This is a genomic window from Levilactobacillus sp. LN180102 (assembly GCF_050106635.1).
Lineage (GTDB): Bacteria > Bacillota > Bacilli > Lactobacillales > Lactobacillaceae > Levilactobacillus > Levilactobacillus brevis.
In genome coordinates, this window is record NZ_JBNIIX010000007.1 from 57,672 (window position 1) to 115,342 (window position 57,671).

Annotated in this window: 57 protein-coding genes, 1 tRNA gene and 1 pseudogene (2 of these 59 cut by a window edge); 14 read left to right on the forward strand and 45 right to left on the reverse strand. The window is 46.0% G+C overall.

Annotated elements, in window-relative coordinates; genetic code table 11:
• On the reverse strand, position 1 holds a 1-nt sliver of the coding sequence (locus tag ACP4IT_RS05835; RefSeq protein WP_011668611.1) for a ribonuclease H family protein. 794 nt of this gene lie to the left of the window's left edge; only 1 of the gene's 795 nt is visible here; only part of the start codon is in view: it crosses the left edge, with 1 base visible at position 1; the stop codon falls past the left edge of the window.
• Positions 2-274: 273 nt separating this feature from the next.
• Here ACP4IT_RS05835 and ACP4IT_RS05840 point away from each other — a divergent pair, with 273 nt between their 5' ends.
• The gene (locus tag ACP4IT_RS05840) at positions 275-754 is read left to right on the forward strand and encodes a hypothetical protein (protein ID WP_011668612.1); all 480 of its coding nucleotides are present in this window, start codon (positions 275-277) and stop codon (positions 752-754) included.
• Positions 755-797: 43 nt separating this feature from the next.
• Here ACP4IT_RS05840 and codA read toward each other — a convergent pair whose 3' ends face one another.
• Complete coding sequence (gene codA, locus ACP4IT_RS05845; protein WP_011668613.1) at positions 798-2,036, reverse strand: cytosine deaminase; 1,239 nt, start codon at positions 2,034-2,036, stop codon at positions 798-800.
• A gap of 29 nt (positions 2,037-2,065) precedes the next feature.
• Positions 2,066-2,362 (reverse strand): hypothetical protein, encoded by a 297-nt coding sequence (locus ACP4IT_RS05850; protein WP_172757564.1) that lies wholly within the window; start codon positions 2,360-2,362, stop codon positions 2,066-2,068.
• 208 nt (positions 2,363-2,570) lie between these two features.
• Here ACP4IT_RS05850 and thiD point away from each other — a divergent pair, with 208 nt between their 5' ends.
• Entirely contained in the window at positions 2,571-3,386 is an 816-nt protein-coding gene (thiD, locus tag ACP4IT_RS05855; RefSeq protein WP_011668615.1) for a bifunctional hydroxymethylpyrimidine kinase/phosphomethylpyrimidine kinase, read from the forward strand.
• 99 nt (positions 3,387-3,485) lie between these two features.
• Here the strand turns inward: thiD and ACP4IT_RS05860 are convergent, their stop codons facing one another.
• The 3 genes from ACP4IT_RS05860 to ACP4IT_RS05870 all read right to left on the reverse strand — a co-directional run bounded on the left by ACP4IT_RS05860 (position 3,486) and on the right by ACP4IT_RS05870 (position 4,560).
• Positions 3,486-3,665, reverse strand: coding sequence for a hypothetical protein (locus tag ACP4IT_RS05860; RefSeq protein WP_011668616.1), 180 nt, complete (start codon positions 3,663-3,665; stop codon positions 3,486-3,488).
• A complete protein-coding gene (locus ACP4IT_RS05865; RefSeq protein ID WP_011668617.1) occupies positions 3,658-4,350 on the reverse strand; it encodes an NAD(P)H-dependent oxidoreductase in 693 nt (230 codons plus the stop codon). Before ACP4IT_RS05865 ends, ACP4IT_RS05860 begins: the two co-directional genes overlap by 8 nt.
• 136 nt (positions 4,351-4,486) lie before the next feature.
• A tRNA-Arg gene (locus ACP4IT_RS05870) sits at positions 4,487-4,560 on the reverse strand.
• A gap of 135 nt (positions 4,561-4,695) precedes the next feature.
• Between ACP4IT_RS05870 and ACP4IT_RS05875 the strand changes: the two genes are divergently transcribed.
• Both ACP4IT_RS05875 and ACP4IT_RS05880 read left to right on the forward strand, forming a co-directional pair.
• Positions 4,696-5,013, forward strand: coding sequence for a hypothetical protein (locus ACP4IT_RS05875; RefSeq protein ID WP_011668618.1), 318 nt, complete (start codon positions 4,696-4,698; stop codon positions 5,011-5,013).
• Between the two features lie 108 nt (positions 5,014-5,121).
• Positions 5,122-5,271 carry a hypothetical protein gene (locus ACP4IT_RS05880; RefSeq protein WP_011668619.1) on the forward strand — a complete coding sequence of 50 codons (150 nt, stop codon included), beginning with the start codon at positions 5,122-5,124 and terminating at the stop codon, positions 5,269-5,271.
• An 87-nt stretch (positions 5,272-5,358) separates the two neighbouring features.
• Here ACP4IT_RS05880 and ACP4IT_RS05885 read toward each other — a convergent pair whose 3' ends face one another.
• From ACP4IT_RS05885 to mutY, 5 genes are all read right to left on the reverse strand, one after another.
• Positions 5,359-5,598, reverse strand: coding sequence for a cytochrome b5 domain-containing protein (locus tag ACP4IT_RS05885; protein WP_011668620.1), 240 nt, complete (start codon positions 5,596-5,598; stop codon positions 5,359-5,361).
• A gap of 381 nt (positions 5,599-5,979) precedes the next feature.
• Entirely contained in the window at positions 5,980-6,183 is a 204-nt protein-coding gene (locus tag ACP4IT_RS05890) for a cold-shock protein (RefSeq protein WP_011668621.1), read from the reverse strand.
• A gap of 189 nt (positions 6,184-6,372) precedes the next feature.
• Positions 6,373-6,981: an alpha/beta hydrolase gene (locus ACP4IT_RS05895; protein WP_011668622.1), complete on the reverse strand. Its 609-nt coding sequence runs from the start codon at positions 6,979-6,981 to the stop codon at positions 6,373-6,375.
• A 12-nt stretch (positions 6,982-6,993) separates the two neighbouring features.
• The gene (locus tag ACP4IT_RS05900) at positions 6,994-7,314 is read right to left on the reverse strand and encodes a hypothetical protein (RefSeq protein ID WP_011668623.1); all 321 of its coding nucleotides are present in this window, start codon (positions 7,312-7,314) and stop codon (positions 6,994-6,996) included.
• A 61-nt stretch (positions 7,315-7,375) separates the two neighbouring features.
• Positions 7,376-8,515 carry an A/G-specific adenine glycosylase gene (mutY, locus tag ACP4IT_RS05905; RefSeq protein WP_011668624.1) on the reverse strand — a complete coding sequence of 380 codons (1,140 nt, stop codon included), beginning with the start codon at positions 8,513-8,515 and terminating at the stop codon, positions 7,376-7,378.
• A 134-nt stretch (positions 8,516-8,649) separates the two neighbouring features.
• Here mutY and ACP4IT_RS05910 point away from each other — a divergent pair, with 134 nt between their 5' ends.
• Positions 8,650-10,305: a peptide ABC transporter substrate-binding protein gene (locus ACP4IT_RS05910; protein ID WP_015474243.1), complete on the forward strand. Its 1,656-nt coding sequence runs from the start codon at positions 8,650-8,652 to the stop codon at positions 10,303-10,305.
• A gap of 50 nt (positions 10,306-10,355) precedes the next feature.
• Here the strand turns inward: ACP4IT_RS05910 and ACP4IT_RS05915 are convergent, their stop codons facing one another.
• The 3 genes from ACP4IT_RS05915 to ACP4IT_RS05925 all read right to left on the reverse strand — a co-directional run bounded on the left by ACP4IT_RS05915 (position 10,356) and on the right by ACP4IT_RS05925 (position 15,520).
• Entirely contained in the window at positions 10,356-13,691 is a 3,336-nt protein-coding gene (locus tag ACP4IT_RS05915; protein WP_024855446.1) for a mucin-binding protein, read from the reverse strand.
• Between the two features lie 484 nt (positions 13,692-14,175).
• The gene (locus ACP4IT_RS05920; RefSeq protein ID WP_011668628.1) at positions 14,176-14,487 is read right to left on the reverse strand and encodes a DUF7671 family protein; all 312 of its coding nucleotides are present in this window, start codon (positions 14,485-14,487) and stop codon (positions 14,176-14,178) included.
• Complete coding sequence (locus ACP4IT_RS05925) at positions 14,477-15,520, reverse strand: lipoate--protein ligase (RefSeq protein ID WP_011668629.1); 1,044 nt, start codon at positions 15,518-15,520, stop codon at positions 14,477-14,479. The genes ACP4IT_RS05920 and ACP4IT_RS05925 overlap by 11 nt, the downstream gene beginning before the upstream one ends.
• A gap of 145 nt (positions 15,521-15,665) precedes the next feature.
• On the opposite strand from ACP4IT_RS05925, the gene ACP4IT_RS05930 reads away from it, so the two are divergent.
• On the forward strand, positions 15,666-16,040 hold the full coding sequence (locus tag ACP4IT_RS05930; RefSeq protein WP_011668630.1) for a glycine cleavage system protein H: 375 nt from the start codon (positions 15,666-15,668) through the stop codon (positions 16,038-16,040).
• Positions 16,041-16,142: 102 nt separating this feature from the next.
• Here ACP4IT_RS05930 and ACP4IT_RS05935 read toward each other — a convergent pair whose 3' ends face one another.
• Positions 16,143-17,126 carry an aldo/keto reductase gene (locus ACP4IT_RS05935; protein WP_011668631.1) on the reverse strand — a complete coding sequence of 328 codons (984 nt, stop codon included), beginning with the start codon at positions 17,124-17,126 and terminating at the stop codon, positions 16,143-16,145.
• Positions 17,127-17,330: 204 nt separating this feature from the next.
• Between ACP4IT_RS05935 and ACP4IT_RS05940 the strand changes: the two genes are divergently transcribed.
• Positions 17,331-17,546 (forward strand): hypothetical protein, encoded by a 216-nt coding sequence (locus ACP4IT_RS05940; RefSeq protein ID WP_011668632.1) that lies wholly within the window; start codon positions 17,331-17,333, stop codon positions 17,544-17,546.
• A gap of 57 nt (positions 17,547-17,603) precedes the next feature.
• On the opposite strand, the gene ACP4IT_RS05945 is transcribed toward ACP4IT_RS05940, so the two are convergent.
• From ACP4IT_RS05945 to ACP4IT_RS05970, 6 genes are all read right to left on the reverse strand, one after another.
• Complete coding sequence (locus tag ACP4IT_RS05945) at positions 17,604-18,590, reverse strand: DMT family transporter (RefSeq protein WP_011668633.1); 987 nt, start codon at positions 18,588-18,590, stop codon at positions 17,604-17,606.
• Between the two features lie 533 nt (positions 18,591-19,123).
• On the reverse strand, positions 19,124-19,765 hold the full coding sequence (locus ACP4IT_RS05950) for a methionine ABC transporter permease (protein ID WP_156646322.1): 642 nt from the start codon (positions 19,763-19,765) through the stop codon (positions 19,124-19,126).
• Positions 19,766-19,804: 39 nt separating this feature from the next.
• A complete protein-coding gene (locus ACP4IT_RS05955) occupies positions 19,805-20,869 on the reverse strand; it encodes a methionine ABC transporter ATP-binding protein (protein ID WP_011668635.1) in 1,065 nt (354 codons plus the stop codon).
• 64 nt (positions 20,870-20,933) lie between these two features.
• A complete protein-coding gene (locus ACP4IT_RS05960; protein WP_011668636.1) occupies positions 20,934-21,737 on the reverse strand; it encodes a MetQ/NlpA family ABC transporter substrate-binding protein in 804 nt (267 codons plus the stop codon).
• Between the two features lie 507 nt (positions 21,738-22,244).
• Positions 22,245-22,793 (reverse strand): DNA-3-methyladenine glycosylase I, encoded by a 549-nt coding sequence (locus ACP4IT_RS05965; protein WP_011668637.1) that lies wholly within the window; start codon positions 22,791-22,793, stop codon positions 22,245-22,247.
• Positions 22,794-22,880: 87 nt separating this feature from the next.
• Positions 22,881-24,521, reverse strand: coding sequence for a peptide ABC transporter substrate-binding protein (locus ACP4IT_RS05970; protein WP_047021532.1), 1,641 nt, complete (start codon positions 24,519-24,521; stop codon positions 22,881-22,883).
• Between the two features lie 497 nt (positions 24,522-25,018).
• On the opposite strand from ACP4IT_RS05970, the gene ACP4IT_RS05975 reads away from it, so the two are divergent.
• Positions 25,019-27,274 (forward strand): glycoside hydrolase family 3 C-terminal domain-containing protein, encoded by a 2,256-nt coding sequence (locus tag ACP4IT_RS05975; RefSeq protein WP_141267947.1) that lies wholly within the window; start codon positions 25,019-25,021, stop codon positions 27,272-27,274.
• 46 nt (positions 27,275-27,320) lie between these two features.
• Here the strand turns inward: ACP4IT_RS05975 and ACP4IT_RS05980 are convergent, their stop codons facing one another.
• The 4 genes from ACP4IT_RS05980 to ACP4IT_RS05995 all read right to left on the reverse strand — a co-directional run bounded on the left by ACP4IT_RS05980 (position 27,321) and on the right by ACP4IT_RS05995 (position 33,650).
• Positions 27,321-28,304: a choloylglycine hydrolase family protein gene (locus tag ACP4IT_RS05980; protein ID WP_426855292.1), complete on the reverse strand. Its 984-nt coding sequence runs from the start codon at positions 28,302-28,304 to the stop codon at positions 27,321-27,323.
• Positions 28,305-28,798: 494 nt separating this feature from the next.
• Positions 28,799-31,948 carry an AAA family ATPase gene (locus ACP4IT_RS05985; RefSeq protein ID WP_426855294.1) on the reverse strand — a complete coding sequence of 1,050 codons (3,150 nt, stop codon included), beginning with the start codon at positions 31,946-31,948 and terminating at the stop codon, positions 28,799-28,801.
• Positions 31,945-33,078 carry an exonuclease SbcCD subunit D gene (locus ACP4IT_RS05990; protein WP_047021535.1) on the reverse strand — a complete coding sequence of 378 codons (1,134 nt, stop codon included), beginning with the start codon at positions 33,076-33,078 and terminating at the stop codon, positions 31,945-31,947. Before ACP4IT_RS05990 ends, ACP4IT_RS05985 begins: the two co-directional genes overlap by 4 nt.
• Before the next feature lie 11 nt (positions 33,079-33,089).
• Positions 33,090-33,650 (reverse strand): DNA-3-methyladenine glycosylase I, encoded by a 561-nt coding sequence (locus ACP4IT_RS05995; protein WP_024526382.1) that lies wholly within the window; start codon positions 33,648-33,650, stop codon positions 33,090-33,092.
• A gap of 223 nt (positions 33,651-33,873) precedes the next feature.
• On the opposite strand from ACP4IT_RS05995, the gene ACP4IT_RS06000 reads away from it, so the two are divergent.
• Both ACP4IT_RS06000 and ACP4IT_RS06005 read left to right on the forward strand, forming a co-directional pair.
• Positions 33,874-34,803 carry a matrixin family metalloprotease gene (locus tag ACP4IT_RS06000; RefSeq protein WP_047021536.1) on the forward strand — a complete coding sequence of 310 codons (930 nt, stop codon included), beginning with the start codon at positions 33,874-33,876 and terminating at the stop codon, positions 34,801-34,803.
• A gap of 144 nt (positions 34,804-34,947) precedes the next feature.
• A complete protein-coding gene (locus tag ACP4IT_RS06005) occupies positions 34,948-35,898 on the forward strand; it encodes a GH25 family lysozyme (protein ID WP_156646250.1) in 951 nt (316 codons plus the stop codon).
• A 61-nt stretch (positions 35,899-35,959) separates the two neighbouring features.
• Here ACP4IT_RS06005 and ACP4IT_RS06010 read toward each other — a convergent pair whose 3' ends face one another.
• The 12 genes and pseudogenes from ACP4IT_RS06010 to ACP4IT_RS06065 all read right to left on the reverse strand — a co-directional run bounded on the left by ACP4IT_RS06010 (position 35,960) and on the right by ACP4IT_RS06065 (position 46,693).
• Positions 35,960-37,084: a glycosyl hydrolase family 8 gene (locus ACP4IT_RS06010; protein ID WP_225439531.1), complete on the reverse strand. Its 1,125-nt coding sequence runs from the start codon at positions 37,082-37,084 to the stop codon at positions 35,960-35,962.
• 135 nt (positions 37,085-37,219) lie between these two features.
• Positions 37,220-37,540, reverse strand: coding sequence for a carboxymuconolactone decarboxylase family protein (locus ACP4IT_RS06015; protein WP_011668648.1), 321 nt, complete (start codon positions 37,538-37,540; stop codon positions 37,220-37,222).
• On the reverse strand, positions 37,540-37,962 hold the full coding sequence (locus ACP4IT_RS06020) for a cupin domain-containing protein (RefSeq protein ID WP_011668649.1): 423 nt from the start codon (positions 37,960-37,962) through the stop codon (positions 37,540-37,542). Before ACP4IT_RS06020 ends, ACP4IT_RS06015 begins: the two co-directional genes overlap by 1 nt.
• A 5-nt stretch (positions 37,963-37,967) precedes the next feature.
• A complete protein-coding gene (locus ACP4IT_RS06025; RefSeq protein ID WP_011668650.1) occupies positions 37,968-38,396 on the reverse strand; it encodes a MerR family transcriptional regulator in 429 nt (142 codons plus the stop codon).
• Positions 38,397-38,572: 176 nt separating this feature from the next.
• Positions 38,573-39,142 carry a TetR/AcrR family transcriptional regulator gene (locus ACP4IT_RS06030; RefSeq protein ID WP_011668651.1) on the reverse strand — a complete coding sequence of 190 codons (570 nt, stop codon included), beginning with the start codon at positions 39,140-39,142 and terminating at the stop codon, positions 38,573-38,575.
• Positions 39,143-39,575: 433 nt separating this feature from the next.
• Positions 39,576-39,977 (reverse strand): MarR family winged helix-turn-helix transcriptional regulator, encoded by a 402-nt coding sequence (locus tag ACP4IT_RS06035; RefSeq protein WP_426855299.1) that lies wholly within the window; start codon positions 39,975-39,977, stop codon positions 39,576-39,578.
• A gap of 363 nt (positions 39,978-40,340) precedes the next feature.
• Positions 40,341-41,582, reverse strand: a complete 1,242-nt coding sequence (locus ACP4IT_RS06040) for a hypothetical protein (RefSeq protein ID WP_024526375.1) — start codon at positions 41,580-41,582, stop codon at positions 40,341-40,343.
• A gap of 361 nt (positions 41,583-41,943) precedes the next feature.
• Entirely contained in the window at positions 41,944-42,786 is an 843-nt protein-coding gene (locus tag ACP4IT_RS06045; protein ID WP_172757561.1) for an aldo/keto reductase, read from the reverse strand.
• A 59-nt stretch (positions 42,787-42,845) separates the two neighbouring features.
• Positions 42,846-44,030, reverse strand: a complete 1,185-nt coding sequence (locus ACP4IT_RS06050; RefSeq protein WP_011668655.1) for an MFS transporter — start codon at positions 44,028-44,030, stop codon at positions 42,846-42,848.
• A 25-nt stretch (positions 44,031-44,055) separates the two neighbouring features.
• Positions 44,056-45,248: pseudogene (locus ACP4IT_RS06055) on the reverse strand (MFS transporter).
• Positions 45,249-45,433: 185 nt separating this feature from the next.
• Entirely contained in the window at positions 45,434-46,402 is a 969-nt protein-coding gene (locus ACP4IT_RS06060; RefSeq protein ID WP_226769695.1) for an NADH:flavin oxidoreductase, read from the reverse strand.
• A gap of 24 nt (positions 46,403-46,426) precedes the next feature.
• Positions 46,427-46,693: a EutN/CcmL family microcompartment protein gene (locus tag ACP4IT_RS06065; RefSeq protein WP_011668658.1), complete on the reverse strand. Its 267-nt coding sequence runs from the start codon at positions 46,691-46,693 to the stop codon at positions 46,427-46,429.
• A 277-nt stretch (positions 46,694-46,970) separates the two neighbouring features.
• Here ACP4IT_RS06065 and ACP4IT_RS06070 point away from each other — a divergent pair, with 277 nt between their 5' ends.
• The gene (locus ACP4IT_RS06070; protein WP_082265409.1) at positions 46,971-47,894 is read left to right on the forward strand and encodes a helix-turn-helix transcriptional regulator; all 924 of its coding nucleotides are present in this window, start codon (positions 46,971-46,973) and stop codon (positions 47,892-47,894) included.
• 80 nt (positions 47,895-47,974) lie between these two features.
• Here the strand turns inward: ACP4IT_RS06070 and ACP4IT_RS06075 are convergent, their stop codons facing one another.
• The 8 genes from ACP4IT_RS06075 to ACP4IT_RS06110 form a co-directional block, all read right to left on the reverse strand.
• Positions 47,975-48,682: a DUF4430 domain-containing protein gene (locus tag ACP4IT_RS06075; protein WP_024855429.1), complete on the reverse strand. Its 708-nt coding sequence runs from the start codon at positions 48,680-48,682 to the stop codon at positions 47,975-47,977.
• A gap of 25 nt (positions 48,683-48,707) precedes the next feature.
• Positions 48,708-49,757: a hypothetical protein gene (locus ACP4IT_RS06080; RefSeq protein ID WP_011668660.1), complete on the reverse strand. Its 1,050-nt coding sequence runs from the start codon at positions 49,755-49,757 to the stop codon at positions 48,708-48,710.
• A 14-nt stretch (positions 49,758-49,771) separates the two neighbouring features.
• On the reverse strand, positions 49,772-50,410 hold the full coding sequence (locus tag ACP4IT_RS06085; protein WP_011668661.1) for an ECF transporter S component: 639 nt from the start codon (positions 50,408-50,410) through the stop codon (positions 49,772-49,774).
• A 59-nt stretch (positions 50,411-50,469) separates the two neighbouring features.
• The gene (locus tag ACP4IT_RS06090; RefSeq protein ID WP_082265411.1) at positions 50,470-52,122 is read right to left on the reverse strand and encodes an ABC transporter ATP-binding protein; all 1,653 of its coding nucleotides are present in this window, start codon (positions 52,120-52,122) and stop codon (positions 50,470-50,472) included.
• Positions 52,110-53,003: an energy-coupling factor transporter transmembrane component T gene (locus ACP4IT_RS06095; RefSeq protein ID WP_047021438.1), complete on the reverse strand. Its 894-nt coding sequence runs from the start codon at positions 53,001-53,003 to the stop codon at positions 52,110-52,112. The genes ACP4IT_RS06090 and ACP4IT_RS06095 overlap by 13 nt, the downstream gene beginning before the upstream one ends.
• A 412-nt stretch (positions 53,004-53,415) precedes the next feature.
• Positions 53,416-53,826, reverse strand: coding sequence for a hypothetical protein (locus tag ACP4IT_RS06100; RefSeq protein WP_047021439.1), 411 nt, complete (start codon positions 53,824-53,826; stop codon positions 53,416-53,418).
• Between the two features lie 2 nt (positions 53,827-53,828).
• The gene (locus ACP4IT_RS06105; protein WP_015474280.1) at positions 53,829-54,392 is read right to left on the reverse strand and encodes a UbiX family flavin prenyltransferase; all 564 of its coding nucleotides are present in this window, start codon (positions 54,390-54,392) and stop codon (positions 53,829-53,831) included.
• A 14-nt stretch (positions 54,393-54,406) separates the two neighbouring features.
• Positions 54,407-55,873 carry a UbiD family decarboxylase gene (locus ACP4IT_RS06110; RefSeq protein WP_011668666.1) on the reverse strand — a complete coding sequence of 489 codons (1,467 nt, stop codon included), beginning with the start codon at positions 55,871-55,873 and terminating at the stop codon, positions 54,407-54,409.
• 117 nt (positions 55,874-55,990) lie between these two features.
• On the opposite strand from ACP4IT_RS06110, the gene ACP4IT_RS06115 reads away from it, so the two are divergent.
• From ACP4IT_RS06115 to ACP4IT_RS06125, 3 genes are all read left to right on the forward strand, one after another.
• Positions 55,991-56,872 carry a LysR family transcriptional regulator gene (locus ACP4IT_RS06115; protein WP_011668667.1) on the forward strand — a complete coding sequence of 294 codons (882 nt, stop codon included), beginning with the start codon at positions 55,991-55,993 and terminating at the stop codon, positions 56,870-56,872.
• Between the two features lie 91 nt (positions 56,873-56,963).
• Entirely contained in the window at positions 56,964-57,374 is a 411-nt protein-coding gene (locus ACP4IT_RS06120; protein ID WP_011668668.1) for a peptide deformylase, read from the forward strand.
• Positions 57,375-57,644: 270 nt separating this feature from the next.
• On the forward strand, positions 57,645-57,671 hold the beginning of the coding sequence (locus ACP4IT_RS06125; protein ID WP_172757559.1) for a phosphatase PAP2 family protein. The gene runs 1,698 nt beyond the window's last position; 27 of the gene's 1,725 nt are visible here — the first part of the coding sequence; its start codon is at positions 57,645-57,647; the stop codon falls past the right edge of the window.

Here is a 57,671-nt window from a genome sequence, read left to right on the forward strand (position 1 = left end):
CTTATACCCCTGCTTTCAACTTAATCTAAATTAGTTTACCATATTTTAAAGTTAATACTGGCCCATTTTTCATTACGCATTTTATGAACTCGATGCCAATCGCGTCACTGAGTCTCCCAGTTTTTTCAAAAAAATTAAATTATCTAGAAATTCTGCCATTTCAAGGGGTAAATTGTTTCCATAACTTTTCGATTATGCTAACCTAGAAAGTGTGGATTATTGACCGGAAAACATCATTATGACCATTTTTTTCAATTTTTAGAGGGGGTTTTTCATGAAGAATCCGATTCAAGCAACCATCATAACCGTCGATCAAGCCCGGGCCATGCTAAAGGACCAGCGCGACCAACGCGACGAACGTTTTCCGCAACTAGCCAGTTCCGGTCAGTACATCTTACCAGACTATCGGCTAACCCGTAAGCGTGAGGCCTTTAAGATTCGTCGTCATACGTTCTTGAAGAAGCATTTCCGCTCCTATGTTGCCTTTGATTCTGACAACGGCCAGACGCTGTGGATTCATAACTTTCCCAGTCTTTCTGAGGCCTGTTTTTGGTTGAACACCGGGTTAAAACCCAACGATACTGATTCAACCAGTACCTATCAGGAATGGAAAACCGAACATATGGCCGAGATTGATGTTTTAAAAGAACAACTACGAACCCAGCATCATGAACACAAAAAGCCAGTTGCTGCGGCTAAGCCGGTTAGTGTAACGGCCGTCAAGAAGGTCAAGCACGCTAAAAAGAAGAGTTAAAAATAATGAGTCAGAGATTATAATCTCTGACTCATTTTTATGATTAATTCAAATGTAAGTGCACTTGCTTGGGATCAGTATTGACGATTACCCGACCCTGATGAATGGAATAAAGCACTTCTGACCGTTGGTTTAAGGCATTGTAGAAGTTGTCATTATTCATCACAACTAAGTTGGCGGGCTTGCCGACCGTTAAACCATAATGGTCCGTCACGTGCATGGCCTTGGCACCGTGAGTGGTCACAAATTGATAGGAATTTAAAATATCATCATAACCCATCATTTGTGTCACGTGAATTCCCATGTGTAAGGCATCCAGCATATTACCATCACCCATTGGGTACCAAGGGTCCTTAATATCGTCCTCGCCAAAAGCCACATTGACGCCGGCCTCATTCAGTTCCTTAACCCGTGTTAAGCCCCGACGCTTAGGATACGTATCAAAACGACCACCCAAATGCGTGTTAATCAATGGATTAGAAATCATATTGATGTGAGACATTTGCAACAACCGCATCAGCTTGTAAGCGTAAGCGTTGTTGTAAGACCCCATGGCGGTGGTATGACTGGCAGTCACTTGATCGCCTAGTCCCGTTTCCAAGGCCAAAGTCGCCAATGTTTCCAAGCCCCGTGAGGCTGGATCATCAATTTCATCACAGTGGGCATCGACTAATTTGCCATACTTTTGCGCCAATTCAACCGCAAAATGTAGGGACGCTACACTGTACTCTCGCGTAAACTCAAAATGCGGAATGGCACCAATCACATCGACGCCGAGTTTCGCAGCCTGCTCCATCAATTCTTTACCATGTGGAAATGATAAAATTCCCTCTTGTGGGAAAGCCACTAACTGAAGTTCGATAAAATCTTTAACCTCATCACGAACCTCGATTAAAGCCTTCAAGGCCGTCAAGTCGGGATCGGTCACGTCAACATGTGACCGAACAAACTGAACCCCATGAGAAGCTTGTAGCTCCAATGCTTGGCGTGCGCGAGTCTTAACGTCTTCGATACTCAACGTCTTCTTACGTTCTGACCAAATCCGAATACCATCAAATAATGTCCCGGACTGGTTCCATTCTGGGTCCCCTGCCGTCATGGTACTATCTAAATGGACGTGCGGATCAACGAATGGTGGCAAAATCAATTTACCCGTTGCATCGATCACCTGTTCATGATCTTGCGGCGTTAAATGATCGGCAATCGCCGTAAATTTGCCATCTTCAATCCGAATATCCTGTGGCTGCGTTGCATTTTCAATGAGCCCTTGTTGAATTAACATGCGCGTTAACCTACCTCCTGTAAGCTTCACTAAGAATAAAATCCTGGTATCGTTAGTCCCAGTAACAACAGAGTGCTGTCGGTGATCACGCCAGCAATGACGGCCATTGCCGCCACCGTCGCCGGTACCAGACACCACCAGGGTCCCCGCCGCGCTGAATGAACGATCCCTACTAAGCTTATCACAGTTAAGCCCAATCCGAACGCTAAAGTCAACGGTTCAGTCGGAATGACCCGATAAATTTGGTCAAGACACCCGACTAACGCCACCCAACTTGCCACACCACCGAAGATACTCCACCCAATTACCGCCCAGCCTGCTTTCACGTTGCTCCCCCCAGTCTCTTTACTAGCGACTATACCACGATTAGACAGGTTCTGGTAAATTGACCGGTTCAATTAACGTGGTTATGGTGGCCTGATAAAGTTCCCTAACTGCCATCATAAATATCTTTGTACTCGCTCCATCAACACTTTTTATGAGACCTATGCTATGCTGAGGCTATCTAAATTTTATCTGGGAGGCCCTTTACTCATGACAAACGAATATCCTCAAGCGCTCACCATCGCGGGTTCTGATAGCGATGGTAGTGCTGGCATGCAAGCCGATTTGCACACCTTCTTTGCACGGCAAGTCTACGGTACATCAGTCATTACCGCCTGTGTCGCTGGTAACTCTTACGGCATTCACGCCAGCGTCGCCATGCCCAGCGACTTCATCGACCAAGAATTTGCTGACCTAGCGACTGATTATCACATTCGGGCGGCCAAGACTGGCATGTTGGCCGACTCGACGCTAATTAAAACCGTTGTCAAAAACTATCGGGCGGCCGACTTTGGTCCCCTAGTCGTTGATCCCGTGATCATGACCAAGCATGGCAACCAACTGCTAGAAGAAAGTGCCTTTACCACACTTCGCCAAGAACTGCTCCCCCTCGCAACGGTACTCACCCCCAACTTCTATGAAGTACAAAAGATTGCCGAAATGTCGATTCATTCCGATCAAGATATGATGGTGGCTGCTAAAAAAATGCAGAAAATGGGGGCCAAAAATATTGTTGCCAAGGGCAGTCACAACCAAACCAATCAGACCACAGTTCGTGATTACATTTTGCTAGAAACCGGCGAAGATTTTTGGCTGAGCGAACCTTATCACCCAACCGACCGAGTCAATGGGACGGGAGACTCCTTATCTGCCTGCATTACGGCCGAGCTTGCCAAGGGCACGCCCATGAAGCGCGCAATTGAAATTGCGAAACAATTTGTCAACACCGCCATTGGTCAGCCCATCGAAGTTGGTCATAAATTTGGTCCCATTAATCACTGGGCTGCCCAGAAACGCAATTTCTAGTAAAGCTACGGTTAAACAACATTAAATTATCTGCTAAAAGTGGCGACCGAAGATAACGGCCGCCACTTTTGATACTTTTATCAATAAGTTCAACTAATTCTACCAGCGATCGGGGCGCCACGTACGGCCATCAATTTCCCCTTCTAATTGTTCCTGACGCCGACCTTGCTCTTGAACGAGCCGGCTGAGTGCCAACCAAAAAGCGCGATCGGTGAATTGCGACTGGCGCACTGCTAAGTCTTCAATCTGTTCGCGTAACCATTGCGATTGTTCAGTCATCTTCTTGCTCCTTAATCAAACCTAAGGTGTCTGTAAGGGCTTCTAAGTCCGTTTGCTGCTGTTCAAATGCCGTTAGAATCAGTTGCCCAGCCTGTTGCTGTTCTAGCGGCAACCGTTCAATCATGGCCGGTAAATGTTGGGCAAACCACGCCTGCTTATTTTGCAAATTATCCGGTTGCGTTTGCGTCAGATAGCGCTGGTAATCGACAACCAGTTGTAGCTTTGCTGGTTCATCTAAGTAAGCAAACTGGTGAATGGCAAAAGTTGGTAACCACTTCATCTTTGCCCGGTTAGCTACAGCGGCTAACGGTGCCAAGGCCGCATCTAACGTAATCTGCTCAGCCCCGCCGCGTTGAAACGCCTTGGCCGGCATTCCAGTGGTTACGACTATTCCGAGTTCCTTACCAGCCAAGGGATAACGATGATCGCCGTACACAAAGGTCCGCGTTAGTACCGTATCTTCCCACTGCTTCAATCCGGCCGGTGCGGCATACCAGTATAACGGGAATTGTAAAATGATTCGGTCCGCTTGACGCAACTGCGCCTGTTCTTTTTCAATATCTATGGTCGCTTGACTCTCGATGTGTTCCCACAGTACCTCATCACTGTTGATACTAGCCTTTAAAAATTGTTGACTAGTCGAATCTGCTAAGTGTGGGTGCGATACTAAGACTAACGTGGTCACGTTAACACACTCCTTTTTTGGTTAAAATTATCCTTTCTACTGTAGCATACTCAGTCCTCAGACGGCAGAAATTGGCATGAGTCTAATCATAAATTCAACAAAAAAGGCGTCAGCATCACTGCTAACGCCCCCCTTATGTCGCAAGAGAGATTCGAACCCTCGACCTACGGTTTAGAAGACCGTTGCTCTATCCAGCTGAGCTATTGCGACCTCATCTGGTCTAAGACCAAGAACTCTTTAATTATAGAGAAGCAGTGAGAACGTGTCAATCACAGATATCGTTCAGTTGACACCCTTTAGTGCTTCCAGTACAGTTAAGCTACTATACATAAAGGAGGGTTTCTCTTGGGAATCGTTCATATTGCCGCAGAAATTGTCGTCTTTTTTGCTGCCATTAGTTTAATCTATTATTTTTTCCAAATTACTCAGGCATTGGGTGAACGTAAGCAAAATATTAAGTATCTAATTATTGCCGCTGTGGTTCTGCTCATCGCCTACCCCGTCTCCAACTTATCGGGTAAAAAAACGGTTAGTCCAACTAACCAAGTCTCCAATCAAGTCCGCAAGGCACAGAAAAAGCACCAGCAACGAAAGGAATCTGCCAAAAAAGCGTCCGAGTCTAAGGCATCTCAGTCTGCCACTCATCAGAGTAGCTCTAAATAACCCTCAGAAATTATCAAGAATTTCTAATAATTTGAGCATTCGTCTTGCAATCTGTTTGTAACATTAGGATAATATATTTGTAACCTAATGTTGACGGGGGGAATTGCTATGTATGCAGTTATTGCCATTTTAATGATTATTTTAATTGCGGGTGTGAGCCAACTTTACTTAGATAATCGCGATGCCTTTCGTAAAAAGAGCAAGCATCTGGCAACCGGTGATAAATTCCATGATGAATCTAATCGCCGATTAAGTTAACTTTTGGTGAACGCTTAGCCACGGCTAGGCGTTTTTCTTTTGCACAAAAATAGGCCAGGGCATCTACCCTGACCTCCGATAATCCAATTACGCTTCATATTTCCCGACAACCGGCAACTTAGCCAGCACTTTACGTCCATGGGGTGACTTCCCATCAATAACTGCCGTTAATTCTTGACCAGCTAAATTACCATGATGCTTGCCACCAGCCCAAGCTTCCACGCCCGTAACATCGTAGACAACACCGTCCACTGCTACATAAGCGGGTTGCCCCTGTTGCCCATCATACTTTGCTAACGTTGCTTGATTAAATACTTGTTCACTCACATCAGCCACCACCTTAAATATTTAACTTAATAATAAGCTGACTAATGCCGGAACACAACTAATTCATCTTTCAGGTGATAAATAAGTTGCCATTATTTACCACTACGCTAATCTTGGTCGACACCAAAATTACCTAATACCTCGTTATAAGACACGATGTATTGCCGGTTGACCCATCCCTTTAAGTGATGGTTATCTTCTGAAACAACCAAATAGTATTTGTCACTTTTTCCCTCTCCTCCAATGACTTTCCTGACAAACACTAAGGGTCAACCTTGTACTTTTAACGAGCGACTAAGCATTAATTAAAATCTACGACATACAAAAAACCCACCATCCGAAGATGATGGGTTTTTATAACGACTCAAGTTGGACTAAAAATTAGTCAACAACTGATACGTTAGCAGCTTGTGGGCCACGGTCGCCTTGTTCTACATCAAGGGATACGTGTTGGCCTTCTTCAAGAGTCTTGAAGCCTTCACTGTTGATAGCAGAGAAGTGAACGAAAACGTCTGAGCCGTTTTCCAAAGTGATGAAGCCGTAACCTTTATCAGCGTTGAACCATTTAACAGTACCTTGTTCCATAAGAATGAAACCTCCATGCGCATAGCGCAATAATATTTGCATTTGAAAGCTGGGGTAAAAAGGAGCCATTCTTAAAGAACGTCGAGCCTTTAAAACTTCCGAACCATAAATACATTAACCATAGGATAACAGGTATTTCGCAGAATAGCAAATACAAAGTTTTAAAAAAATAGATGATTTTAGCGTACCCTATAAAGCGTTTACCATTAGCCAAGTCCGTGCAGCCAAGACTTCTTGCGGGGTTAGCTGATGTGTCCCACCCGTCATTTCTAGGGTCGTGGTTGCCCCAATTTTTTGACAGGCCGCTGCAACTCGTTGGACGGTGGCGACAGTCACCAGTGGATCATGTTCGCCTGCTGATAACCAAGCTTGATAATCCGTTCGGTGCTGTGGTTGCGGAACCGACAGCCACAGAGGTCGAAATAACACAGCCGTTTTTCCCGGGAGGTGTCCCGATTGGAGACCATAAGCCGCCATTGCTGCACCATTAGAGTAACCGATTGTAATTAATCGCGTGGCATCCCAATGTCGTGACTGGCACACTTGCTGCACCGTCTGTCCCAACCATAATGATTCCATTTGGACTTGTTGGTCGTCCACGGGGCCCACAGCCGTTTGCGAAAAGTATTGTCGCTGTTGGCCTTCACCCTGTCGCCCGGCAATTGTGATTAACGGACTTTGTGGGGCTAATCGCCGGCCAAAAGCCAGCATTTCTTGATTAGTCCCCCCCGTTCCCTGTAGTAACAACACCGGGGGTTCTGTATTCGCACCAGGCATCGTTTCAATCAGCTCAGCCATCCTGCGCGCCTCCTAACGATGGACGATTAATTCAATTTTGCCCTTCTGTGGCGCAAAATTAAGCCCATAACACGGCTCTGATAAGATTTTTTGGTACTCAGCCAGCACATCGGCTGGAAGTGGTGTGTGCGTCTCTAAACGGGCAATCAGCTCATCGGCTGAGGCCAGGTCAGCCAGCGTCACAAATAATAAGGCATTGTTGATCAAGTCATGCAATAGATCCGTCAATAGGCCATTAGGCTTGCCAGCTTCATCCGTCACAACTACCTGTGGGCTCTCTACTTCTTGATGATTAATGGATACGTGCTTTAACACATCAAAAATCGTTTGCACGATAATCCCCCCTCGAATTCTCGTTTACCTTGATGATACTGCAAAACCACGGTCAGGCAAACTAGTTCTGCTTAAAAGCCGCCGGATGTCCCTGATTTTGGTACCGCGTCATCAGTTTCTCCTGAACTTTAGGCAAGGGCAACGTCTTAATGGTCGATGCCGCTACCCATTTTCCAGGATAAAACGTCAAATCCGCTGCTGATGACAATTCAGCGACCAGTAGTTTGACCTGCCACCGTTGATGCGTATAGGTATGACTCACCGGTTGACCGCTCAAGGGTGTCAGTGTGATGGGCAATTGATAGTCGGTCATAAACCGTTGTTCCAGGTGCGCTATATCAGTCTGGAGCGTCGCCGGTTGCTGGTCAGTTGCGTCTTGTAAATCCGCTTGCTGAATCAGCGGAAACGTCCAGTACCCCGTGAGCATTTGTGTTGCATCCCGTTGCACCATCAAATACCCAGCGGGTGACGTCACAATCAAACCATAATAAGGAACCGGTCGTGGCCGTGGTGCCTTAGTCTTTACTGGAAAATCAGCCACGCAATTTTCACGGTACGACGCATCGAATGCCCGCACGGGTGAATGCGCTGGGTCAGAATTCTTAGCCGTCATATAACTTGATCCTAAATCCATAATCGCCTGATTAAAGGCACCCGGACGTTGTGGGTCAACGATCGGCTGAATCACCTGTTCAAAGAGCTTTCGCGTTTGCGGTTTAGCAATATCAGCATCAATCAACAATAACCGAGAAAAGACCCGGAAAGCATTGCCATCCACTGCCGGCACGACTTCGCCAAACGCAATGCTGGCAATAGCGCCTGCTGTATACGGACCGATACCGGTTAAATCTAGCAATTCAGCCGCCGTTTGGGGCCATTTTCCCCGGTAATCATCGACTAACTGCCGCGCCGCCCGTTGAAGGTTACGGGCCCGTGAATAGTACCCCAACCCTTGCCAGGCCTTTAGCAGTTGTTCCTCTGGTGCTTGGGCCAGATCAGCTACCGTCGGAAACATCGCCATAAAGTTTAGATAATACGGAATCACCGTTTGAACCTGTGTCTGCTGAAGCATAATTTCGCTTACCCAGACGTGATACGGGTCCTGATCGTGTCGCCACGGCAGATCCCGACCTTCACGATCATACCAAGCCAGTAGCGTTTGTCGGAACTCGCGAATGGTCGCTGTCGACCACTTTTCCATGTTGTCGTCCTTCTTTTCTCAAAGTATTTTCCTTATTCTAGCGAATTCTATCATTGACCACAAGTAAAGCTTGACGCGGTCGCTGGCGTCCCCTATTATCAGGGAAGAAATAAGCTAAATAACGGAGTGGTAAAGTGAAACGTTGGGGATTCTTTTTTATATTAGCCGTGATCTGCAGTGGCCTAGCCGGCTGCACGATGGCGCAAGAAACCACCTCAAAAAGTGATAGTAAAGGCGTTATGACGAAACGACAAGTGCTGAATTTGTCGACATTTCGGCCATTAGCTACCTTAGATACGGATAAAATGGCTGAATTCGGTCGGTTAAACAATACAATTGAGGGACTCTATTCAACTACTGGTGAGGGCCAAGCTGAATTAGCACTCGCCAAAAAGGTAAAAATAAACGCCCGCAAGACAACCTATACCTTCACGTTATGGAAGGACTCTTATTGGAGTAACGGTGACGTCATTACCGCTAAAGATTTTGTCTTTTCCTGGCGTCGGGCCCTGTCACCGCGGACTAAAGCTCCCAACGCGGATCTATTTGTCGGTATTCACAATGCTCGGCAAATTCTCGATGGTCAACTTCCCGCCCGAAAACTTGGCGTCAGTGCGCCGAATAAGTTCACTCTAGTCGTTCATCTCGACCATCCCATGGCCGAACTACCACAGCGACTGACCTATCCGTTATTTGGACCTCAAAACGAACGGGTCGCCCACAAATTCGGAAAAAAATACGCCACCAAGCCACAATATCAAGTCTACGCTGGTCCCTTCATGGTTTCAGCGAAAGGAAATACCGCCAAACACTGGCACATGGTTCCCAATCCCCACTATTGGGATCGAGAACACGTCTACCTTCAACGGATTAATGTGACCGTTTATCGTAACTGGCAAAAAACCTGGGATGATTACCGCAACGGCCGTTTAGATGAAGTTCGCCTTCAAAGTGCAGCGAATATTAAGCTCTACGAAAAGCAAGCTGCCTATACGGCACGGCCATACTCGCGAATGGTCCTCATCAGTTATCGTAAGCAAGGATCGCGGTCTCAAGTGAACCAACTGATTGCCCAGCGAAATGCGCGCTTGGCCATTTCTCACGCGATTAATCGCAAGCGACTAAGCCAAAAATCTTACGGCGCAACCTCATTGACGGCCCAAGGCGTGGTCCCAGCCGGTCTAAGTCGCGGACAACGCGGCACGGCGGACTTTGCGGCGGCACAACCGGAACAAGAAACACTCGCCTATAATCCTGCCCTCGCCAAACGCGAGTGGCAAGCGGCGCTTAAACGGGCTCATCTCAAACGGATCACCTTGACCTTAGGCTATCTAGATGCCGAATACAGTGGCAAAATTGCCCGAGCCCTAAGACAACAATTGATGCGTCAACTTCCGGGTCTGACAATTAAGTTAAAGAAACGTGGCTGGTCATATGATCAAGCTACCCCACCAGCCAAAACGGATTTGTCATTGACCACCAAGTACGCCCAGTACGCTGATCCGTTATCGATGCTTGCCCTCTTTACCAGCACAAATACCGCCAACGCCGGTAGCTGGTCTAATCCGATTTATGATCGCTTAATTGCTCAGGCTAGCAATGCCCCTGCTTTTAACAATCGGCGTTGGAATACACTGTTAAAGGCTGAAGGTGTGCTCATGAAAAATCAAAGCGTTACCCCACTCCTTCAACCCGCCAGCACCTATTTGATTAATCCTAAGCTTAACGGCGTACAATACAATACTGTCGGCACACAATCGAACTTCAAAGGCGCTTACTTTGTGAAGTGACACCAAAAGAAGGCCACTCATCAACTGGTGAGTGGCCTTCTTTTTAACGCTTAATCTTCTTTTCGCCGGTTACGGCCTAACCCCAACCCAGCTAACAATGTCGCTAGGCCTAATCCAATTAGTCCCGCCGTTTCTGTATGCGATTGTGCCTCACCAGTTTGTGGCAAACGCTTAGTCTCGGTAAGGTTAACTCGGTTTGCATCTACTTGTGTTTTGACTGGCTTGACTGACTTAGTCGCAGACAGCTTAACTGTCTGTTTGCCAGCAGTCTGAACAGCGGCACCCGCTTTAACTACCTTTTGCTTATTAACCAGTTTACCCGTATCGCCCGCCTTAACTTTTTTAGTTCCGGCAAACGGCACATAAGGTTCTGGTTCAGCTATTGGGTCACCCGGTACTTTGGGATTAACCACATCATACCCAGTACCAGACTCTGCAACCGAATAAGTCACCGTCTGAACATCATCAGCACTGGCTGGTGTGACCATTACGGCTTGAATCTTCGTTGTATCTGGCCGATAGCCAGAAACGTTTGGTACCGAAACAACATCAAAAGTATTGCCGCCCTTGCTGGATGACCAATCACTATAAGTAACTTCACCGGTAACCTGATCCGCCACTTTAGTCCGGGTAAAGGTAATCGTGTTTACCGTGTCAGCGTGTAGTGGTTTGCCCGTACTATCCTGATAATGCACTGTCTGCGTAACCGTCTTAGTCTCCGCTGTTACGTCAGTCGCATGAGCTAACCGAACGGTATAATTAGCACTGTCCTCGCTGAAAATAGCACCTGAGGTTGGATAGTCATCGCTCACTAGTACGTAGCCTTTCTTCACATAATTAGCAATCGTATCAGCCGTTTGGTAACTGGACTGCGTATCAAGCATGCCTGTCAGATTTTCAGTATGAAGGACGCTACCAGTCGTTGTATCAATATACGTCACCGTCGCCGTTGCATTTTTGGCCAAATAAAGATACGTCACGGTCCCACCCTGATCAGTTAACGTGCCATTATAGGCTAGTCCAGTATTGGGCGCTAACGCATAGCCCGTCTTGGGTTTGGCTGCCGTCGTGTAGGTCAAATAGTCCGTGGCCGTTGCGTCCGTGGCATGCGCCGCTGTACCAATTTCCGTGGCATCTATCTGAGTCTGACCATCGGCATCCACATGCTCGTAAAGGTACTTAACCGTAATATCACCAATGGTCAAGGTGCCGGGAACGACCGAAATTGTATAGTTTTTATTCACCGAATCGTTGGCGTCAGGAGTGGCCGTGATTGTCTTAGTTCCAACCGCACTCATGCCGTCAGTCACACGATACTTCAAAGTCTCGCCATTAACGGTCCCGGTAACCACCGCTGACAAACTCTTTTGCGTTCCGTCAGCCCAATAGACCTGGTTGGGAATCGTAATCGTTGCTTTGGCAGGATCAATTGTCAACGTCCCGTTGACATATGAAACTTTATAATTACTGGTATCGGCTGCCGTGGTTCCGGTCATGGCATAAGTGCCGACCTTCGTATAAGCAGACGCGCCACTGCCATCCGCCGCAACGGCAGTAAACGCTAAATCATCATAGTTCGTCCCACTCGTAACAGTGGCCGTCGTTTTTTGCGCTTGTCCATTATAAACCACATGATCATCGTTGACTGTGACCGTCAGCTCTGCCGGCGTAATTACCAGCGTCCCATCCGTCGTGGTGACATTGTAGTTCTTAGCTAAAATTGCCGCTTGCGTGGAATCCGTTAACGCGTAAGTCAGGTCATTATAGGTACCAACGTTTTTGCCAGTCGTCGTGGTAAAGTCAAAGTGATCGTACGCAGTTCCACTCGTTACAGCCACAGATGTTCCCTGAGCCTGCCCATTATAGGTCACTGTATCGCTCGCTACCGTTAGCCCGAGATCAGCAGCCTTCACCGTGCCGGTCGTGGTGAACGTTGCCGCGTCATCCAGAATATAATTAGACCCCAACGCGGCTTGAACTGCCTTCCGACCAGCGTCATTAAGGGTAATTGTATATTGGCCAGCGTCTGCCCCGGTGAAGTTAGTTTCGGTGCCTTGATACGTATAAGTAAAGTCTGCTAGCGTTAAAATACGTTGACCGACCTTGCCGGCTACGCCTAGTTGGGCATCGCTGATCTCGCCGTTGTTAATTTGAAGGATATTTCGCTTCTGTGAATTTTTAATAGTGACTACCGGTAACATTGTCAATGATCCCGTATACGACTGCGAAAGTCGAAGCATATTTAACCCATTTATACCAGTGGTAGCTGTGATTTTTATGGGGACAATGTTAACTGTAAAGCTATAATCAGCGGCCCCAGTTGAAAAGGTGGGGATAAAGCCATTCAAATCACTGGTCAAGGTATCGTAAGCATTATAGTCTTGCATAACCCGGTTCATCGCAGCTTTCCCCGCATCATTAATCGTCACTGTATAGCTACCAATTTGGGTAAGCGTTGAAAGGTCCACATCTCCGGAATATTTCGTGACTTGCCCATGTTCATCAGTATACACAATATCAACGTAATCATTGACCTCAGTAGAATCCAGAAAGAGCGCATATAGTAAATTGACCTTGTTTCCATTTACATCTTCTAAGTAATTGCCCGCTGCATCTTGAATATAGTAGGCGATGTCGTTAACTGGCGTCTCATCTGGAGAACTAATATAAGATTCTAGATCTGCCAGCGATGCATCGCCATAGTTCATCGACACGGTCCCCGTAGTTACTAACGATACGGTGGGCTTGGCCTCAGCTTCACTAGCCAAAGCTGTAGCATTCATGGCCCGACTCATCTTTATCTTTGGCAAAGGGCTAGTATTAGTCGCCGTGGTAGCTGAAGAAGCAGCGTCACTGGCGGCATTATCAGCAACTTGTTGACTTTCCTGACTAGCAGCTGTCTGACTGGTAGTACCACTTGCTGCTGACTCATAAACGCTCTGCGCGCTTTGACTATCTGCACTTGAGGCCGTTGGTTGTGTTGCTGCCGAGTCACTGGCAGTGGCCTCCATCGCAGCCCCTGACACTGCACGACTGGCTGAAGCTGCCGAAGTTACTGTCGATTGACTGTCACCAGCAGTTGCAACGGATGTTGCGGCAGCGGCATCATCTTTACTAGCTGCAGTGGATGTTGCGGCCGCACTACTGGCGTTCAACACGACTGTATTTTTAGTTTCTGTTGGTGAACTAGAACTGACAGTAGCACTATTTTCGATCTCATCAGCACTTGTATTAGTTGCGGCTTGTACCTGATCAGTTTGGCTAAAGGCTAACCCCATCCCGACTGAAAATACGGTGATACCAGCAGCTATCCAGTTTCGCCCCGATTTATAAAGTTTATAGTGCGTCTTGCCTTCTAGTCCCATCTTATTTAAACGATTCCGCATGATTCTACCTCCAAAATTCAAACCTGTAACAGATATAAGTTAGATAGATTAGTTAGGCCAAAAATTTTTGTACATGTGACTAACATTAAATCGATTGCTTTTTAGCCCGTGTTCAACATAATGAGAATAATAAAAATATAACTAGTCAACTTATTTCCTCAAAAATAAAAATTGAATAAAAATATTCCCAACAAACATTCATCAATTATTGAACTATTCAACAAGTATTATATCACTTATATTTCGTTTTAACATGTCATTCAGCACGTTATTTAACATCCCGTTATTTTTTCACTTATTACCCGCCCAAAACCCCTTACCTAAAGCAAAAAGGATCGTGTACCCAGTCGCAACTGCGTACACGATCCTTTTATAATCAATACCTTTGATCAAACCTGTTCTTAAAGACTGCTCAAGTATCCTGCTACTGTTTTCACTTTTTGTAACCATAGTTAATCCATCTTTATTTGCTTCACGATTCCCATTAATTCAGATGCGTTTGGGCTATTTGGAGCAACTCGTCACTGACCCGTTCACTGGTCAAGCGTTGCATCGGCGTAAAGTTATGACGTTCCTTATAAGCGACGGGGGATACCGCCACAACGGCGACTTTCAAATGATTTTCCGTTAAAAAAATTTGGCCAACCCCGGTGAACTTCCCCTTGCTGTGACGTCCCGTTCGCCAAGAATGGAGCTTAAAGTCCCCATCCGGTTCGCGTTTAATCTCATAGGTTCCAGAGGCGTTTGCCTGAACTGGCACACCGATGTATTGATTCACCTCGTACTTAGCCTTCATGTGCATCCTCCGTTAACACTTGTACCAATGGTTCAACAGCTGCCGGCCCTAGGATGGCCGTGATCGCTGGCATCATCAAAACTGTTCGCACTGCTGCTGCAGTTGTCGCTGTTCCCACTAATTGTTCTGAGATCTCATGTAAATCCGTCGGCGTCCCCACCGTTCCAAATAACGCAACCGCTTTTAATTGCCCAGCTTGTCGCGTAAAGTTTACGTGCAACTGTCCGGTTGGCAGTGATAAGGCACGGTAATCACGAAAACCGGGATTAGCACCGTAATTCCACGCATCCGTGCGATACTTTTCATCTAATCGTTGGTCAATAATTGCCCAATCTTGCGTACTCAAATGATAGGTCTCAATCTGATCGAGTCGCTCAACTTCAAAAATGTGGCACAATAACGCTTCACGGAAACTTTGAATGTCCAAATCTTGATAGGCTGGCGCTAAATACTGGCGTAAGTTGGTAATGGGCACCCGGTTAGAGGCCACACCGCGATGTGGCCGATCGCTGGCCGGAATTAAGGCCTGTTGCGCAGCCGCCACATTCAAGTCATACATGATCGTGCCGCCAGCAGCATAACCATTCCCGCTCTTAAACATCGTCATCCCCGAGAACTTCTTACCGTCAACCGTCAAGGCACTTTTGTTACTAATTCCCAGGTCGGCCACGCCCATCGCCGTCAATGCACGCAGAATTGGCTGGGCAAATACTGTGTAATCCCCAAACTTTGACCCATCTTGGGGATCGCCATTAACAATGTGTTCAAAAATTAAGTTCCGCTCATCATGATACACGGCCCCACCGCCAGATGTTCGCCGAACTAGCTGCACGTGATGCGCTGCTAAATAGTGAAAATCCACCTCCGCAGCCACCGTTTGGTTAATGCCGACAATGACGGCTGGTTGATTGACATACATCATCAGACCGTGCCCGGGTAGTTTTAAATCGTTGACTAGATAGTTATCAATTGACTGATTAACCACAGCATCCGTAACGACCTGTCCTTGCCGACTTGTATCGATTAAAAACATGGCTGTTGCTCCCTTCTAATCACACTAATTTGCATTAAGTTTAGCATAAGGTCTAGCCCGCAACAACTTAAGCAAGTTGTTGTCAGTCACTGACAAGAAAGCGTATACTAAAGGGTATTAAGCTGATGTTTGGGAGGAATTCACCATGACGCAAGCAACCATTTGGCAACGTCTCAACAACTGGATTCACGGTCGCCACACCCCGGCCCCCACACTAACAGTTAAAGATGGGGTCTGGCTAGAACAACGAGACCAAGGCCATTACCGGCTAGGCCTAGCTAGTGACGCCTTAGAACAAATTGGCGATATTAGCTTTGCTGACTTACCTATTATGGTCAACGATGTCTTGGCGGCTGGTGATGACATCTTGGAAGTCGAAAGTGACAAGGCCGTCGAGAACTTTAAAACACCTTACGCAGGAACCGTTGTGAAAGTTAATGATGATCTGATTAACGATCCCGCTAAACTCAATCAAAATGCCCAACCGGATAACTGGGTATTAGATTTACAGGTTGCCTAGGCGTAAGTTCCAGTAACCGACCAAAATTCATCATTTACACCAAATAGACCTTTCAATCGCCGTTAAGCGCTTGAAAGGTCTATTTTCATGTAGGATTTTCACCTACCACTTATATTGAACGGGATTCTTTAGGTACTTTTCATAGACATCACGGACAATTGCCATCTGGTCAGGTGTAAATGCTGGCAAGTCGGCTGCGGCAACATTCCGTGCGATTTGTTCGGGCTTTGACGCGCCCGGAATAACTGTGCTGACTGCATCGGCCATTAAAATGTAACGTAAGGCCAGTGGCGCTAACGGGGTTGCCAAGCCCAACCGCTCATGGAGTTCATTAGCTGCTTGAACACCGGTCGCGTAATCAACACCAGAGAATGTTTCACCCTGGTCAAAGGCTTCACCATGGCGGTTAAAGCTACGGTGATCGTCCTTACCAAAAGTGGTATCCAACGTATACTTACCACTCAACAACCCACTCGCCAGTGGTACCCGCGCAATGATCCCGACATTTTTGGCTTGGGCCATCTTGAAGAAATTCTCGGCCGGTCGTAGGCGGAACATGTTATAGATAATTTCCACTGCTGAGATGTCATAATCCAGGGCCTTCATCGCTTCTTCGACCCGTTCAACACTGACACCATAATTCTTAATCTTGCCAGCCTGCTTCAACTGATCCAGCGTGAAAAACACTTCGGGATCGTAATAAACAGCGGTTGGTGGACAGTGTAAGAGCACATTATCCAAGGCATCCACCTCTAAGTTCTGTAAGCTGGCTTCAACAAACTTGGTAATATTGGCTGCTGTATAACCACTAGCAACGTGTGGATCTAGCTTCCGCCCCACCTTCGTGGACACGAAGACCTTGTCCTTCTTATCTTTAATAAACTTGGCTAACGCCTGCTCACTGGCACCGTCTTGATAAATATCAGCGGTATCATAAAAATTAACGCCGGCATCGTAAGCCGCCGCCAACGTATTCTGCGCATCGGTGGCATCAAAGGGGTCGCCCCACTTGGACCCCAATTGCCAAGTACCCAAAGAAACTTCACTAACCTTAAAATTGGTTTTACCTAATTGACGATATTTCACGTTTATCCCTGACTTTCTCGGCCAAAGTTGGCCGGTCATTGCTCCTTTATTCTGCCGGTTTTGCCCCTAAACGTCAACGAACAATACTGATGAACAAAATATTTACCATTTTTGCTGAAAAGGACTACTATGAGAAATGAAGCCGGTGGTCTCCATGCCAATCACAGACCCACTGACCCCAATATTTTTTTGGAGGTAATGGTTATGGCTGTTGTAGAAAAGACTGCTTTATTGGATGAAAAAATGAACGAAGTATTTGATTGGTCTGATTCAAAGGAACCCGTTCGGGATGCCCTTTGGAATCACTTCATGGAATCCAATGGTCACAACACCGATGAAACTGAAGCTTCGATGAAGGAAATCGACGCTAAGAGCGATGCTGATGTTCGTTCTTATGTTGAAGACAACCTTAAGAAGTAACCGGCTGTTTTAACCTAAAAAAATCTCCTTGCCAATGGGCAGGGAGATTTTTTATTTCTAAGAGACTTCATCAAATGGTGTTTCAATTTTCCGACGCCCACGTTGTAGCAGATAAATGGCTACCACAACAAGTACTGACCCAATGACTTCTGCGACCGTAATCTTCAAACTCAAGAAAATAATTGACAGAATAAAGGTCATGACTGGTTGGGTCGCATCCACAATACTAATCACATCTGATGGCGCAAAATGCGTGCTATAGAGCACCAGTGAGAATGGGAGAATGGTTCCGACCAAAATAACCGTACTCATTGACGCAACCAAGCCGCCAGTAATTGGGGGGGTATTCAGGAAAAATGGATGGTAAAGGTTGAACACAATGCCTGAAAGAAACATGCCCCAGCCCAAAACTACAATCGGCGCATGCCCTTCATCCTTAACCAACGGTCGTGGCAACACCACGTAACAGGCCGCCGTAATCCCGGAACCAATCCCCCACAGGAGCGAATTCAAGGGAATCGCTAGTTGGGAGATATGTCCCCGCGTAATCGCCAGAAAGACCCCGACCATCGCGACGACGAACGCAATCAAATCACTGCGTAAGGGCCGGTCATGTTTGAAGACCAGACTACCCACCACAATAAATAGTGGACTCAGGTATTGGAGAATGGTTGCTGCGGCAGCATTCCCAGTTTGCACAGCGATATAGAAGGTCAGTAAGTTGGCCCCCAAACCAAAAATGGCATACGTTAATAACCACATAATTTCGCGACCACTACGAAAAACAGCGAACGTTTTTTTGCCGTACATCACTAAACTAACCACTAGTAGCACGATTCCAGTGCCCATGGTCCGCGTTGACAAGAACCAACTGGCTGGAATATCTTGACTCTGTGAAATAAACTGTAGGACTGTCCCAGAAATCCCCCACATGGCTGAGGCCATTGTGGCCCAAAAGATTCCCTTCATGACATTTTCAGTCGTTGCTTTTGAATTTTCCAAACCCTGATAATCCTTTCTCTCCCACACCACTGCGGTATGCATCATAATCCTCATATTTTACCGAAGGAAAATGAAAATTTAATGGTAAAATCGACAGAAATACTGAAATGACAAAAAATATTTAGCCAAATTAGTAGCTGTTAGCGACCCGTTCAAGTCTAATTTAAAATTGACTTACCAACTTCCAAACACGCGTCTCATGTGAGTTACTGTGGGCACGAGTAGTAACCAACACACCAATGCTGACACTCACAAATAATTAAGTTAATGCTTCCAAAATAACGAAATAGTAATGCTTAACCAATGTTACCGTGCCACACCAGTAGCCCGTCGGGAAGCGGCAAATGGGTTCAGTACCGTCATTATCCTTAGGGCGCGTCATTGGCGCGCTTAGGATAAGACCGAGCTTTAAGACAAGGGATTTTCTTGGCTTAAAGTCGTGTCCGGTACGTTCCAGCCCAGTTGACGCGACCAGAGGGCGGACCATCACAACTAAAAGTAACTGGCTTAGGCGCACAAAACCCTAAAAGAAACGGTGTTCCCTAAATTCAAGGAACACCGCTTTTCATTTAACATTAGTTATGGTCCACTTTACGGGCCCACAAATCACCAATCAATTGAATGGCAAAGACAATGACCAGGATAATCAACATCGCTAGGAACGTTACGTCGCTTTCAAAGCGACTGTACCCAACGTTAATCGCCAAGTTACCAAGGCCACCCCCACCGATGGCACCAGCCATGGCGGTTAAGTCGATCAGACTAATCAGCGTTAGGACCGACGAGCGGATAATATCTGGTAACCCTTCACGCAGGTAGACGCGAAAGATAATCGCAATCGGACCAGAACCCACCGATTCAGCAGCTTCAATCACGCCGCGGTCAACCTCAGCCAACGCATTTTGAATCTGCCGCGCATAAAATGGCGCTGAACCAATGACTAATGGCACGATAGCTGCCGTCGTCCCAATTGCGGTTCCCACAATGATCCGCGTTAATGGCGCAATCACGGCCAGTAAGATCACAAAGGGAATTGACCGACAGAGGTTAACCAGCTTATCTAAGATGTTGTAAACGACACGATTCTCTAGGATCCCGCCAGGTTGCGTCACAATTAACCCAATCCCAATGGCCATTCCAACAATACCGGCGACAACCGCCGTAAAGAACGTCATATAAAGGGTCTCACCCGTTGCCTGAACAAAATCACTCTTCATCGTGACCGCATTCGGGAAATATTTTGCAAATAAATTCACTTAGGCCACCTCCGGATCTGTTGGCTGTAGATGCGTCACGGTAATTCCCGCTGATTGACAATACTGCCAAGCGGCTGCCAATTTATCGGGCGCACCAGTCATAACGACAATCAGATTGCCAAGCGGTGTGTCTTGCAAAATTTCAACGTTACCGTACAGAATATTTGAAACCACTTCAAACCGCTTATACAATTCCGTAATTAATGGTGCATCCGTGCTGGCCCCTACATATTGAAGCTGAACCAATTGTTGATGATCATCCAAGCCGAGCGTTTGCGCTTGCTTGTAAATCTTGGTCAACGCCTGATTAATCTGGGTCGCCGTATTGATAAAGTCTTGCGTCAACTTCTCATGTGGCTGACTAAAGATTGTGACCAGGTCCCCCCGTTCGATAATCTCGCCAGCATCCATCACCGCCACTTTATTACAAATTTCTTTGACGGCTTCCATTTCATGCGTAATCAAAACAACCGTTAAACCCAGCTCTTGATTCAAGCGTTTCAGCAATTCGAGAATCGACGAAGTGGTCTTCGGGTCCAACGCACTGGTGGCTTCGTCACTAATCAAGATCTCTGGATCATTCGCCAACGCCCGGGCAATCGCTACCCGTTGCTTCTGACCACCGGACAGTTGCGCCGGGTAATCTGTAGCCTTTTCCGTCAAGCCCACCAGTTCCAGTAAATGTGCGACTTTCTTTTGCCGTTCTTCTCGGGTTAAAGTGCCACCTTTGAGCGGATAGCCCACGTTGTCGGCAATCGTTCGTGACGCCATCAAATTAAAGTGTTGAAAAATCATTCCAATCTTGGTGCGAGCCACCCGTAATTCCTTCGATGGCAAGCCCAAAATATCTTGGCCGTTAACTTCAACGGTACCAGCAGTTGGCTGCTGAAGCCGGTTAATCACGCGTACGAGGGTACTCTTCCCAGCCCCCGAGTAACCGACGACCCCATAGATGTCACCACGGTTGACCGTTAGTGAGACGTTTTTCACGGCCGTAACCGTCTGACCTTTATTGTGGAAGGTCACGTCGATATCTTTTAACTGAATAATCGCTTCATTAGTCACAGACTTCATTCTCCTTACTCGCCGATGCTGGCAAATTCATTTTCTCTACTTATGATCTGACGATCTACCAAGCTGGAATGGACAAGCCATGGTAGTACTTCTTCAATAACTTCTTCGTTTCAGCCGTCTGATAAGCCTTAACGATCTTCTTGTAAGTCTTGTTGTTCTTGTCGGCCTTGTTGGTGGCAATGATGTTGATATAAGGAATTGAGGCCTTGTTCAACTTCTCTTTGTAGATACATTCGCTATCTGGTAATTTCGCTTCAGAGGCAAATTCGTTGTTCACAATCGCAGCCGTGGCATCCGTCAAAGAACGTGGTGTTTGCGCAGCATCCACTGGCGTAATCTTCAACTTCAATTTGTTTTCGGTAATGTTTTTAGGTGTTGGTAAGGACACCTTGTTGTCGACCTTGATCAGGCCAGCAGATTGTAAGAGATGTAATGCCCGACCTTCATTCGTTGAGTCATTAGGGATCGTAATCTGATCACCCTTCTTGATGGCTGAAACAGTCTTAACTTTCTTGGAATATAACCGTAGCGGTGCGCGGACCGTCTTCCCAATAGAAACGATGTTCGTCTTGTGAGCCTTGTTCCAGGTATTCATGAAGTACGTGTGTTGGAACGAGTTCAGATCAATTTCATGATTGGTCAACGCTGCGTTCGGTTGATTGTAGTCAGTGAAGGTCACTAACTTAATGTTGATGCCTTCCTTTTTCAACTTCGTTTGGATTGGTTTCCAAATCTTTTCGTCGGACCCCATGATCCCGACCTTAACCGTCTTGCTGCTGGACTTACCACAGCCTGACACAATCAACAGTGGAATCAATAACAATAATAGCCAACTAAAATGCTTAAATGATTTCTTCATCCTCAAAACCCCTTTGATTTAATATCCCTAATAGAAACGCCACGATTGAAAACAGTGACCAAAAGAAAAAGTCCGCTCCTAAATTAATAGAAACGAACTTTGTCGTGGTACCATTCTAATTCAAGTCAGACAAAAATGTCTGGCCCCTCATTAACACTCGCCAGCTTGCGCCTTGAAGTGCGTGCACGGTAATGAGTGCCAAACATTATCACCTCATCAATCAGACTCAGTGATACCAATTCATTTCAGGCCATCTTCACCCCGCCGTGGGTTATTCGCTTGCAGCAAATCACGAACTCTCTACGAACCATTGACGGTGGTTACTCTCCTGATCACATTGTTTTCAATCGCTTAATTTATCAGTAAGTCTAATGCAACTTTAATTCGGTGTCAAGACAAACCGCTAATAAATTTATTCATATAAACGGGTGACTAGACTGGTATCGGCTTATTAATGTGAGCGTTAAACGACTTAATCGTCAAACTAATTTCTCACCTAAATTTCACTTACGCATCAATAACTTGCTCGTGTAAGATGCCCGCCGCCAACAAAAACATATGGGTCACGACGGGGCCCACAAAGCTAAACCCCCGACGCTTTAGATCCTTCGCTACTGCCGTTCCAATGGCCGATTGGTTGGTCAACTCATCGCGGGTCACTGCCGGTAACAGAAACGGCGTTCCATTAACAAACTGCCATAAATAATCTGCAAAACTCCCAAACTCGCGTTGAATTTTGACAATGCCCCGAGCATTGCGAATCACCGCACGAATCTTGCGACCATTCCGAATCATATCCGGATCGTTGGCAATCCGCTCAACGTCCACCTCTTCATCAAACCCGGCCACCACTTGGGGGACCATTTCTGCAAAGAGACGCCGATAAACCGGCAACTTACTCGCGGCCGCTTGCCAGCTCAACCCCACTTGGAAAACACCGACTGTCAGTAGTTCAAACAACACATGGTCATCATGTGTCGGTGTCCCAAAATAGGCATCGTAGTCGGCCGTCCCATTACTCGTCCAGTCACGGCCATCTTGCGGTCCAATTGCCATGTTGTCATCCCCTCTTGCTTTCAATATACCAAGGGGACTTTCCCAGTTCAACCGGAAATAACCGTTGTGATGACTTATCCCACTGATTTATTTAATATAAGCGTACTTATAACTCCACTGCGTCCCAGCTGTATTATGAATAATTCCTTTAACATCTGGCCGTTGTAAGTAAGCATAGTCGGCTTGATAGAGCGGTGTAAAACTTTGAGTCTTGTTGATTAATTGTGAGGCCTTCACCATATCTTGCCAACGCGCTTCCGCATTCCCAGCATCTGCGTTTTGCGCCCGATCAATTAATTTGTCGTAAGTTTGATTAGACCATTTGCCATAGTTTAGTGAATTTGAACTAACTGGAATCTGCATGAAGGAAATTGGATCGTTAAAGTCTGCGCCCCAGTGTGAAAGGTAAATGTCAAAATCACCATTTTGCGACCGCGATTGTGCTACGGACGCTGGAACGTTTTGAATATCTAACGTAAATCCAGCAAGATTCTTTTCTAGCGTACTCTTCAGATACTGCGTCACCGTGCTAGATGATGTATCATCATTGCCGGCTAAAATATTCAACTTGACTTGCTTAATTCCCAATTGTTTGAGTCCCGCGGCCCACTTTTTCTTAGCCAACGTTGGGTTGTAGGTCGTGGTATTCTTTACGGCCTGCTCCTTAGCAAAGTCCACCCCAGTTTTTGGATTCTTCGCTAATCCGCTGGCAACAAATCCCGTTGGGTTCACAGACCCATCGCCTAGCACTTTCTCTGTTAATTGTGACCGATTCAATGACAATGAAATGGCTTGGCGAATATTTTGGTTCGCTAAGATCTTACGCTTCTGAGTATCATTGTCCTTAAAGTTATACTTCAAATGAATCACAATGGAGTAAGGATACTGCTTAAAGGCTTTATTATTCTTGTAATTTTTGACCTGTTCATTAGACAGCTGTGCAAAGTCCAGCTTGTTATTCTGGTACAGGCTCAATCCAGTTTGTGGGTTTGTCACAACTTGATACTTAATCTGATGTAGCTTCACCACGTTCTTGTCCCAATACTGATTATTCTTCACAAACGACCACGTATTGCTTGTCCCGTTCCACCCGGTAATCTTAAAGGGACCGCTGTAAACCATGTATTGTGATTTTGTCGCGTACTTCTTGCCATACTGGTCGACAACCTTCTTATTCTGCGGGGCAAATAGCGGATAGGCCATGAGAATCTTAAAGTAAGCCATGGGTTTATCTAATTGAATCACCACAGTCTGCTGATTTTTGGCCCGAATTCCCACTTTATTCGGATTCATTTTCCCGGCAATAATCTTATCTGCATTCTTAATTCCGGAGAAAAGATACGTGTAGGTAGACTTGGTTGCCGGCGTTAACGTCCGGCGCCACGAGTAGACAAAGTCCTGGGCGGTAATCTTATCACCGTTACTCCATTTGGCATTGTCGCGGATGTGAAATGTCCAGGTCGTTTTATCTTTGGACACCTTCGCTGAGTCAGCTAATCCCGGCGCAACCTTACCATCATTTCCCAAGCGATAAAAGCTTTCAAACACGTTTCCTGTCTGCCCATAGCCGGTTGCCTTAGCCAAGTCGATCGTGTCTAATGCCGCCGTTGCTGGCAGCCGCAAGACCTGCTGCGGCTTGCTAGCCGATGTTGATTGTCCACAAGCAGCCAAGCCCATCCCTAATGCAATAACTGCCGCAACTAGTCCCATTCCAGTCCATTTTTTCATGTGTTCTTGACTCCTTTTCTTTCTCAAATTTGTGGTGTGCAATCCGCAAAATTCAATTTAAAACACGAAAAAGCGGGTTATCCCTTCACTCGCATCGTGAAAGGATAACCCGCTACACTGACAACCTGCGTTGTCGTTATGTACTGCTACGGTTTAGCCGGAAAATCACGATTTTGAGCAACACAAAATGGCACGTTACATTCGCAACATGCAGCAGAGATCATCTTCATTTGGGTTGTCAGGTTCATCATCGTGATTTTCCTCCTTACTTTTTGTTATTAATTGGATTGCACAAACCTAAAGTTACCTTAAGCCATTAAATTTGTCAAAGAAAAACTTTCAGCAGGGACACCCGGGCACCCCGAAACTCCCCATCTACCGCGCCTATCTCTCGACAAAATAATTAGCTCCGTAAAATTCACAACGCCACGCTAACATCTACTAAATGAAAACGGTATACTAGAGGTAAGTTGAACAAAAAGAAAGGATTTGAACGTATGGACATCGAACGAACGCTTGCTGAACTCACATTACCTGAGAAGGCTGCTCTGGTTTCCGGTAAAAATAACTGGTACACCGCAGCAGTTGATCGCCTAGATTTACCAGCGCTAATGATGACGGATGGTCCTTCTGGATTACGGAAACAAATTAATTCTGGAACCACCAATATCAATGACGCCATTCAGGCCATTACCTATCCGGCTGCTGCGTTAAGCGCCAGCACGTGGAATGAATCCCTTATGCACCAGCTTGGGGAACACTTGGGAATTGAAGCGCGCGCCGAACAGGTCAGTCTCTTACTCGGACCCGGTGTTAACATGAAGCGCTCACCCTTGGGTGGTCGTAACTTTGAGTACTTGGCTGAAGATCCGCTCGTTGCTGGGAAGCTTGGCAGCGCCTACGTTCAGGGGGTCCAATCCCAACACGTTGGGGTAGCCGTTAAGCACTTTGCGGCGAACAACCGGGAAAACCAACGTTTCACCGCCTCTAGTGATATATCAGAGCGAACACTACGTGAACTCTACTTGCGTACCTTTGAAATCATCGTCAAATCAGCCTATCCGGCAACCATTATGACGTCTTACAATAAAATCAATGGTGTTCTCAACTCACAGAATGAACGCTTGTTACGGCGAATCTTACGGGATGAATGGGGCTTCCATGGCGCTGTTATGTCCGACTGGGGCGCTGTCGCCAATACGGTTCAAGCCTTGAAAGCTGGCCTAGATCTCGAAATGCCTGGGAAGGGCCAGGCTTCAGTTAATGATATCATTCGCGCAGTTCACACTGGCGAATTAGACGAAGGGACTTTAAACAAAGCGGTACGTCACCTCTTGCACGTCGTTGATGATTGGTTACCGGCCGACCATGCGCAACCCTACGATCACGCTGCTCACCACCAATTTGCGCGAAAGTTAGCGGATGACGGTATCATCTTGCTAAAGAACCATGAAGATGAACTTCCTTTAGACCCACAAACAACTGGCAAAGTTGTGGTGATTGGTGAGCTGGCTGAAAATCCGCGTTTCCAAGGATCTGGCAGTTCCCATGTTAATCCAACTAAATTAGTTTCCCCATTAGATGCACTGGCCGGTAGTGGGTTAAAAGCTGACTACTACCCTGGTTATCGTCTCGATCAAAGCGAAACCAACGGCGACCTCGCTGAAGCGGCCTTAACCGCTGCTAAGACCGCCGATCATGTCATTATTTTTGCAGGTTATCCAAAGGCGGCCGAATCAGAAGGCTTTGACAAGGTCTCCCTCATGTTACCCGAAAATCAGTCAGACTTAATTGGCAGTTTGGCCAAAGCCAATGTCCATACCACTGTGGTGTTACAAAATGGCTCTGCGGTTGAAATGCCATGGATTCACAGCGTAGCAGCCGTTGTTGAAACTTATCTGGCCGGAGAAGCTGTTGGGGAAGCGACTTGGGATATTATTACTGGCACCGTTAATCCTTCCGGTCATTTGACCGAAACTTTTCCTCGTCGGCTCACTGATACCCCAATGGCGCCCACATTTGGTCAAGACCCCCATCACGAATACTATACCGAGGGCATCTTCATGGGGTATCGCTACTACGATACACACGAAATGCACGTGCTATTTCCCTTCGGTCACGGTCTCAGCTACACCACGTTCGAATATACGAATCTCAAGTTAACTCAAAACGAACGCGGCGCCACCGTGACGTTTGACGTCACCAATACAGGTGCGCGCTCAGGACAAGCCGTACCGCAACTCTACATCGCTAATCACGCTTCCCACGTTCCCATGCCAACCAAAGAGCTACGTGCCTTCACCAAAGTTGCCATTGCTCCTGGCGAGACTGAAACGGTCACTCTAGCGCTTGATCGACGTGACTTCAGTTGGTGGTGCGAACCCAAAGCTCGTTGGCAAGCTGATTCCGGCGACTACGAAGTCATGATTGGTGAGTCCTCTCGCGACATTCGTCTGCAAGTTAAACTCACGATGGATTTCAAAAATTCACCGGCGCCAATCACGACCGAAACCTATATGGCAGCCATTGTTAAAAATCCACAATTACGTGATCTCTTCAAGCAGGTTGTTTTAGCACCAGAATATGCTGGTCCAGAAAACTTCTTAGCCATTACAGATGACCAAGGAAGCCTACAAATCTTCCAGGATCGCATGTTTATGAACATGCCATTGCGAGCTGTCGTCGCTTTGGGTGGTCCCCAAGCGTTGATTACAGACTTTATCACACGGGCAAACACCTTATTACGTCAATAATCTCAAAAAAGCGTTACCCGGAAATTTCCGTGTAACGCTTTTTAGGTTAATTTAGCTGCTTCACATGTGGCGTATGATCCAAGGGGTACTCTACGGGCGTATCCCAATCGTTTAACATCTCATCGGTTAAGCGAATCCCTTGTAGTTCTTGATTATCGTAAGGCTCCATGTAATAGACCCGATCGTCTAAACAAGCATAGCCCCGATATTGCGTATAATCACTGGTACCATCTGCCATTAACTTAACCCCTTTAGGGATAGTAACGCCATCTAATAAATGTTGCAGAGTCGTCAGCGTGCTTGGTGTATCGGCTGCCGCTTCACTGTAGTGCTTATTAAATACCGTACGGACAAATCGTGATGGCGAGGTATAATCACCGGGCAACCCTAAAGCTCCGGTTCCTGGTCCTTGCGTTGGTAACTGATAACCCAAGCGATCTTGTAATGGCCGTTCGGCCGCCTGTAATGTCCCATAAGTACTCAAGTTTTGCAGATGCCAATTTAATTCGGGCGAGTTGGCCATTACCCCTACTGGATCATCAATCAGATGCAGATCCGCATTTGTTGTCTCCAACACCGCTGTGTCACCCGTCGGATCACTAAAGATAAAGTGTAGTGGCGTAGTCAACCCCAAAAGCGATACCGGAACGTCTAAGATTTGAATGTGCTTGACCAATTCCCGTAAATCAGCCACACTCTGGGCGTTACCTAAGGCCCAAGCAACAACATCGTGAGGGGCGATTGCCAGCTTGTCAGCTGGTGCCGACTGTTGATACTTAGCATAACCGCGGAAATACAAAGCCGCAGCACCTAAGCCAAATTCATTGACACCATCTACGAAAATATAATGACTTAAATTTCGACCGGCACCAATAAATCCATACTTTGTTGTGAACGTACCAGCATCCCCGCTAATCTCTTGTTGCCGGGGCATAAAGATCGGTTGACCACCCAGTTCAAAAGCAAAATCCATTGTCCGCGCCAAAAAATGATCGCCACGACTGTTTTCATAAGTCAAACTCGTACACATTAAAAATCATCCCGCTTCTCATTTAATTACTCCCCATTCTAACGCTTCTACTGTGATTCTGCACGAAAAATCGTTGAAACTATGTGCGATTTTTTTAAAACATTTATCAACAACATGATGAAAGCAAACGATGGTTCAAACATCCAGTCATCTTGCCGCCAAAAGATGGACTAGCAAAATTAGGTCACTGTCGCAAGCTGACTAACTAAACTGGGATAAATCCCTTAAAATCAAAGCATCTGGCTATTTATTCGTTGCCAAACTGCGTATTCTCAGAGGTGAAAAGAAGCAACCATCCTCACCCAAATTTTGAGTGTCAGATTGTCTAGCCATCCCCCTAAAATCATCCTAAAGCAAAACTGTTATCGACAGTTAATTTACAGCGATCCACCGTTAAACTCCCCCCCTTGGTCCCGGTTAGGATGCGTTCACTCCTTTTTAAAAGCGTTCACGGCTTTCGCCCTGAACGCTTTTTTCGGTCCCAAATCATTAAATTAATCCGCTGCATGATAACGAATCGTACTTTCCCCGTTGCCATTCGCAACCACTTGTAGTTGATTGGCAACTTGGTCACGAAGTTCGCTCACATGACTGATAATGCCAATCATCCGGTGGCGTCCCTCAATCGTTTCTAATGATTCCAATGCTGTCATTAAAGCATCCTCATCTAAAGAACCAAAGCCCTCATCAATGAACAAGGCATCCACATCTACACTCCCTGTCGTTTGCTGGATGACTTCACCTAACGCCAAGGCTAACGCTAGGGACGCGATAAAACTTTCGCCCCCCGATAACGTATGCACGCTTCGCTGTTCGCCAACATGGTCGTCATACACATTGATTTCCAATCCAGAGCGTTTCTTAGACGCAGCAGGTGTTTCATCAATAACAAATTGATACCGGCCGTTAGTAAGTTGCTGGAATCGCTGATTACCAACGGTAAGAATTTGACGCAAATATGTCTGTAGAACATAGCGCTCTAATCCCAATTTGCTATTTGGTCCATCACCATTGACCACACCTGCTAATTCCGTCAGCTCTTGGGTTTGTTGAAGTGCCGTTGCTTGCTGGTCTAATACCGCCCGTAATCGCTGCGTCGCTTGCTCATTTTGCTCTAATAAGTTTTTCAATTGGCGCTCTTGCTCCCGTAAGGTAGTGACCGCCTGGTTGGCTTCGATTAAAGCCGACTGTGTTGCTTCACGATCTGGTTTGGCTTGTCCCTGAAGGCGTTTTGACAACGTTTCAATCAGGGTTGCTAGGCGGGCCTGTTGGGCTTGAAAGGTTTGTAGTTGCTCTCGTTTAACTGGCAAGGTCGCAACCTGAGGCAACCAACGGGCAACTTGTGCTTCCGTATCCGTCGCTAACGGCGCGACCGGATGAGCGAGCTGTGCGGCCAAATCAGCTTGCGCCCTTGCCACCCGCTGATCACTTTGTGTGACTTCCTTAGTTGCTGTCGCCAGTCGATCTTGGGCCACAAGAACCGTCTGTTGGGCAGCCTGGTATTGCTGCTCTATGGCCGTCCACATTTGCTGATCCGCCGCCAATTGATCCTGTAATTTCTGGACCCGCGCTAAATATTCTGTTCGAGTCGGCGCATCAGCTGGCAATCGTTGTTGTTCCGTGGTCAAAGTGGTGGCGAGTTTATCAACCGTCGTGGTTTGTTGTTGCACGGTCTGTTGGGCTTGTGTCACCTTTTCCTGAAGTTCCACGGCCGCTTCAGTTAACTGCGTGATCTGTGTTTGTGCCTGTTTCAAAGCGGCTCGTTGTTCTTGATTGGCCTGTTCAGCCTGTTGCTGCTCCTGGCAACGCTGCGTTAAAATCGCCGCCATTGCGGTCAGGTCCATCGTATCTGCCACTGATAGTTGGGCCCGTAACGCTTGCAACGCCGTTTGATGTTCCTGCTGGTTAGCGTTCAATTGTTGTTGTAACGTCGTCAACTGGGCGGCCAGTTGATCAGCCTGCTGCGTCGCGTGTGTCGCTTGATCCTGTGCCCGTTTGACATCATCCTCGGTGGCTGTCTCAGTTACCGTTGCCTGTGCTGGTTGCGGGTGGGTTGTCGATCCACATACTGGACACGGCGTTCCGGGGGTTAATTGCGCACTCAAGGTAATAATTTGATGCCGAAGGAAAACCTGGTATCGGGCTGCTGCCCGGTCATGTGCCGTTTGGGCGGCTGATTGGGCTGTCTGTAAACGTCCCGTTATTTGCGAAACTTGCTGAGTTAAGTCGGCCTGTTGCCCAACTTGTTGCTGTAAGGTTGCTGCTTGACTTTGAGCATCTGCTAAGTCATTTGCTTGTTGCAGTAGTTTCGTCTGCCGCGCATAGATCTCCGCTTGTTGGTCTAAAATCGCCCGTTGCTGCGTTTGCGCTTGTTGATTCGTCGTCCAAGCCGTTTGCGCCTGCCGATAAGCGATCTGCCGTTTTTCGGCGATTTGTTGAGCCTGCTTGAGCTCCTGTTCTAAGGTGGCTACCCGCTGATAAATCGGCTCTAAGGCACGCCACTGGGCCAAGGTCTCCGTAGTTGCGGTTATCTTTGCTGATAAGGTTTGATGCTGCTCGACTGCCGCTTGGGCCTGCTTGAGTGCCGTCTGGGCAGCCATCAAGTCTTGCTGTGCTTGTTGCTGGTCAGCCTGTCGTTGCTGTTGGGCCTGTTGTGCCTGCTCACGTTCTTGCCAAGCTGGTTGGCGAGTTTGAACCCACTCCAACGCGGTTATCGTCGTTTGCAAGTCATCCATGGCTGGTGCTTGCTGTGCGAGCTCGGTTGCCTGCTGACGGTACTGCGTCAACTGTTGGCGATCTTTTAACAGGCTTTGCTCCTGTTCATCTTGGCGAACCAACCGATCTACGGTCGCCTGAGCCGTTGCCAACCGTCGTTCTAATTGTGCTTGTTGTTCTCGGGTTGTTGCCTGCTGGGCCGCCATTAAAGTCACTACCGGCTCTGGACGTTGCGCAGCGATTAGAGTCTGGGCAGCTTCTTCATTTTCAGAAGTCCACTGCAGGCTCGCCAATAATCGGGTAACTTCTGCTGCGGTGGTCTGACTGGTGGCTTGATCTTTCTTTAGTTGCTGCTTGAGTTGTTCCGTCCAGCGGGCAAAAATTTCAGTATTAAAGAGTCGTTCTAAAACCGCCGCTTTTTCTTCACTAGGTGCAATTAAGAATTGGCGAAATTGGCCTTGAGGCAACAAAACTATCTGGGAGAATTGTTTGCCGTCCATCTGTAATAACTCTTGCAGATAGTCTCTGACTTGGTTGGTTTTTGTCAGTTGCGTGACTTCCCGATCATCAGCATAGACCGTCAGCGTCACTGCTGCCGCCACATCTGTTAACCCCTGACCACGTTTTTTGTTCAACGTCTGGGCGGGCTCACGAATAATCTCATATCGCCGATCACGATGGGTAAACGTAAAGGTGACACGGGTTCGATCCGCTGCGGTAGCAAAATCCGATCGCATAGCCGGAGCCTTGCGATCGGTACCTGAAGTCTGGTCAAACAAGGCATAACACATGCCATCGAAAATTGTGGTTTTTCCGCTCCCCGTTTTTCCGCTGATTAAGAACAGTGGCGTCGTCATAAATCGGGTGAAGTCGATTGTCGCATCCCGATACGGGCCAAAATATTCCAAATGTAAAGTTACTGGTGTCATTGGGCATCCTCCTTTTGTGCGGCCTGCAGGGTCTCACGCGCCCACTTTTCCTGAGCAGTAGTCAATGGATGTTGGGTCACTTGTTCGAAGAAGGTGGTCATCAGGGCCAGCGGGTCACGTTGAACTTGCTGGATATTTAAGTCAACTGGAGTGACCGTGAGTTGTTTCGTGCGATTCAATTCAATGATTTTAGGGAAACGTGTTTTTAAGCGCTGCATCACGTTGGTAATCGGTGTCGTATCCGTTAAGGCAATCGCAATAAAATCATCACGGGTTACGGGATAATGACGCTCTGGATCCATTAGATGAGCAAAACTATCGGTCAAAACAATGAGGTCATGCAGCGGTTTCAGCGGCTTAAACGTCACGGTCACCGGAGTGGTATCCGTATCAATGAGCCAGACCCCCTTGGTGTCTTCGGCTTCACTCGTCGAAAATTTCAGCGGCGATCCACTATATTTCATCGTTGGTACTTGTTGCAACGCCTCTTTACGATGCAGATGCCCCAAAGCAACATAATCAAATGGGGCCAACAACTCAGTAGGAACCGCATTCAGGCCCCCAACCTGCACCAATGTTTCGGAATCACTGTGCTGACCACCAGCCGCGAAAAAATGCGCTACTAATACATGCTTTTTGTCCGGTGCAAATTTAGCTTGCATCGCTTTAACCAACCGTTCCATGGCCTGATTAACCGTTCGAATCTGGTCATCTTCAAATAGTTGTCGTGCCTGAATCGGCTCAAAATAAGGCAATAGGAAAAATTGTGTATCCGCCAAAGTCACTGGCTTCAAAGCTTCTGCCAACCGTGTACGCATGAAGAAGTTCGTACTGGCAAACCATTCCTGTCCATACCCCAATCGTGTCGCTGAATCATGATTGCCACTGATCGCCAGTACTGGAAAGTGCTGCTGGCGATTCAAATCAACCAGCATCGTGTTCAGCGTACCAACTGCCGCTTCACTCGGCAATGCCCGATCATAGAGATCTCCGGCAATCACTACCGCATCGACTTGTTCTTTTTCGGCAATTTTTTTAATCTGCTCATAGGCATCACGTTGTTCGTCTAATAACGAATATCCGTGCAGCTTCTTTCCAATATGCCAATCCGCTGTATGTAAAAATCGCATGCCATTTCCTCCTATTGGTTCTCTGGTGCCCAATCACAAGTCAACAGGTGATCGTTGACCAGTCCTGCTGCTTGTAGAAACGAGTAAACTGTTGTTGGCCCCACAAACTTAAAGCCCCGTTTCTTCATTTCCCGGGAAATATGCCGCGCTAGATCCGTGGTAGCGGGAACCTGATCCGCACTGGTTACTGCATGGCGAATGGGTTGATTCCCTACAAAGTCCCAAAGCCACGTACTAAACTGCCCCGGTGCCGGCCAATTGACAATTACCTGCGCGTTATTAATCGTAGCCGCCAGTTTTAGTCGATTACGGATAATCTCTGGATCAGCTAACAAACGGGTTAGGTCGGCCGCTGACATGGCTGCCACTTGCGTCAAATCAAAGTGGTAGAAATCCCGCTGAAACGCGGCTCGTTTATTCAAAACTGTCTGCCAACTCAGTCCCGCCTGATAGGTTTCCAAACACAATAATTCAAATAACTTTTGCTCATCATGCTCTGGTCGACACCACTCTGTATCATGATACAGTTGCATTGCCGGCGTCTTCGTTGCCCAATCACACCGTTTTACCATTGGGATTCCTCCTCTTTTTTAGCTAATTTCTACTATACCAGAATCTACCGTCTTGCCCAAACGAACGTTCTACTTACAATTATTCAGAAAGCGATACCATGACTGGTCTAAACCACTATCGCCAATAAATATTTACAAGTCTGGATGACTTGACCCTGCCGAATGAAAAGGCTATGCTATTGTAAATATTAAATGTTTTGGGGATTTGAGGGAGGTTAACATTATGCGGAAGCTACACCATTTAAAAGCGCAATCACTGATTGCTGCTGCAACAGTTACCTTATTGGCAACACCAGTGGTAACCAGCATCACAACTGCACAAGCTGCTAGTGTCACACCATCTTCGGCACTACTGAAGAAATCTAACGGTTACTACCGAACGCATGCCCGCGCACTGGGGAAAAAGTATAAGCTCGCCTTTGACGCGCAAAGTGCTTTGAAAAAGAATGGTAAGGCTGTCGTTTACGTTAACACGAAAGATAAGACTTTGAAGCAAAGCGTTAAGCTAGCTATGGCTTACTGGAATAAAAAACTCGGTAAGACTGAATTCACGCAAGGTTCTAAGAAAAATCACACGTTGACGTTTGGCGTGTCCAAGGCTGCCGCTTCTAAGAGTGATCAAAGTGATGCTTGGTGGACGCCCATGACCAAGAAGCTAGATGTTCGTTGGTCCTACTACACTGCTGAGAAGCAAAATATTGGGATTTCTATGACCAATCAACTCAATAATGCTTTTTATAAGCAATATGCCGACACGATCGAAACTAAGGCTAAGGCCAACTTGGCCGCTAAAGGGATTACGACATCTGACAAGGACTATCAAAGTCTTTTTAATCAGGAAGCCAGCAACGTTGAAACTAGTTTACCTGCTTACAAAACCACGCTAAAGAAAGACGTCGGCTTAGTCAAATCAACTTTAGCTAACGAAGGACGTAAGTATGAATACGCTAGCACCATCGCCCATGAAATGGGTCATGTTATGGGGCTCAATCACTCGCCAAACAAGCAAGATCTCATGTATTTTGAAAGTGGCAATAGCAACGTTTACAGTTTTAAGAAGGTCAAAGCCGGATTATCTAAATACAATCCTATTACAACGACCGATAAAAATCGCGCTAAGCTAGCGCTTAAGATTTATGTCGCTGCTCACTAACTAAATCCGTTATGAATTGGCATCTGCTTGCGTAGGTGTCAATTTTTTATTTGCAATCGAACTGTAACTAAATGTAAATTGTCCGTAACCTCCCTGTCCCGCTTCCCGTGTACAATGAAACCAAAGACTGAGGAGGATATTTTCATGAAAATTACGTTACATAAAGTCGTTGCCGGATTAGCAGCTATGGCCGGTGTTATGGCAGTTGGTGTGGCATTTAACACAACCACAGCGAGCGCGGCTGGCACCAAAGTTGCCGATATCTCACAATATCAAGGCAATATTAATTGGTCTAAGGCATCTAAAGATTTGAAATACGCCATTATTCGCGTCCAACACGGGAGTAAAGGTGATGCCGGATATATGGTTGATTCCAAACGAAATGTCAATGCCAATGGCGCCTATAAATATGGCGTGCCGTTCGGTCAGTACATGTTTGCTGAGTTCACTAGCGTCAAGGATGCCCAACAAGAAGCTAAAGACTTCTACAAGCGGAGCAACGCCCACACGAAGTTCTTCGTGCTTGATGAAGAAAAGCGTATGAGCTCAGCTAAGAGTAGTGAACAAACCTACGTCAATGCTTGGTTGAAGACGATGCGTAGTCTGACCGACAAACCACTCATCATGTATGCCGGTGAATATTATGCCAATGCCCACGATTTGGATTTCTCCAAATTTGATGGTTCATGGATCGCCAAGTATAGCTCTACCAAGCCATCCGTTTCAGGAACGTCGATTGATCTTTGGCAATACACCAGTTCAGGCTCTGTTTCCGGGATCAGTGGGAATGTTGATTTGAACAAAACGTTAAATAGCAGTGCTGTTAAGAGTTGGTTTAACGGTACGGCAACTTCTTCAACAACCTCTACCAGTTACTACAAGAGTGTGAGTGGGGTAACTGGCGTCAAGGTTAAAAAGGCCATCTATGAATACAACTCAACGCTGTTCACCAAGAACAAGCGGAGCACGAAACTCGCTGCTGGGAAGAAACTGGCAGTCACAGCAATCGCTAAGAACAGTAAAAATGCTTACCGGTTCCAATTAAGTAACGGTAAGTACATCACAGCTAATAAGGGTTACGTTTCAACTTACTAATCCATTGATTTAAAAAGGCAACGCCACAGAGACTATCTGTGGCGCTGCTTTTTTCGTCTCACTATTGCAACGCCGTTAATACTTGGATCGTTGCTGAGTAGTAATTCTTCTTTTCAATCGACTTCGGTAATTGTTTAGCCGTCTTCGTTTTCAGGGCCGTTTTTTTCAACGTCCGTGCCCCAAAGTTAACTGGCGCCGTAAAGGCCGTATTAACATACTGATTAACTGCTTTGCCGCCCAAAGTGTAGACCGCCGTCACTTTCTTTTTCTTGTTAAAGAAGGTCAATTGCTTGGTCAATGCTCGCTTGGTCACAGCGTCTTTACTCATCCTATACGTCTGAGCTAATCGCCAAGGCACGCGACAAGCATTGTACCCGTATTGATTATCGGTCCCCGATTCGATCGCATAGGGTTTAACCGCCTTAAGCTTAATACCACTCCCCGTTGCGTAGATGAAGTCTGGAAAAAGCCCGGTCTTATGACGCGCACTTAATTTCTTAACCGCGCTTTGACTACGTTTTGCGACCGTCGTCCAACGTTTATCCTTCGTATACTTCGCAAAGGTTTTGAAGTACCCCGTAAGCAAATCAGACGTCCGTAACTTGCTACGATCATACGAACTGGTTGCCCAATTGCCCATTGTTGGTAGCGCCGTTGTTGGATTAATTTCTTTAGCTTTAATTGCCGCCAGTAACTTCTTAGCGGCTTGCTTGTAATTAACCTGCTTGCTCCCCCACTTTTTGTCAGCCAAGATTAAGGCATAAGCAATATCTAAGTCACCATCCGTAGCACTATTCTTTTCAGAACCCACACTTGTCATCTTGCCGGCCCGCTTCGTTTGCTTCCATTGCATTAACGGCAGACTGCTTGAAATCCGGTGAGCACGATAGTACTTGTACAACTGATTAAATGTTGTCCGTGTATTGGCACCCTTTTTAGCTGCCAATACAGCCGCCAGCATCCCATAACCTTGACCTTCGGAAAATGCGGTGGTCGCCCCTTGCCCATTATTAGCCTTCACATATTTTTGTGATTTCCCCGCAACATAGGCCTTTTGCCATTGCTTATATGTGGTGACGGCCCGGCTAGCCTGCGCTTGGCTAGTATGTAAGTTCGTTAGGCCCCATGCCAACCCACTCACCAATACAATGAGGGTTAAACTCCCCCAGATGCCTTTTCTTTGCATCTTCATCGACTCCTTCTTTTTCAGCTTTACTTAATAGATAGTATGCACCTCTTAATAAATCTTGTCGTTCAAATTAACCCACTGTGAATAAATTGACGACAAAAAAGGCCGCGATTTTCGCAGCCTGCTCACAATCTAATCATTAAAAATATCCTTAGCTAGATTGAATGCTGACCAAGCTTTCGGCCAACCAACATAAAAGGACAAGTGGGTAATCACTTCAGCAATTTCGTCCTTGGTGATCCCATTTTCCTTTCCAATTTTTAAATGCGCCGGTAATTGTTCGAAATTTCCCGCCGAGATCAACGCAGAAATCGTAATCAGACTCCGTTGGTGGGCCGGCAACTCACTTTCACGCGACCAAACTTGACCGAATAACACATCATCATTAAGTTCCGCAAATTTTGGGGCAAAGTCGCCGAGTTTATCGCGACCGGCCGTTTGTTTTTTAACCATTACTTTTCCTCCTCATCCAAGGCAGCATATTCAGCATCACTAACGGGTTCCAACCATTCAGGTGTCCCCGCAGTGATTGCAATATGACTAAACCAGCTATCCTTGGTGGCACCGTGCCAATGCTTAACCCCATCCTTAGTGACAACAACCTCACCAGGATGTAGCCGACGAGCTGGTTGACCAGCCTCTTGGTACCACCCTTCACCACCAGTGACCAATAGTAATTGAAAACCGTCATGATGAATGTGCCAGTTATTCCGACAACCAGGCTCAAAAGTTACATTACTAACACTGACGCTAACATCCGGATCACTAACCAACCCCTGTAAGTAACTCTGTCCAACAAAGAAATCTTGATAAGCAACATTTTTATCCCCTACTGGAAAAATCACACCATTTTTAACTTGTTCGTTTTTAACCATTAAACTCATCCTTTTTCATCGTTAAATCGTTGTAAATAATCGTGGAAACTCTCTGAGTCGGCAATTGTATGGTCCACTTTACCGTCATACCAATCAATCTTGTGCCCGAGAACCTGCAGATGCATTTGTAACTCGGCAATATCCGCCTCCGCATTGTCCCTAACTTTCTGCAACATTTCTCGCCGTTCAGTAATCGTGGTATCACCCATAGCACGCAACTTAACGTAACGTTTTAACTCATTCAATCGCATACCGGTGCCCTTCAAATGCAAAATGAAACCAACCCACCGAATATCTTCTTCTGTATAAAACCGTACGCCATTTTCATCACGCTGCGCAACGATTAGGCCTTGTTCCTCGTAATAACGTAGTGTATAGGTCGACAGTCCTACCAACTTAGCAAAATCACCAATGCGGTATCGTTTCTCTGCCATTTAAACCCACCCCCTTTACTTGCTTACATGTTTTAGTAAACACCTTCGAGTGTACTCGAAGGCAAGAATAAACTGAACTATTTTGAATATTAATCTAAAAGTGGTACTTCTAACGGCTAAACCCCGCTGGAAGTACCACTTTTATTCTCACCGATTGAGAAATGCACTATATATAATTAATCAATTGTCGTGAATTGGTCAATTGCTAATTCCATCGTCCGCTCAAAGCGTTCATCAATCTGCGCTTCTGGCAGTCGAATAAACCCACCAATTTCTTGAACTATGAATCCAAACAAAGCTGATCGATACAAAGTCGATTCAACTAACCCTGTCGCACCCTTTTCATCTAAATGCAAGCTCGTAAACATCTGCTTGTACAAATCAATCAGTGCGATGTGCGTGCGTTCTAGATGACGCAAATCATCCGGATTCATTAATAAGGGTGCCAAATAATCTTGTTGTTTACAGCCGCGTCGAAACTCGCGCGCGAAAACAAATAACGCTTCTTTACCTGAAACACCAACCAGGCGCCGCATAAGGGCATCGTTCAACTCATTGACAAAACGAAGGCCAACCTGATCCAGCAAATCATTAAGACTATTCACATAATTGTAAATTGACTGTGGTCGCACCGATAACTTCGTTGCTAACGCTCGGATCGTTAACTGGTTAAGACCGTGATCGGCAATCAATTCATTGGCTTGATCTAACACTTTTTCACGTGTTAGCGTTCGTCGCTTTACCATATTTTTCGCTCCCCCATCACTACTATGTTACCTAATCTGAAGCCTAGTATAGCATACGAGTAGCCTCGCGCCCACATCATTTTGACCACAACCAGCGGCAAAAATATGGCAGTGTTTGTACAGTCGATCTGGTGACCTGAATACACGTTAAAAAGTCTATCAGATTCCTCGTTATTGGGAGATTATGAATAATGTTGCTAATCATAAAACCAACTCAATCTTTGCCAAAACGATCGTTGACTTTTGAGGAAAATTAACTTCGCTCATTCGCCAAAAAGCATACATCAGTCATTAAAAATAATCATTTGTTTAAGATTCATCTTGCGCAGTCGATACATCAACATACCGACTTCCGATTGGCTAACTGACCACTTGATTGTGTCAGCAAATGTCACTGTCTGGCATACAACTTACTTTGATAAACTGACTCATTTTATTTTGCAGAGTCTTTAACGTGTTGGGAACTCATAATATCTTGAAGCCCATCGTAAGCCACTTCGATGCTGTTGACCACACTTTCCATGGCATCGTCGTGAATTTCCTTGCCAGCTTCGGTTAGCTTCAGTACGTGCCGACGATGGTCTTCTTCACTGATTGCAGTGGTTACCCATCCACGTTTCATCAAATTCGTAATCCGCACTGAGATTGATGAACGAGACACCCCGGCCCGTTCAACAAAATGCCCCGGATCAAACGTGTGCTGATCAATTTCATGCAGGAGCTGGAACTGTAGTAATGTCACCTTCTGTGAGGTCATCTCCACAACGTTTAGATTCCGATCGATGTTTCTTAATTGCGTTGTCCATTTCAATAATTGGTTTATATTTTCACCCATTTTTTCTACCACCTTACTCTTTTGTTAGCCATCAACGCAAAATTAATATCATTTGCTACAAAATTCATAATGAAAATAAAATTATAGTATGACATATTGTTATCTAATCATTATTTGATATAGTGAACATTGCTTGAAACTGATACGCGTTCCGTATGTCAGGAACGGTATCAGCTTATTAGCCTTTCGAAGATCGTCGCCAGTGTATAATTGCTGCGGCACTATGAATAAAAAGCTGTTGAAAGGACTATTTAAGACCCCTTTCAGCAGCTTTTTAACAATAACACACCATAGGTTTGGTGACTACAACCAAAGACTTTATAGAGTTACTTGTTTGGAAGAATTATGCAAGAAATTATCGGTTTATTGGTAAAGTAGTCCCCAAAGCGTATTCATTGCATTCAATTGTACAGGTAATGCAGCGTAACCGTCGGCGTTAGTGTTTGTCAAACCACCTAAGGAAATAACTGGCTTGTAGTACAAGTTAGTGTTGTCCAGCTTGTAAGCTAACTTCAATTGATCACCGTAGTGCGTCGTCGTTGGAATGTTATCCATATCCAAGTCAAACTTCATGTAAAGACCTGAGTAACTATCGATCTTATCAAGTAAGCCACCAGGAATCCGAGCTAACAATGTTGGCGTTACCTTCATGTAAACAGTTGATAAGCCGCTGTTCTTGAATGCTGTAGCCAAGGTATCAGCTGGTACGACATCCTTCTTGTCACCCTTAACCGTTGCATCACTGTTAAACTTCTTAACAGCTGTCGTCCAGTTAACATTAGAACCACCAGAAGTCCCAAGTAATGGCAAGTTTAAGTTGTCAAAGCTGTAAGCCTTAGTCCCAGTTGCTGGGTTATAGAATTCACGTTGCCAGTTCTTAGTAACTGTCGTTTGGTCATTCCCAACAGAAACTGGTGCCTTAGGAGCGACGTAATCAGTTAATTGTGAAGCCAAAACCCAACCACTAGCATTCGTTGGTTCGGTAACATCAGATACGTACAACCACTTTTGGCCATCCATATCATTCATAGCGGCTTTAGAAGCAACTAACTTATGTCCCTTGTAATCAGTCGTATCCTTAACGGCTGCCCCAACTTTATACTGAGAACCCTTTGGCGCTTTGTAAATTTGCGTGTCAGTACCTGGCTTAGCGAAAGACAGATCCTTTTTATCGTTGTTCGTTAAACTAGTTGAAGTCGTCGTTGATAAGTATGTTAAGCCGCCGCCAACTTTCTTGAAGTTGTTGACTGGATTCTTTTTACCAACGTAAATGTAACCACGGTAGCGGCCGTCAAATGAGACCACTTTCATGTAGTAAGACTTGTTGCTCAGCTTAGCAACTTTGTAACCACGAAGCACTGATTGAGCCTTAGCAGTTGATGCAGAAGCGACAACTTTTGAACCACTCAGTTTGCCGGGTTTGTTGTAAATTGCGTTTGAACCCGTTGCCTTGTAATTCCGAATATAAGCTGTTGTTGGTTCGAGATTGGTTGACCCAACTTGCTTAATTTTCGAGGCAGATGCACTCATAGCAAGGCCTGAAGCTGACACGAACGATAGTGCGGCCGCAGAAATAGTTAACGTCCGCTTTAATGAACTACGCATGAAAAATCCCCCTAAATATTGTTTTATTTACGTAACATTTATGCTACAACGATATCTTATCACAATTAATTTAAATTACAAACACCTACAACCAAAAAACGATTTATTTTTTTACAATGGAAAACAATTATCAATTATATATATTTACGTGTTAATTACATGCAATCGTTACATATTTCTATAAATAACTTTTTGAAATCCTTTATTTACAAGGGTTTTATCGAATCATTAGTTAGGCATTATGGTGGGCTCTATTTAAGCTTGGCTATCATGCGCACAAAAAAAGCGCAATAAAATCATAATAATTTTATTACGCCATTGTTTTTCATTTAATTATTTTACTGCTAAATATCTCAGCAACCTATTCAAATTCCTCATATTCATTTGGATCTTGATTATCGATTCGACCGTCAGTTTTATTCAACTCATTAATGGCCTGAATTTCCTCTGCGGTTAACGAGAAATCAAAAACAGCCAAATTGGCCCGTTGATGAGCTAGGTTACGTGACTTTGGGATCGGTACAATTCCGCGCTGGACATGCCACCGCAAAATGATCTGGCCCACATTCTTTTGATACTTTTGGGCCAATTGCTGAACGACTGGTTCCGTTAGGGCCGAACTTCCACGCCCTAATGGACTCCACGCTTCAGTCACAATACCACGTTGAGTGTCTTCTTTTAGCATCCGTTCTTGCACCCAGTAAGGATGTACTTCAATTTGATTAACCGCCGGCGTCACGCCTGTTTCATTAATCAGCCGATCTAAATGCGCTGGTTCAAAGTTAGAGACCCCGATTGACCGGATAAGGCCCCGCTTTTGCGCATCAATCATTGCTTGCCACGCCTCAACGTAATGATCTCGCTTAGGCAATGGCCAATGAATCACGTATAAATCAAAATAGTCTAATCCTAATCGATACAGCGACTCCTGAATCGCCATCGTCGCATCGGCGTAACGGTGATACTTACCTGGCAACTTGGAGGTGACAAAGAACTCAGCACGCGGGATACCGGAACGACGAATCGCCTCACCGACTGCACCTTCGTTATCATAATTAGTGGCCGTATCTAGACTCCGATAACCATCTGTAATTGCAGCCAAGATTTGATTAACACCGGCACCACCACGAATCTGGAACGTGCCTAAACCAATGGCCGGCATTTGATAACCATCATTTAACGTCACTACAGGAACTTGTGTCATCTGATAACCTCCTAATTTTAAATTAATTTCACCTTACTGCTTTCGACTAGCGATGTGAACTAATCTGCTTTGGCTGCCGCTTGGTGATGCTTAATAACCCGGTTCAACATCACCGCCAGCACCAGCGAAATGGCCGCATAACCTGCTGCCCCCCAACTGATATGCGTTAAGCCAACAGTGCCCAACATACCTGAAGCAGTGGCTGATCCCAGCGAAATTCCAAAGTTAAAGAAGATCGAATTGAGTGATGAGGCCAATACGGCTGATTGTGGATAATCCTGCTCCGCAATATTTAAGAAATGAATCTGAATGGGCGAATTTAAAATGGTGACAATCAAACTTAACGCTAGCAACACACCCAATCCGATAATCTTACTGTTCAAGGCAACCGGTAACAAGGCGAGCAGGCACACATCCGCCACGTAGAATCGCGTCATCACGCGTAACCCATTGCGCTCTGCTAACACACCAGAAAGACGGTTGCTAATAATACTCATAATCCCAATTAGGAAGAGTAACCAATTCAGACTGGTCGTACTAAACCCTAGCGCCGTAGTCAATAGTGGCCGAATATACGTATAATAAGCGTACATCGTGGCCGCCGTAAACAAGACTAACGCAATCCCTACATAAATCCGCCGATCCTTTAGCAACACCAATTGATTTTTGATACTGCCTTGCACCTGTTCGACCTTTCGGGGAAGCAGCCAACCTAAGAGCACGCAAGTAATGGCACTGATGATCGAAATTAAGTAAAAGGCGTCATGCCAGCTGTAACTGGTACTAATCGCGGTACCGATGGGCACCCCGAAAACAGACGCAATACTAAAACCAGCAAAGATCCATGAAACCAACCCAGCCCGCTTCTCCCGTGGTGCAATCGTACTTGCAAAGGTCATGATTAACGAAATAATGGCCCCTGCGACCATCGCCGTTACCACTCGCGATAACAATAAAACGCCGTAGTTCATCGCAAAGCCACTCAACGTGTTCCCAATCAGGAAAATAACCATCAAGGTCATTAGCGTTTTATATCGGCTAAACCGATTTGTTAAAATCGTGATAAATGGCGTACTAATCGCATAAATCGTGGCAAAGATTGTCACTAAGTACCCGACTGTTGCCACGGGAATTTTGAACTCGCGCGCAATATCCGAAAGTACCCCGACAACAATAAATTCATTACATCCCAACATAAAGGCAACCAGTACAAAGACAATTGCCTGCCAACGATATTTCTTCACAGTTTTTTATCCTCCTATTAGCCAGTTATTTCGACTCATTAACCACTACGGCTGCTTTTTTAGCCGCAATTGCTCGATTCAATCCAATGACAATCACTAACGAAATTACGGCAAACACAGCCGCGCCCCAGCCTAAATAACCTAAGCCAACACGTGTCAACATGACCGATGCGGTCGCCGACCCTACGGAAATACCAATATTGAAAAAGATAGCATTTAGTGAGGAGGCCAACGCAACCGATTGCGGATAACTGGCTTCCGCTACATCCAGAAAATGGACCTGAATCGGGGAATTAACGGCCATAATGATCAACGTCAAGACCAAGAAAACGCCGAAGCCCGCCACCTGACTCTGCATCGCTACGGGTAAACACAACAGTAGGCCGATATCCATTACATAAAACCGGGGCATCGTGGTTAAACCATGACGTTCGGCAATCTTACCTGATAACCGATTACCTAAAATACTCATAATCCCTAGGACAAAGAGCAACCAATTTAGCGCTGTGGTACCAAACCCCAGACCAGTCGTCAGTAACGGACGAATATATGTGTAATAGGTATACATCGCCGCGGCTGTAAACAAGATTAGCGCGGCCCCCAGATAAATACGCCGATCCGTTAGCAACACCAACTGGTCTTTAATCGTGCCGCTCACATGCTTAATGTGACGGGGTAAAATTCCAACCATTACCAGACACGTCACTAAGCTAACCACCGAAATCAAATGAAAAGCCACATGCCAACTGTAAGCCGTGCTAATGGCCGTCCCAACTGGCACACCAACCACCGATGCAATGCTAAACCCCGCTGCTAGCCAAGAAATCAGCATCGCCCGTTTCTCCCGTGGCGCAATATCGTTAGCAAAGACGATAATCAGGGATTCAATGGTACCGGCTACTGCGGCGGTTATCATTCGGGTTAATAAAAACCACCCGTAGCTACTAGTGAAGCCGCTCCAAGTATTCCCAATCAAAAAATAACCATCAATGTCATCAGCAGCGGATAACGGCCAAACCGATTCGTTAAAATTGTAATGAGCGGGGTACTTACCGCATACACAACCGCAAAAATAGTCACCAAATACCCGGCTGTTGCGACCGTTACCCGCAGTGAACGCGCAATATCTGATAAGACGCCCACCACCATAAATTCATTACATCCTAGCATAAATGCCACTAGGACCAAGGCACTGGCTTGCCAGCGATATTTCGTCACCATTATCACTCCTTAACCGAATTTGCTTCTCTTCTACTAGAGTACCTTACCTAATGCTAAAATGGCAGGCTAGATTAAAAATTCTCGTTATTTATAGTCGTTTTCATCATTGAATGTCCCATCATCCCCTCTAACCACAAAAAAAGTACCGCCAAGCGCTGAGCTTTAGTGATACCTTTTACTTTTCATGACTGTACCCGACGCGGCCATTGTGGATCTCGAAGTAACGCCCGACCAACACCAACCAACTCAATTTGCCAATCAGCCAGCTGGTTTAGATCGCGGCTGCTAACGACTTTTCCGGCTACCATCAAAGGGACTTGCGGAATGAATCGCTTAGCTAAAACAGCCGTTGGCCGCGGACTCTTTAACGTTAAGGGCAACTGCCAATAATGATGTAATGATAAACTAAGATAATCAACCGGTAATGCTGCCAAACAGCGCATCAAGAATAACTGATCACTTAATTCTAGGCCCCCAGTGAGCCGTTCCTCAGGAGATAAACGATAACCCACTATAAATGGTCGCTGACTACTCTGAGCTTCCTGTAAAACTCGTCGGGCAATTTGTATCGGTAAACGTAACCGATTCACCAAGCTACCACCATAACTATCCGTTCGCTGATTAGTCAGTGGCGACATAAATTGCTGCAATAGAAAATGATTGGCACCGTGGATCTCAACACCATCAAAGCCCGCAGCCATGGCGCGACGGGTCGCTTGTCCAAACTGCTCGATTATCATTGCCAATTGTGCGACCGACAAAGCGTGAGTTGGTGGCGTTTTGCTCGAACTGGGCCCCCTCGCAACCCACTGATCATCAGGCATTACAGCGATCGCTCGCTGCCCAGCATGAACGAGCTGTAAAATTGCCCTTGCACCTTGTTGATGAATCGTTGTCGTCAGCCGCTGTAAGCCAGAAATCATATCGTCACCTGCCACGCTTAACGAGCCTCTAGCGGTACATCCCCGTGTAGACACATAAGCTGAACCCACAATGTCTAGACCAACGTAGCGGGCGTGTTGACGGTGAAAATCGCAATCCCACCGACTCACTGCACCATTGACCAGTCCCCATTGCCTATCTATTGGGGCTGCACAAATAGAATTACGAATCATTAGGCCATTAGCAAAATAATACGGTTGTCTAGCCACATCTACCCCTCCGAATTCACTCATCTAACGGTCAAACCGATCAATAATCCCTACAATTGCACAATCATTAACATCTCGCGCTTCGCCTTGATGAACCTGTCGTGCCCCTGCACCACGCACTAACAAAACATACTCGCCAACACCAGCCCCAATGGCGTCCGCTGCAACTTCTTGGTGACGAACAGTCTGGCCGTCAGAATTGATCGGTTGAACAATCATTAGTTTGCGACCAATTAATGACGGGTCTTTAACCGTCGAAACAACACTACCAACTACCTTTGCCATATACATCGTTTTGCCTTCTCATTGATTATTATTTTAAGTCCATTATACCGTGATACGTAAGCACCTTTATCGATCTAAGATTGACTCTCCTATTTTTTAATAAAAGTCATCAAATTTGTCACAGACCCTAGAAATATTGGCTGATGACACCGCCAGTTATTACCAATCCAACTGTGATTCTTGAAATTCGCACAAGAATTTACTACAATTGGTTTAGATGTTAACGGATACATCACAGGGTCAACGGGGACTCTAACAAATCTTATTTGTGGAGGCTCCCTTTATGCCCTTTTTTTCGGCAACAGCTAAAAATAATCACGACTTGGCCCACGGCCTGGCACAGTTCACCGGTCTGACACAGATCAAGACGCTTTTTTACAGCTTTACTGGTGTCCTTATACAAGATGATACGGTGACTACCGACGTAACTGCCAGTCAACACCAACTAACAGTATTATCGCTAACAACGACCGCACTCTTCCCGGTGGGCATTGATCATCGCTTGTGGGGCGTCATTTTGTGTGACACTACAAACGTTTCAGCTCAGCAGCTTCGCTTTGCGCGCACCTACCTAATTGATACGCTACGGCAGGTCTTCGTAGAACACGCTAATGACACGATCCAAGTTTGGGCGGCACTAGATTCTACCCAATTAAACCAAATCAGCCATTTCTATCAGCTGTTAGTACACGCTAATGTAGCAACCACAACCAAAACGTCCCTAGTACCGCTCAATACACCACTTATCAACGATGATGCCTACCGTAGCATGAATCAGGCACTTCATTTCATTCATGACCACATTCACCAATCGTTGTCTCTCGATGAGGTGGCTAAAGTCGCCTACTTATCTCCCTCATACCTTAGTCGATTGTTTAAAAGATATTTACAAACAAATTTCGTTTCCTACGTGAATACCCCAAAAATTACATTGGCTCAAAAACAGTTAGCCACGACGCTGATCCCAATTCACCAAATTGCCACGCAACTAGGCTTTTCCCAAACTAGCTACTTCACCAAAGTCTTTAAACAAACCTTGGGAATAACCCCGTCACAATTTAGACAACAAAATCGAATTAGCCAGATTAATCAGTTGGTCTCCCAAAATACCTGGGTTGCCAAATCATCACATATGGCAATCAACCACCCGACTGACCACTGGGTCTACACAGTTAGTGGCCGTTTTACTTCAACGCCCACTGATTAAACTCACCAACCTTAATAAAAAGCGGTATTCTCAGAATGTTAGCTTCTGAGAATACCGCTTTTACTTACATACAGATAATTTTAGTAACCAGCTGTCGTAAAGTACCAATGAACCCGATCGCCTGCTGATACCCGCTTTAAATTGGCCGCTTTATCAATGAACTTGTTATTCACTTTATATTTCCAACCGCTCCCGACTTTGACATCGTTTTGCGCTAATCCATTGATGCTGCTGACATAGACAGACGCACCATTTTGATAAACCACTTTTAGTTTAGAGGCCTGTAATACGGAAAACGCAGTGGCACTGCCGTGAATGACCACATTGCCTTTAAAGAACGTCTTCTTATAGCCACTAACTACTAAATAAACCTTCTTTTCTGCCACTGCTGCTTTTGTCGACTTAGCTTTACGTGCCGTCTTAGAAGCCGTCACTGCTGATTGCTTCGTTGCTCGGCGTTTCTTAGTCGACGTGGCCGTCGCTGCAGACGACTGGGTCTTCACTTGGGCCTTAGACGAGTGAGGACGATCATTAGTCGAACTGGTACTATTCTTGGGCTTCGTCGCTGATTTGTGGGCCTTCTTCGTTGCTGACGAAGACTGGTGCTTGTGGTTAACTCGACTTTGACTAGTTGCACTAGCCGCTTGTGATGAAGATGTCACCGACTGGCTGGTCGCCGTCACGTCCTCACTGGCCTGATTGGCGTGATTTTGTTGAAATGCCAACGCTCCACCAATCAGCAAAATGGTGACAATAACTGCCGCAATAATCCCTTTCGTTTTCCTCATGATCGTCGCTCCTGACTAGGTAAGATTACTTGAACGTGTAAGCTAATTTACTCGTGTATGACCCGTTATGATAAGCATTAGTGGCCACACTCACTTGCCCGTAAGCTAAGACCATACTGTAAGCCCCTTTGATTGAGCCATCGGACTTCACGTAACTGAACATGGCCTTCAATGGCGTTGCCGTTTGACCGCTCTTGATGGCTTTCTTATTGATAAAGCTAAAGGCCGTCTTGTTCGTGGCCAAAGCTAGAATCCCTTCAGCCGTTGAATTGGCATTTGGATTTTCCTTACCAGCATACGTGTAGCCAAAGGCCCCACTCTTGTAAATATGTTTCTTCAAGTAGCTCCGACCAGCCTTCGTTGCAGCCGTAACGGTCTTGTTTTTACTCTTGCTCATTGTCAACGCATTAACGACAGTTGACGTGGTATCACTATCAACACTAGCCGCCGTATTATTGTATGCCCAACCGTTATTGGATTGTTTATTTTTGGCAATCTTTAAGCTAAGTGAAGACTTGGAGAACTTCGCTTTGCTGGGTTGCTTAAACGTCTTATTTGAAGACACGGCTACTAAGGCCGCACTTTGAACATTAACTGTTTGCTTGCTCATAGACGTTTTGTATAACGTGCTGACCAAGTTCAGACTCTTTTTGGCGCCAGCTGACGTGTACTTAGTTGGGTTGACCCCGATGGCTTGTAATCCGATGATTGCGTTCGCCAAGGTTGCTGGATCGCTCTTGCTAGAAACGACTAAGTTTTTCTTAACCAACTTCTTGTTGGCACTCGTAAACTTATAGCCTTGCTTCTTCAAGCCCAACAAGAAGTCAGAATAACCGGATGCCGCCCCAGTCGTTGGGAAAGCAGACTTACTGAAAATCTTAGCTTTACTGGAAAGTCCATCTTTGTTTTGCTTCAACATTTTCTTTGCGTATGTATAGAGGGCCTTTTGCTTACTCTTTTGTGAGCTCTTAGATGCCACTTTAACACTCGCAGCGTTAGCGTCGACCATTGGAACAACTGCCCCTAAGGCCATGACCGTGGTTAATGAAACTGCAATTACTTTATTCTTAAACATAATAGAATCCCCTTTTATAAAATAGTGTATTTGGTAATCAAACGATCCATCACTTTGCGCCAAGGTACATACAAAAACAACAAACTTATCGCATTGGTTGCCGCGTGCATGGCATCAAACACTAAACTAGCCGCAAACGATAGAATGAAGCTAGCCGGTCGCAATGGTCGCACATAAGCCAAGGCATACCACAAATCCATGATCCAGCCGAACCAAAACCCCCACAGTGCTCCCCAGATAACCATCACCCATAGTTGATTTTTGAGTGACGTCCGACCAAGTAACCCCGTGGTCAATCCCATTAGCCCCCAGGCTAGCATCTGCCAAGGTGTCCATGGCCCTTGACCCAAAAACAGGTTAGACACTAAAGCCATCATCGATCCTGATACAAACCCTAACTCAGGGCCCAAACTAACGGCACTCACAATGACAACGAAACTGGTTAACTGGACGTTGGGAATTGCCACCAATGGGACGCGCCCAATTACGCCCAAGGCCACAATTACCGCTAAAAAAACCAATAATCGTGTGCCAAGTTGGCGCTTTTCAAAATGCCAATAGGCGGGAAGTAGACTGCAAACCAAACATCCAAAACTAAACCATAAGAAGTGATGTCCTTTTAATAGCAACATCCCCGCCAATAAGCCGAGCATTAACCCGACCGGGATTAACCAATTCCAGTTTTTCTGCCACCATCCATGCTGTCCGATTGTTACTCACCTCCTTTATCGGTTCTAACCACATCTTGACTAAATAACGCTTGTGGTACTTGTTGCCGTAACAGCCGATTAACCGCCGTCGTTGCTAAAAAGTTCTGTGTGAAAAATAAACGCGTTGCTTGTGGTGGGTTCACCCGACCGTTAAACATAAACGTACACGTGTCCGCAAACTGTGCCGAAAAATCCATATCATGACTCGCCATGATGATCGTCAAACCTGTTTCGTGAGCTTGCTGGAGTAACTGACCGATTCTTAATTTGGTATCCGGATCTAGTCCTTTAGTTGGCTCATCTAGTAGTAAAACTTGCGGTTCCGTCATCAGCGCCAAGCCTAACCCCAACAATTGTTGTTGACCACCACTCAAATCAAACGAATTTTGATCAGCGACTGCGGTTAGATGGCAACGAATCAGCATTTGGTCCACCCGCTGGGCAACGGATGTGCCTCGTAATTGTGCCTGTGCGGTGAGTTCCTCACGCACACTATCACCGTTAAATTGTTCTGTGGGGTTCTGAGAAAGGTAGCCCACTTGTAAGACACGATCTTGATTCTTCATCCGCCAAATAACCTGCTGATTCAAGCGAACCTTACCGTGCTGTGGCTTCTGCAATCCCGCCAAAACAGTCAGCAACGTCGACTTGCCTGAACCATTCTTGCCAATAATTGCTAACCAATCCCCGGTCGCTACTTGTAACTCAACCTGGTGTAAAATATCACCGGTTGTCGGATAGTGGAAAGAAACACCGGTAGCGACCAATACGGACTCACGTGGCCCCGATTGTGCTGGCTGCCGCGTTGTCACGGCTTGAAACCGCCAACTAGACTGTCTTAACGCTCGCCGTCCCATCGTTACACTAAGTGGTAGTGGCGTAACAACTAGATTGTGATCAAGAAAAAAGTGGGGAACCGGCGGTACAAAGGCTTGCAAAGCTGGCGTTGCCGCCATCTGTTGTAACGCTGGTGTCGGCTCAGCAACCGTTAGGACCTGCCCATTAGCCAATAAGGCAACCCGATCAGTCAGCGCCATCACCCGACTCAATCGATGTTCTGTCAAAACAATTGTTAAGTCCAACTCATCATGCACTTGCTGTAAGATATTCAAAAATTTCTGGGCAGTCGTGGGATCCAACTGTGCCGTTGGTTCATCCAACAGAATCACTTGTGGTTTCAGTGCCAGTACTGAAGCCAAATTAACCAATTGTAATTGGCCACCCGACAACGTTTCAATCGCACGCTGTAACAGATGATTCAAATCTAAATAGTTCGCAATTTCGGCAATGCGATCATTAATTGTTGCCGTCGGATAACCTAAGTTTTCTAATGGGAAGGCTAATTCTTCCATGACCGTCGCCATTATCGGCTGTACTTGCGGATCTTGGGCAACATACCCAATCTGTTGGGCACTCTCGACTGGCGACAATGCCTGAATAGCCGTATCCCGAAAAGTTAAACCACCAGTCCGCTCACCGGCCGGCCACAGCTCATGTTTGAGCTGTTTAAGCAGGGTTGTTTTTCCACTGCCGGTCGCCCCCACTAACGTTATAAATTCACCTGCATGAATTGTCAGTGACACGTCCTTCAAGGCGGGAGCTGCTTGCCCAGTATAGGTAAAGGTCAGATGAGTCACTTCTATTAATTCTGACATAATCGATAACCCACCTCTCCAATAACGGGCACGCCTAAGAAAATCGCCAGCGGTAAGACAAACCACCCATCCGTCTTCTGCCACCATAAGAATTGTCGAACGTCAGTGGTCCACCCCCAGCCCAAGAATCGCAAATACAAGCTAATGGCAAACAAACCGACACTTCCCACCGTAAATACCGTATCGACTGTCGTCCACCGAAAAGTACGGTAATGACTTCTTTTATGTGCGCCAAATCCCCGGGCCTCCATCAACACAGCGGTTTCCATAGCTGAGGACACCGAGTCAATCAATAAAATGCGTAAAAATTGCCCCGTTTGTTGTAACCGCTGGCGCCACGAGCCTTCGCTGACAACAACATTACGTGTCTTTTGAAGCATCACCAATCGTCGAAACTTCACAGTAAAGAGGTGCACCATGCGTAAGGAGATGGTCAGCAGCATGGCCAATCGCGGTACGACTGGAAACAAGAGATAGCTTAGTTTTGGGGTGGTCATAATCTGATTAAACCAGACAAATGCCAGGATCATTCCGCCCAGCGACAACGCCATTGTCCCACCATACAGCACCGCCGTTTTAGTTAGTCGAAAGGTCAAGGGACCAACTGACCACTGCCACCAGACCGGGCCCGTTTGATTTAACAAGACATTAAGTCCCCAGATGAGTATCATCAACGAACTGACTCCCTTAAGTAGCTGGCCAACCCGGTGCCGTCCCAAATACCAACGACACAGTCCGACTAAACTTGCAAACAGCAAAACCGTCAGCAACAAGTGGTTAATGATTAACAGCAACGTAAATAATGCCACGAAGTAGATTAAAGCGGCCAGAGGATGCAGTTGACTCATGAGCTTTGATTCGGTCTGAATTCCCACGCGCATCTCTCTATTCACCCCATCTTTTGCAACCGCTTTCCAACGCTTATCATAGCATGTTCACTATTTTACGAGCCCCAATATCTTGTTGAGATTATGCTTTTTTCTACTACCCGTGGTGTTTTATTGCGATTTTTACACTTTCTTGCTCTGCTGGTAAGAATTATACCAGCCTTCCGTACCATTTCGCTAACCCATAATTCGAAATGTGAGTCCTTGACTTGTCCTTTTTCGCATTTTAAATTCTCTTTTCACGCTTCAACTACCAAAAAACGCGTATCAATAGGATAGACCAACTGATACACGCTTAAATAATATTATTTGTTTATAATTGAGCATCGATTCCTCGTTCAGAGGCTAGATGGCACCATAACTTAATCACGTTTGATTAGGGATTACGCCGGCTGATTACACAGTTTCATAGCGGCTGTTCATCGTCACCGTAATACTGCGGTGCTGGCGCTTTAATTGGGTGAGCTACCAGCCACGTCACAATTTGGCGGCCTAGCGCTTCACCCATCAGCGCCGAAGCAGCAATCTGGGCCTTGGTGATCTGATTAACGTGAATCCCCGCCGTCACTGTACAGCTCCCAACTAAACTGGGCTGTACTACTCGCGCGACCCGTTCGCCTACAAAGTTATCCTTATGGAATCGTCCGTCATGGCTAGGATACTTAATTGTTTGAATGGGGGTGTCCCTTGTCAACGTTGTTACATCGCCAATATGTGGGTTACTGCCACCCGTAACCACAATTAATAAGTCTTTGCCAATAACCGTTAGTGCTGCTTCAATCGTATAGCCCGCTTGCGTCACACTGAAAACTGGCATGGCTAATCTCCCTCCCAACGCTTAGCGGTCACTTGCTGAATGCCAAATGCATCCAGTACCTTCATAGTCTGATGATCCACTAAGTCTTGAATGGTTTGTGGCTGATTATAAAAGGCGGGAATAGGTGGAATAATTTGCGCGCCTAGTTTGGCTAGTTTCGTTAAATTCTCTAGATGAATCACACTCAGTGGCGTTTCCCGTGGGACAATGATCAATTGTCGACGTTCCTTAATAGTTACATCGGCAGCCCGCGCAATTAGATTATCGCCAAACCCATAGGCAACACCCGCCACCGTTTTCATGCTAGCGGGAACAATAACCATCCCATCGTGTAGGAATGAACCGCTAGCAATCTTAGCCCCTTGGTCCCGATCACTGTACGTGTAGTCGGCCATCGCTTTAACTTGGGCTAATGTATAACTTGTTTCTAGTGCCAAGTTTTTGGTGGCCCACGGACTCATTACCAAATGTGTTTCAACGTCTGGCTTATCCCGTAACTTTTTTAACAAATCAATCGCGTAAATCGTACCGGACGCACCAGTCACCCCAATCACAATCCGTTTCATCAGCCATCACCCTTTTATTTCAAATATTTTTCCCAGTCAGCAACTGGCTTAAACTTCGCGCGTTCAAATTGTTCCCTCATATCAAAGGGTACCGTGCCATCAATCACCAACTTCGATGACATGCCTCGCGTTCGAATAGATTTCAGATCATACTCTGGTCGTTCCGACGGGTCCAGTGGGTGATTCCGCATCCCCGGTAATATCATTAAATCCTGATCGGCCTGGAAACGCGTATTCACGGTCCACATTACATCGTTCATATCAAAAATATCAACGTCTTCATCCACCAAAATAACTGTCTTCAACTCTTTGAACGCCGAAAATGCCAGCAGTGCTGCTTGCCGCTGAATACCTTCATCGGCCGCATCATCCTTATGGATCTGCATAATTGTCATCAGTTTTCCTCCGCCTGCAGGTGGATTATAAACATTTAAAACTTTACCCGGGATAGCGCGATCCGTTAATTCTAAGATGCTCGCTTCGGTGGGAATTCCTGCCATGCTGACATGCTCTTCGGATGGCCCAATCACACTTTGCATAATTGGATGCTTCCGGTGAGTGACAGCCGTTACTTTAATGACCTGTACGGCTGGATTAGCATCACCGTCGTAACCCGGAAATTCAGGCATTGCCTTACCTGTCTGGGTATTGATATCCTCTTGCATCCGTTCGTTGGGCATGATATACCCTTCCAACGTGAATTCAGAACGGGCAATAGCATTCTCATCAACGGTTAGCGCTTTGGTCAGACCCACAGCTTCTTGTCGGATCGCACCAGCCACCCCCAGCTCGTTATACCCCAATGGTGTAGTTGGTGGCTCAAAGGTGCACCCAATCGTAATGGCCGGATCTAACCCAATATTAATCGTGATGGGCATCGGTTTATTAGCGGCCTCGTATTCTTTAGCAAAGGCACCAATATGCCGACCGCCAGGCATAATGTAAATCCCTAACTTGTCTTTATCTTCTAGAACCATTCGGTGAATCGTCACATCTGACATAGTCTTGGCCATATTAGATCCCAACACGACACCCACTGTAATGTAAGGTCCCGCGTCCTCCGGTGTATTCGTAGGTGCTGCAACGAGTTTACGAATATCAAAGTCCGGATCAGTGGCCTTGTGAACCACCTCGTGGGTAGGTGCGTCAGTAACCATCACTGGGGGAATTGGTTTTTCAACCGCTGTATTTAGAAATTTTCCCAGGGTTTGGTAATCATGATGGAACATGAGCCCCACTCGTCGCCGATTTGCCATTAATCCCATTAGGACTTTCGTATCGGAGAAGCCTTCGACGTTATTAAACATCATTGCTGGACCTTCTTGCGTCGGCCGTTTTACCGTCCCTCCAGCACCAATATAGCGGTAAACACCAGCCAATTCAGCATTTGGATTCACAGCTACGTTCGTCTCATGGTACTGGTTGGCATGGGTTTTTAGCTCGGCCAATACTTTTCGTAAATCATAAGGATCATTTACCATCAGATTACCTCCTATAAGTTGCTTACAATCACCACTTTAAGGCATAAAATCGTTGCAAACAACTCAACTTTCGACTAATGTTATGCCTAAATGGAATAATAAGAAGAAGGTTCTTCAATGACTATCGACGATTTCTACAGTTTCATCACACTTTATAAAACGCGCAATATCTCTGATGCTGCTATTGCCTTAAATATCACACAATCTGCGCTATCAAAACGATTACGGAACATGCAACAAGAACTAGATACCGCCTTAATTTCGACACGTAACAAACGCCAATTAACCATTACGGAAAGTGGTGAAGTCTTTTTTCGTTACGCGCAAACGCTGACTGCACAGTATCAATTACTCCAGCAAGAACTACTAGATTACCGTGAACTTCGGCGTGGTACGATTCAGATTGGCAGTGTGCCCGTCATGGCTCAGTACGGTCTAGCCAGTAAGATGAGTCAATTCATGCAAGACTATCCTCAAATTAACTTTTCTTTGGCAGAATTAGAGGGGGCTGATCTCTTAACTCAGCTTCAGCACCAATCGTTTGATCTCGGTATTCTACGCGACGTTCAAAGTCAACAACTGAACCACTCACAGTTCGATGCTGTGACTTTAACCGATGACGAACTTAAAGTCGTTCTCCCTAGCGATCATCCGCTGGCCCACCAAACCAGCATTCAACTCCCTGACTTGCGCCCCTTTGATGTGGTAACACTCAGTCCCGGTTCCGGTGTTTATGAACGAATCAGCGAGCGCTATCAACAAGCTGGCTTCACGCCTAATATTCGTTTTTCCACACCGCATATTGAAACACTGCTGGCAATGATTGCCCACACAGATCGTGTGACTTTCCTTTTTGCCAAGTCAGTTGCCCCCTTTATGACAGCGGATTTTGTCATGCGCCCGTTCACTGACCCCATCATTAGCCACTTACAATTAGTTTATCCGCATGGTACTCTATCACCAGCAGCACAGCGGTTCATTCATTATCTAACGGACTGACCGCCACGTTATCGCGCAGACTTTCATGCTATACTAAGATAATAATTGACGCACGAACAGCTCAAAAAATATCATTTATTGGAGGATTCCCATGATTAAATCCGTTGTTCACGATGAAGCACGTCTAGTACAACGCTCGCAACCAGCAACCCCAGCAGACGGCCAAACGATCACTGATCTAATAGATACCTTACGAGCGAATCAGGAAAATTGTGTGGGAATGGCGGCTAATATGATTGGGGTTAACCGTCGAATTATCGTCGTTGATATGGGTATCTTACCAGTAGCGATGATTAACCCAGAGATTACCAAAATGGCTGGGCCCTACGATACACAAGAGGGCTGTCTTTCTTTGTCAGGTGAGCGACCAACCCACCGATTTAAAACGATTGACGTTACTTTTTTGAATCAAAACTTCCAGAAACAACGTCAGACTTTCACCGGATTTGTCGCCCAGATTATTCAACACGAAGTCGAACATTGTAATGGCATCCTGATTTAGGCCCCGTCAAAAAGCGTGCTACATCTGAGCGTAGCACGCTTTTTGACTACAAACATCGCGTGTCATATCTATTATAACTTGGCTGGACCACTTATTATTTAAAAATTAATGAACCCACTTTTTCCAGCTATTACCGATTGATAGTGTAATATTTATGTATGGTTTGTGTATCGTTTTCATTAACCCCACTGACAATTCCGAAAAAGTTTGATACATTGATCTTGTACCTTGATGTTAACCTCCCCAGACGGATGAAAGGCGGGATTCTTTATGAAAACGAATCAGCATTCTTGGTTT

Excerpts from the sequence above, each read along its gene's own strand:
- ACP4IT_RS05840 (WP_011668612.1), top strand. The coding sequence starts at position 275 with ATGAAGAATCCGATTCAAGCAACCATCATAACCGTCGATCAAGCCCGG.
- codA (WP_011668613.1), bottom strand. The coding sequence starts at position 2,036 with ATGTTAATTCAACAAGGGCTCATTGAAAATGCAACGCAGCCACAGGAT.
- thiD (WP_011668615.1), top strand. The coding sequence starts at position 2,571 with ATGACAAACGAATATCCTCAAGCGCTCACCATCGCGGGTTCTGATAGC.
- ACP4IT_RS05860 (WP_011668616.1), bottom strand. The coding sequence starts at position 3,665 with ATGACTGAACAATCGCAATGGTTACGCGAACAGATTGAAGACTTAGCA.
- ACP4IT_RS05880 (WP_011668619.1), top strand. The coding sequence starts at position 5,122 with ATGTATGCAGTTATTGCCATTTTAATGATTATTTTAATTGCGGGTGTG.
- ACP4IT_RS05890 (WP_011668621.1), bottom strand. The coding sequence starts at position 6,183 with ATGGAACAAGGTACTGTTAAATGGTTCAACGCTGATAAAGGTTACGGC.
- ACP4IT_RS05895 (WP_011668622.1), bottom strand. The coding sequence starts at position 6,981 with ATGGCTGAGCTGATTGAAACGATGCCTGGTGCGAATACAGAACCCCCG.
- mutY (WP_011668624.1), bottom strand. The coding sequence starts at position 8,515 with ATGGAAAAGTGGTCGACAGCGACCATTCGCGAGTTCCGACAAACGCTA.
- ACP4IT_RS05915 (WP_024855446.1), bottom strand. The coding sequence starts at position 13,691 with ATGCGGAATCGTTTAAATAAGATGGGACTAGAAGGCAAGACGCACTAT.
- ACP4IT_RS05920 (WP_011668628.1), bottom strand. The coding sequence starts at position 14,487 with ATGAAGGCTAAGTACGAGGTGAATCAATACATCGGTGTGCCAGTTCAG.
- ACP4IT_RS05925 (WP_011668629.1), bottom strand. The coding sequence starts at position 15,520 with ATGTTTTTAATCGATACAAGTCGGCAAGGACAGGTCGTTACGGATGCT.
- ACP4IT_RS05930 (WP_011668630.1), top strand. The coding sequence starts at position 15,666 with ATGACGCAAGCAACCATTTGGCAACGTCTCAACAACTGGATTCACGGT.
- ACP4IT_RS05940 (WP_011668632.1), top strand. The coding sequence starts at position 17,331 with ATGGCTGTTGTAGAAAAGACTGCTTTATTGGATGAAAAAATGAACGAA.
- ACP4IT_RS05945 (WP_011668633.1), bottom strand. The coding sequence starts at position 18,590 with ATGCATACCGCAGTGGTGTGGGAGAGAAAGGATTATCAGGGTTTGGAA.
- ACP4IT_RS05950 (WP_156646322.1), bottom strand. The coding sequence starts at position 19,765 with ATGAAGAGTGATTTTGTTCAGGCAACGGGTGAGACCCTTTATATGACG.
- ACP4IT_RS05960 (WP_011668636.1), bottom strand. The coding sequence starts at position 21,737 with ATGAAGAAATCATTTAAGCATTTTAGTTGGCTATTATTGTTATTGATT.
- ACP4IT_RS05965 (WP_011668637.1), bottom strand. The coding sequence starts at position 22,793 with ATGGCAATTGGACCGCAAGATGGCCGTGACTGGACGAGTAATGGGACG.
- ACP4IT_RS05970 (WP_047021532.1), bottom strand. The coding sequence starts at position 24,521 with ATGAAAAAATGGACTGGAATGGGACTAGTTGCGGCAGTTATTGCATTA.
- ACP4IT_RS05975 (WP_141267947.1), top strand. The coding sequence starts at position 25,019 with ATGGACATCGAACGAACGCTTGCTGAACTCACATTACCTGAGAAGGCT.
- ACP4IT_RS05980 (WP_426855292.1), bottom strand. The coding sequence starts at position 28,304 with ATGTGTACGAGTTTGACTTATGAAAACAGTCGTGGCGATCATTTTTTG.
- ACP4IT_RS05985 (WP_426855294.1), bottom strand. The coding sequence starts at position 31,948 with ATGACACCAGTAACTTTACATTTGGAATATTTTGGCCCGTATCGGGAT.
- ACP4IT_RS05990 (WP_047021535.1), bottom strand. The coding sequence starts at position 33,078 with ATGCGATTTTTACATACAGCGGATTGGCATATTGGAAAGAAGCTGCAC.
- ACP4IT_RS05995 (WP_024526382.1), bottom strand. The coding sequence starts at position 33,650 with ATGGTAAAACGGTGTGATTGGGCAACGAAGACGCCGGCAATGCAACTG.
- ACP4IT_RS06000 (WP_047021536.1), top strand. The coding sequence starts at position 33,874 with ATGCGGAAGCTACACCATTTAAAAGCGCAATCACTGATTGCTGCTGCA.
- ACP4IT_RS06005 (WP_156646250.1), top strand. The coding sequence starts at position 34,948 with ATGAAAATTACGTTACATAAAGTCGTTGCCGGATTAGCAGCTATGGCC.
- ACP4IT_RS06010 (WP_225439531.1), bottom strand. The coding sequence starts at position 37,084 with ATGCAAAGAAAAGGCATCTGGGGGAGTTTAACCCTCATTGTATTGGTG.
- ACP4IT_RS06015 (WP_011668648.1), bottom strand. The coding sequence starts at position 37,540 with ATGGTTAAAAAACAAACGGCCGGTCGCGATAAACTCGGCGACTTTGCC.
- ACP4IT_RS06020 (WP_011668649.1), bottom strand. The coding sequence starts at position 37,962 with ATGGTTAAAAACGAACAAGTTAAAAATGGTGTGATTTTTCCAGTAGGG.
- ACP4IT_RS06025 (WP_011668650.1), bottom strand. The coding sequence starts at position 38,396 with ATGGCAGAGAAACGATACCGCATTGGTGATTTTGCTAAGTTGGTAGGA.
- ACP4IT_RS06030 (WP_011668651.1), bottom strand. The coding sequence starts at position 39,142 with ATGGTAAAGCGACGAACGCTAACACGTGAAAAAGTGTTAGATCAAGCC.
- ACP4IT_RS06035 (WP_426855299.1), bottom strand. The coding sequence starts at position 39,977 with ATGGGTGAAAATATAAACCAATTATTGAAATGGACAACGCAATTAAGA.
- ACP4IT_RS06040 (WP_024526375.1), bottom strand. The coding sequence starts at position 41,582 with ATGCGTAGTTCATTAAAGCGGACGTTAACTATTTCTGCGGCCGCACTA.
- ACP4IT_RS06045 (WP_172757561.1), bottom strand. The coding sequence starts at position 42,786 with ATGACACAAGTTCCTGTAGTGACGTTAAATGATGGTTATCAAATGCCG.
- ACP4IT_RS06065 (WP_011668658.1), bottom strand. The coding sequence starts at position 46,693 with ATGTATATGGCAAAGGTAGTTGGTAGTGTTGTTTCGACGGTTAAAGAC.
- ACP4IT_RS06070 (WP_082265409.1), top strand. The coding sequence starts at position 46,971 with ATGCCCTTTTTTTCGGCAACAGCTAAAAATAATCACGACTTGGCCCAC.
- ACP4IT_RS06075 (WP_024855429.1), bottom strand. The coding sequence starts at position 48,682 with ATGAGGAAAACGAAAGGGATTATTGCGGCAGTTATTGTCACCATTTTG.
- ACP4IT_RS06080 (WP_011668660.1), bottom strand. The coding sequence starts at position 49,757 with ATGTTTAAGAATAAAGTAATTGCAGTTTCATTAACCACGGTCATGGCC.
- ACP4IT_RS06085 (WP_011668661.1), bottom strand. The coding sequence starts at position 50,410 with ATGCTCGGCTTATTGGCGGGGATGTTGCTATTAAAAGGACATCACTTC.
- ACP4IT_RS06090 (WP_082265411.1), bottom strand. The coding sequence starts at position 52,122 with ATGTCAGAATTAATAGAAGTGACTCATCTGACCTTTACCTATACTGGG.
- ACP4IT_RS06095 (WP_047021438.1), bottom strand. The coding sequence starts at position 53,003 with ATGCGCGTGGGAATTCAGACCGAATCAAAGCTCATGAGTCAACTGCAT.
- ACP4IT_RS06100 (WP_047021439.1), bottom strand. The coding sequence starts at position 53,826 with ATGCCAGTTTTCAGTGTGACGCAAGCGGGCTATACGATTGAAGCAGCA.
- ACP4IT_RS06105 (WP_015474280.1), bottom strand. The coding sequence starts at position 54,392 with ATGAAACGGATTGTGATTGGGGTGACTGGTGCGTCCGGTACGATTTAC.
- ACP4IT_RS06110 (WP_011668666.1), bottom strand. The coding sequence starts at position 55,873 with ATGGTAAATGATCCTTATGATTTACGAAAAGTATTGGCCGAGCTAAAA.
- ACP4IT_RS06115 (WP_011668667.1), top strand. The coding sequence starts at position 55,991 with ATGACTATCGACGATTTCTACAGTTTCATCACACTTTATAAAACGCGC.
- ACP4IT_RS06120 (WP_011668668.1), top strand. The coding sequence starts at position 56,964 with ATGATTAAATCCGTTGTTCACGATGAAGCACGTCTAGTACAACGCTCG.